Source organism: Zhenhengia sp., assembly GCF_046966505.1.
GTDB lineage: Bacteria > Bacillota > Clostridia > Lachnospirales > Cellulosilyticaceae > Zhenhengia > Zhenhengia yiwuensis.
The window spans coordinates 200361-258031 of sequence record NZ_JBKVCH010000002.1 but is presented as its reverse complement, the minus strand read 5'-3'; the positions used below and the strand labels follow the sequence as shown (position 1 = coordinate 258031).

Genomic DNA, 57671 nt, shown 5'->3' with positions numbered 1-57671 from the left:
TCTGCGATAAGATGACCTTCTGTGCAGTGATCAAGCGTCAAACGCACATCATATTCTTTGGCAATACGAATAGCTGTTAATATATCATCGGCGCGGTGTACATGAGCTTTAAGTGGAATTTCCTTCCTAAGAACGGGAAGCCAGGGCTCCAGTCTAAAGTTCGTTTTAAAAGTATGATTTCCTTGTTGAAGAGCAACTTCTTTATCTTGCTCATATTGCTTAGCTTCGAAGAGAACTTCTCGAAGTAAAGCGGCAGTGGACATACGAGTAGAAGGTAATTTTTGCTTATCCATATAAGTACGTTTAGGATTTTCACCTAGGGCGATTTTCATAGCAGCAGGTTCTTTAAGGACTAAATCATCAATGCACCTACTACCTTTTGTTTTCATAAAAAGGAATTGCCCCCCTACAATATTGCTGCTTCCAGGGCCGACCATAACGGATGTGATGCCCATACGTACAGCATCGTCAAAACCTGGGTCCATGGGATTAATAGCATCTAGGGCACGTAAGTACGGAGTGATGGGGTCCATCATTTCATTGCAGTCTTCACCTTCCATCCCTTTTTTCTGTTCAGAGATGCCAACATGGCAATGAGCTTCTATAATACCTGGCATAACCCAGCAGTTTGTTGCATCTATAATTTGGATATCAGAAGAAGGACAGGTGATTTCACCAATGGCTTCGATTTTACCATTTTTAATAAGAATAGAGCCTTTTTCATAAGAGCGGCCAGCCATAGTGAGAAGCTTGCCGTTTTGAATAAATAGCATAAATCTTTCTCCTTTCTGAGTAAATGAATACCTTTACTAGTATTAAAAACAGAGAAAAATTTATACTCTATTTTTTCTAAGTCCATCAGCTAGTAGGTTAAAGCCAAGTACGATTAAGGTAATCATAATACCTGGGATAATAGCTAGAAATGGAGATTGGATCATATAAGGCTGCGCTTCATTAAGCATTTTCCCCCAACTCGCTAGAGGAGGCTGAAGCCCAAGCCCTAAATAGCTAAGTCCTGCTTCTGAAAGAATAGCAGAAGCAAAGGCTAAGGCGGCTGTTACATAAATGCTCGATGAGAGATTAGGCAAGATATGTATCAGCATAATGCGTGTGTTAGATAATCCGAGAACTTGTGCGGCTTCCACAAAAGTGGCATTTTTATACTGTAAGTAGCCACTTCGCACAACTCTTGTAAAGCGAGGCATATTCATAATGCTTAAAGCAAGGATAATCATACTTACGCTAGGCCCCCAAATAGCAATGAGCATAAGTGCAAGAAGTGTACCAGGGAAAGCCATTTTAATTTCAATAAGTTTCATAATAAGCGTATCGACCATACCACCATAGAAACCAGCTAGGATACCAAGGAGTCCACCTAGGATAAGGGAGATAAGAACTGTACTAAAACCAACTAAAAGCACAACTTGTGAGCCTACCATCATACGGCTTAACACATCACGACCAAACTGATCTGTCCCTAATAAGTGGACTGCAGACGGGGGTTTAAGCTTATTGGCAATATCCATAGCATTAGGGTCATAGGGTGTATAGAAAAGGCTAATGATGGCAATAAGGCTGACAAAACCAATGAGGCTAAGGCCTACAATGAGTTCAAAATTAAGTTTACGTTTCATCTTAGTTATCCCCCTTTACGCGAATACGAGGGTCAATCACACTGTATAACATATCCACAATAAAGTTGAAAACAACAACAATTGTCCCCAGATAAAGCACAAGTGCTTGGATAAGTGGTAGGTCACGGCTGTTAATGGCTGTAATAATTAAGTTGCCAAGACCAGGGATATTAAAAACATTTTCAGTAATAATACTACCACCGAGTATATCAATCACAAGCATCCCTAAAATGGTTACAGTAGGAATAAGAGCATTTTTAAAGATATGCTTACGCACAACCATTTTCTCACTAAGTCCTTTGCCACGAGCTGTCTGTACATATTGCTTAGGGAGTTCATCGAGCATCGCTGTTTTAAGATAACGAATGAGTACAGCACAGGTCCCTAGAGCGATAGAGAGGCCCGGTAGTAATAGACTCTTTAGCCAGCCTATAGGATTATCTGCAAAAGCCACATAACCACTGCTTGGTAAAAGGCCTAAAGTGACTGCAAATAAAAGAACAAGTAAGATCCCCATCCAAAATGAAGGGATCGCAATACCAAGCTGAGATAAAGCTGAAATAACTTTACCTGAAGGGCCTTTATGACTTGCGATAAATAGTCCAAGTGGAAGGCCTATAAGTAAAGTAAAAATAAGTGTAATCAGTGCTAAAGAAGTGGTTACAGGAATACGAGAAAGTAGGAGGTCACTTACAGGCATATGGAATCTAAAAGATTCCCCAAGATCGCCCGTTAAAGCATTACCTAACCAATCTGTATATCGAGTAAGAAGAGGTGCATCTTGATTCATAGACTGTCTTAAGGCCTCTAGTTGGAAGGGGTCTGCGTCGGGACCCAAGATGATTGCAGCTGGGTCCCCTGGCAGTATTTGAAATACCCCAAAAGTGACTATAGAAATTAAAAAAAGTGTTACGACTAAAGAAAGTAGTTTTTTTAGATAAAATGACATGATAATTTCACCTGTTTATTCCCCTACGTAAAAGAGTTTTGTTGCATCAAAATATGGTGCAGGGTATGGCGTATAGCCTTTAAGATTTGGTTTGCTTGCAAGGATAAGGTGTGGATCCATAATATAAACGGCTACGGCCTCATCTGCAAGGAATTGTTGAGCTTGTTTATAAAGAGCAGCACGTTTCGGTGCATCTGTTTCAGTGATAGCTTGTTCTAAGATGGCATCATATTCAGGACTTCTTAAATGATAGAAGTTTTTAGGGTAAGTGCTTTCATAGCGAAGAAAGACTTCATGTGGTTCAAGTTTACCAGAAAGACCAACAAGAGTTGTGTCATAATTACCACCTGTATAAACTGTTTCAAGCCATTGGCCCCATTCAATAAGTTCAATATTCAGTGTAATGCCTACTTTACTAAGCATATCAGCAAGTACTTGTGCTGTATCGACGTGTGTTTGATAATTTGAAGGTACCTTAATGGTTGTTTCAAAGCCATCCTTATAACCCGCTTCAGCAAGAAGTGCTTTAGCTTTTTCTACATTATAAGGATAAGGTTCATTTTGACTTAAATCATTATACCAGAAGCTCATTACAGGGCTTGCATTGGTATAAAGCTTAGTGCCGTAGCCACCTACTACACCCTCTATAATAAGGTCTTTGTTTATTGCATAGTTGATAGCTTGACGTACACGTACATCGTCAAAAGGTTTTTTATCTAAATTTAAAGCAAAGATTTGTACCATATTTTGAGGGAAGGAAGTAATGTTAAAGTCTTTTTCAAGAGCTGGTACACTCATAGACAGAACCTGTGCAATATCTAAATCTCCTGATTTAAGAGCCATAAGGATACTGTTTTCATCTGTCATAATGCGGAATTCGATTTGATCAATCTTTGCCATGCGGTTTGTATCATAATAAGTATCATTGCGATCTAAGACAATTTTTTGGCCTGGTACGTAGCTCTTAAAAGTAAAAGGACCAGTACCTACAGGTGAGCTTGATTGCTGCATATAATCAGCTGGGACTACAGGTTCAATTAAGGTAGATAAGAAAGCTGAAGAAGGTTCACTTAAAGTGAAGGTTAAAGTATCTTCATCCACTTTTTCAATAGCTTTAACAAGCTTGAATTTTGAAGAAAGAATCTCACCACCATTAAGGCCTGCTAAGGTTTTATAAGAGTATAATACATCTTCTATGGTCATAGGATCGCCGTTATGGAAAGTTACATCTGTTCTTATATCAAAAGTATAGGTCAAACTATCATCTGAAATGGTATAGCTTGTCGCAAGTTGTGGAAGGATCTCACCGTTTTCATCAAATCGCATAAGTCCTTCAAAAACATTGTTCATAACTGCATCCGTATCGGATGCTGCTGATAGGTATGGATCTAGATTGTCTGGTTCTGATGGCATTGTAGTTCTTACGATACCGCCTGAAACCGGTTCATTAGCTGTGCCATTAGGAGCCGCTTGGTCTCCGCCGGCATTTGATGAACAGCCTACAGAAAAAACGATTATGCAGGACATCATCAAAGCAAATAATTTTCTCATGATATAGCCTCCTTGTACAATGCGCACATACTTATAGGTAGGTTGCGCTTGTTATAGTGTTTCAATACTTCTTTATTATAAGAAAGTTGTTTTAATCTTACAATAATTTTTTAAAACTGTAACCATTTTATGGAAAATTTAATAGGATAGTAGTAATTAGTATTGATGAAAAGGGGCGTAACATAATGAATGATCAATTAGGTTTAATTGCTATATTGGGTATAAGCTATCTGCTTCTTAATCAAGGAAATAATAACGAAATGACCTATACAAGAGGCGAACAAGATACCAATTATAAGACTTTTAGAAGTCCTTTATATGATATTACATTTAAATACCCTGCTAATTGGATTAAGAACTCTAATTATGAAGAACGTTATGATGGGCCAAATGGCTTTTTTGAAGTCAGTGAGTTAGAATCCTTCGGACGTCCTATTGACCAAGTGGCGAAGCAGGAGATTGATATTCCTATTCAACCTTATGGAACCAATCCAGAGGTTATTGCAACAGAGCTAGATGGAGAACCCGCTAGAATTATTATGCCATCAGCAGACCAGCAGAAAGTATTTGATCGAGAAGTAGCTGTTATTGTGAAGAATAAAAGGCCTGTCTCAGAAAGTAGTGGCATCTATGACTATACCGTTATATGGACGAATAAGGATAATTTGCAAAACTTATTAGATAGCTTTAAATTTCTGTAGTACAAAACAGTTATTAAAATATTACAAAATAAAGGCAGTGACAAATCTTTTACACATCTTATGGAGATGGGGATTATGAAAGAATGGTCACTGCCTTTTTATCTACGTGACTTTTCTTTTAACCTTTATTAGATTATAAAAGAATAGAAAACATTAAAGTTTTATAAAAAATAATGTCTTAGTAATACGAAAAGTGTTAATATAATAAAAGAAGCTATTTGGATGGAGGATAACATAGAGATGCAGCCTTATATACCACCATATCTTGAGACTATTACGATAGACCTAGATGATTTAGAAGATGAGATGACTGTGCAGGGCAAGCATTTAAAGAATCTTTATATTGAGGACCAAGCTTGCCGTAATCTGATTTTTAAAGAATGCATTTTAGAGAATGTAACGTTTAGCGAAAATCGCTTTAAAAAGATTGAATTTAATAATGTTATATTCAAAAAATGTGACCTCTCTAATCAAAATATGGAGGATGCTATCTTTCATAAAAGTAGATTTGAAGAATGTAAGTTAACAGGATTAAGTTTACCTGAAAGTTGTATTCAGTATGTGACTTTTGAAGGGTGTCTTGGAGATTACCTTAATGTAGGCTTTGCTCTTATGAAGGATGTACATTTTAAAGGGTGTGAACTTAAGTTTGCTAACTTTGGTTCTTGTAAGTTTAATAAAGTTGACTTTGATACATGTAATCTGATAGCAGCAGAGTTTGCAGGAACGAAGCTTAATGGATTAGACTTTACAACTTGCCGTATTGATGCACTTAAAGTGAAGCTCCTTGAACTTAAAGGTATTAAAGTTACGCCTGACCAAGCATTAGAGTTTGCGAAGATGTTGGGACTTAAAATAGAAGGGATGGAAAAAAGTAATGAGTGAGAATTTCTTTAAATGTAACAGAAAGAGGTTAGGAGAAAAATTAGAAGATAGAAGTGCGGTAGTACTTTTCTCAGGGCAGCCACCAAAGAAAAGTGCAGATGAAGATTATGCTTTTACGACGAACCGTCATTTCTACTATATGTGTGGAGTAAAAGAGCCGCACATTATGCTTATGATGGTAAAAGAGGGAGATAAAGTTAAATCCACTCTCTTTATTAAAAAAGCAGATCCCTTTATGGAGAAATGGGTAGGTAAGACAATTAGTAAGGAAGATGCCCTTACTGTATCTGCTGTAGATGAAGTGAAATATGTAGAGGATTTTGAAGGTACGCTCCATTATATATTAAGTAGACAAGTCGTTCATCACCTCTACTTAGACTTTGAATTAGAAGGATTTAATGCTCCCCTTACCAAAGAGCAAGTTTTTGCAAATAAATGTAAAGAACGTTATCCATTTATTCAGATTCAAAATGTTCATCACCTTATTAGTTCATTAAGAGTGATTAAAGCACCCTATGAAGTGGATAAACTTAAAGAGGCCATTAAAGTAACGGATGAAGGGATTAAAGCACTTATGAAAAATGCTAAAAGTGGTATTATGGAATATGCACTTGAAGCACACTTTGACTTTGTCCTTAAATGTAACGGCATTAAAGACTTCGCTTTCAAAACCATTGCAGCTTCAAGTGTAAACGGTACTATTTTACATTACTCAAGTAATGATAGTATCATTCCTGAAAACAGCTTAGTGTTATTTGATCTGGGTGCACAATATGATTACTATAATGCAGATATCACACGTACTATTCCAGCCGATGGCAAATTTACAGAGCGCCAAAAAACTTTCTATAATATTGTACTTAAAGCAAATGAAGAAGTAATTAAAGCGATTAAACCTGGTGTACCATTTACCAGACTTAATGAGATTGTAAGAGAAATTTACCTTGAAGAGCTTAAAGGATTAGGTTTAGTAGAGACAATGGAAGATGTAAGTAAATATTACTATCATGGCGTAAGTCATTTCTTAGGTTTAGATACCCATGATGTAGGGGATCGAGGTATGATACTTGAACCAGGTATGGTACTGACAGTAGAGCCGGGGTTATATATCGAAGATGAAGAAATCGGTATTCGTATTGAAGATGATGTACTTGTAACACAGGATGGATGTGAAGTACTTTCAAAGGATATTATTAAGACTGTAGAGGATATAGAGGCTTATATGCAGTCATAAAAGGAGACTAATATGAATAGAGATAACCCAACTAAAACAAGACTATTTTATGCAGCAATTGTAGTAAGCAGCTTACTTAGTGTAAGTATTGCCTTACTTTATAGACAGGTCATTCCAAGTATACCGTTTATTGTGCTTACAGCCTTTATAATAGGTTTTGCCACAAAAGAAAAGCTCTTATTTACAGGTATAACACTTATACAAAGTTTCTTTATGGGGATGGCTTTACAAGATATACTTTGGAGTGTAAGATGCATGGTGTTTTTTATGACTTATATGGTCTTTGGTATGTGTGCAGGAGTGCTCATTAATAAAGCTAAAAATTACCATGATGGGGCATGGGCGTTGCATCAGAAGAAGTATCCTTTTCGTATTTTTGTTTGCATTTTAGTAGCACTTATTTTACTTGTAGGGGGATCTTATAGCTATTATCTTTATTTTTCCGTTCTATAATATAAAGGGACTGTTACATGACTCATTCGTGAGCTATGTAACAGTCCCCTTTTTATTGGTAGATATTCCTTAGTTGAAATTTATGTAGATCAGAGATGGCCTATTACCACCTGCTAAGCACTAATACGAGGAGTGAGTAGTACTATGCCCTTTGCCTCCGGCCCCATACTAGGAAAGGTACAGGGATATGGGCTGCTCCTACGTAGGCTTCTTTACGGAGGCGTGCTTAGGTGATAATACTCTGTAAGCTTCCTTCGAAGGAATGTCTAGAAGCTCTTAATGAAGAGGGTGTGCATGGTATTTAGCTTGATGTTTGAGCGTAGCGAGTTTCAAGCGTTCATGCACCCATCAAGTTTAGAGATTCTTGACATTCTGTAGGGAGAAGCTGGAAGAGTAGTATCACCTAACTTTAAACTTATTGAATAGTAGCTACAATAGTATTTGGATGAAGAAGCATTTCTGTTTTATGAGGGAGTTCCAAATCGCTTACAAAGATTTTTGAGCCTTGTTCAAGATTGCTTGTATCCACTACAAAAGCTTCTGGTAAGACATCGACAGGTCCTTTAACGGGAATTTTAGTAACAGCTTTCTCCAGGATGTATTTCTTGCTACGAAGTATTTCAATACCTTCAAAATTCATAGGAATTTGCATTTTAATTACTTCACCAGCTTTAACAAATTGGAAGTCTACGTGAAGAATTTCTGTATGTAAGCGATCTGTTTGGAAGTCACGAAGTACACAGTCATAAATTTGACCATCTAGTTCAAGTTTGAAAATCATGGTTGTTGTATCATTAATAATGTTTTGAAGCATAGGAAGTGCTATTTGAATAGGGATAGAATGGGTGAGAGATTGTCCATACATAATCCCTGGAATCATCCCTTTATGGCGAAGCTCAGCTAAACTTTTTTTAGAATCTCTTGGCATAATTGTAAAAACTTTTGATGACATGTAAAATCCTCCTTTTTCGTATCGTACTACTTTATATGTACGAGCCTAAAGGAGGATTTATGCTTAAAATTTTAAATTATAAGGTATTAAGTATAGTACTGAGCCTGAGCATTCCAAAGCTCATAATAAAGGTCAGCTGTATCTTCTAGTAAGTCTTTATGCTTACCATATTGGATGAGTTCGCCTTGATCAAATACAGCAATTTGATTACAAAAACAGCAGCTTGATAAACGGTGGGAGATATAGATGGCTGTCTTATCTTGAATCATATCATTAAGTCTAGCATAAATATCTGCCTCTGCAATCGGGTCAAGGGCTGCTGTTGGCTCATCTAAGATGATGAATGGTGCATCCTTATAAAGCGCACGTGCTATAGCAATTTTCTGAGCCTCCCCGCCGGATATTTCTATCCCATCTTCGGAGAATTCATTGTAAAGCTGTGTATGAAGGCCATCAGGGAACTGAGCCATGCGCTCTTTAAGACCTGCTTGGTTAATGCACTCAGTAACTTTTCCTTCTTCGTAATCCGAAGCGATTGCTACATTTTCGCCTAAAGTAAAGGAGAAAAGTTTAAAGTCTTGGAAGACTACAGAAAAGGCTGCTAAGTAATCCTCATACTTATAGTCTTTAATATTAATGCCATTTAATAGAATTTCACCTTCAGTAGGGTCATAAAGCCTACAAAGTAACTTAATAAAAGTTGTTTTACCTGAGCCGTTCTTCCCGACAACAGCGATTCTTTCGTTGGCGTTAAAGCGTATAGAAATGTTTTTCAGACTATAGTGTTCACTGCCAGGGTATTTAAAGCTTACATTTTTAAATTCAATAATAGCATCTTTAGCTGTTTTAGCCTCAAGAGGTAAATTGCCGCTTTCTTTACGGTTAGGTAAATCTAAGAATTCAAAGTACCAAGTGAGGTATTCACTGTTTCTTCTCATTTCTGTTAGGAAGTAAAGGAAGTCTGAAAGATTTTGGCCAAGCTGTGTCACAGCACCTGTATAAAGCACGATATTCCCTACGCCAAAAGCACCAGTAAGTGCTTTTAAACCTACAAATAAGTAAGTGACAAGGGTGACAAGTACTTTTAGGGCACTTTCGGTGCACGAAAATTTTGTATCAAGCTCAGGTAAGATTTTACGCATATTAAAGATTTTATCTAAATGGAAGCCTAGTTCTTTTTCAATAAGCGCTTTTTGATTATAAAGCCTAATGTCTTTACCTGCATTATATTCTGTAGCGAGTAGGAAACTAAAGAAATGTTCGCTATTATAATGAGGTGCCAGTTTATCCGTAATCTCAAAATATTTTTTATTTATAATAGAAGCATTTCGAGTTGAGTAATAAATAGTTCCGCCAATAAGCAGGCATAGTAAAATAGCAGCAAAAGGTGAATTTACAAGCTGACTAAGCTCGCTGCTTTTAGGACTTCTTGCCTTTAGCATCTCTGCCACTAAAGCAACGGAAAAGATAATAGAAAGTATGCTTGATGTAATCCAGCGTATTTGATAAACAAGTGCGATAATACCCTTATAGTAACGATCACGTTCAAGTTTTTCACGCATTTGACGTATTTTTACATCATCCATATCAGCATAGTCAAGTTCATAGCCTTTGTTGGATAAATCAAGTTCTTTTTTGTGTCCTAATACGTACTGCAACGTATCAAGCATTTGGTAAAGGAAGTTTAAGATAAGTCTGCATAGGAAAGTAAGGACTACAGTAAGAATAGCTAAATAAAGAATATGCTTGATATCACGTGCTGGCAGCGTGAGCTCTGTAATGATCAGTGATGAAAAATACATACCGATAAAAGGATTAATAGAGGCAAATATACCAGCAGAAAAGGAAACAAGAAGCATATAAGGTTGGAGTCTATGGATGGTTTTAAGCCCCCTCCAAATAAGTCGCCCTTCTTTTTTGAGGTCAGCAAATAGATTCTTCATGCTCATCTTCCTCCTCTTGTTCTTTATAATATTGTGCTTGAATTTCAAACATCTTGGCATATTTTTGCCCAAGTGCTAGAAGCTCTTCATGACTGCCTATTTCAACGATTTCTCCATTTTCAATTAGGATAATACGGTCACAGAATCTCGTGCTTGCTAATCTGTGAGAAATGAAGATGGAGGTGGTATGCGCGGTGAGTTCATTGTATTTAAGATACATAGCATTTTCAGCAATAGGGTCAAGAGCTGCTGTAGGTTCGTCCAAAATCATAATGGGAGCATTTTTATAAAGGGCTCTAGCAAGCATCAGTTTTTGCTGCTCACCACCAGATAGCTGAATAGCCTTTTCATTAATATCTCGTACAAGTAAAGTATCTAGACCATCAGGAAGCTTAGCAACAACTTCATCCATACCTGAAAGGCTAAGACACTCTAGGAGCCTTGCCTCATCCACCTGATCTTTGTCACAAAGTGTAATGTTTTTGACAATAGACATAGGTAAAAGGCGTACATCTTGGAATACAGGTGCAAATAGATTATAGTAAGTTTGTTTATCATAGGCAGTAGAATTACAATCGTTGACTTTTACGGTGCCTGTAGTGGGGGTGTAGAGTCCGCATACCAGCTTAACAAAGGTTGTTTTTCCAGCCCCATTTGCGCCTACAACGGCTATCTTTTCCACAGGCTTAATCAAGAGATTAATATTTTTTAGTGTTGGAGTGTCCTCGCCTTCATAACAGTAAGACACATTCTCAAGTTCTATTTGGCAAGGTGTAGGATTAGAAGCTATACAAGATGCAGCTGTTTCATCCAGAGTTGATGTACGTATTTTGTTCTCATATGTAGAGGTCGTATCTTCTTCAAGCTCTAAATAAGAGCGGATATCACAGAGATTAAAATTAATTTTATTCGCTTTAGAGAAGCTTTTAATAATCTCCATACACCAAGAAGAAAAGCCTGATATAATGCCAAAATATAGAACAAAGTCCGCTACGGAAATGGTATTTTTCCAAATAAGATAGATAAGGTATCCATAGGCAAAGCCATCACGGAGTAAGACAAAGAGTGCTTCAACTCCATTGCCTAAATAGTAGAGACCTTGCATGGTTACTGTCCATTTAATACGCTTAGCCATGAAATTTTTAAAAACATCCCCAAACCATTGTTTCATGTGATAAAGACGAATATCTTTGGCGCAGTCAAAGGAACCTGACTTATAAGTTAAATAAGCCAGTTTTACGTCTAATTTAAGCCAGTTATCTCTGTTTTTGAAAACCCATTTATTAATCGCCTTATTAACAAAGAAAGTGATAAAAGTACTTGCTATAATAAGAACTGTAATAAGCGGATTTAAGGTACTTAGAATGCCTGTATAAACAGTAAAACCAAGGATATTCCCCAAAAGTGTTGCAAATAAAATAGGCATAGCCTGGAGACCTTCTTCTTCCCCATTTTGAATCATTTCAAAAACTTTTTTAAACATAACCTGTGTACTTGGTCTGTCAATGACCTCATAAGAGACATTCATAGCTTTCTTAGACATAGTCGCCTTCATATAACTCATAACCTTTTGATGATGAAGTTCCATTCTAGCAGCAATGAATTGCTGAAGGACCGAGAGTATAAGCATAGAAAGCGTAATAAATAAGACACCTGTGATCATATACAGAGGTGCCTTGGAGTCTTCTATTGCTGATACAATAACTTTAGGTAGATACACACTACATAAAGGGAGCAGTAAGATAACAGGCACGTTGCCGAAGATATAAAAAAGTATAGAACGGTCACAGTGCCACAATGTGCTTACTGCAAAGAGCGTATTGCTCATAAAGCCATATTTAGGTTTTTCTTTTGTCATTTATTCACCTACCCCCTAGACGTTTTTTGATAAAGACTTGTCTAGTTTATCAGAAAATAAATTATATATCAATTTTTTATAAATAATTTAATAAAATTGTAAAATAACAATAATAAACATGTGTACAGGATAAAAAATATAAAAGAAATACTTACCTCGTTTCACCTTATTATCAGGTACATAATGAATAAGCGGTACAGCTAAGAGGGCAGGAAGCTGCATTTTAATCATATAACCTGCAAGTGCTGGATCGCTTAAGGTATAATAGAGGATAGTAAGAACACCTACGCTTAATGTGCTTAAGAGCATAGAAGTTTTATAAGTAATGCAATAGTAGAAGAGAATGACCATGGCCAGGCCATAAATTCCATAATCAGAATGACTTGCTGTTATAAACAGTATAAAAAGCATAATAAACCGTAAAAGTGAATGATCTTCACGAGGAGATGTTAAAAGATAGAGAACACCTAGAGCTGATAGAAAGGTTAGACCGATATTCCAATGTGTTAGAAGCTCAGCTGCAAAGTTCCCTCTATTATTTAAAAGTGTAAAAGGAATTTGGGCTGCTAGCGTCATAAGTAAGATTTTATAGGCGTAACGCTTTAGATTACTAGTATGAATGAAACCACAAGCAATTTTATAAGCAAAGATAGGCATAGCAATTCTACCTATAAGTCTTCCTACTAAGTAAAGTGAAGAAGAAGGGGGTAAAAAAGCAAGGGCTAGATGGTCAATGACCATAGTAATCATGGCTAGAATTTTTAACATAGAATACAACTCCATTTAAGATAATTTTTGATTATAGTATATCAAAGTCATACAGGAGAAATATATCAAATTGTGTGGTAGATATAAAATTTGATGCCTAGTAAAAAGTAAGAGTATGTTATAATAAGGAAAGGTATAGCGAATAAAATAAAAAGAGATAAACGGGTAGACAAGGAGCGAGATGATGAAAGGAGGAAGAGACTATTAAAAGAATGATTGGCGTTCGAACGCTTAAGACAGGATTAGGTGCTACAATTACTTTAATCATTGCGGATAGTATGGGATTGCAATATGCTACAGCGGCAGCGGTCATAACCATATTAAGTATACAAAGTACGAAGAGGCAATCCATTCAGATGGCAGTTAATAGACTTATTGCTACAGTTATTGCACTTGCGCTAGCTTCCGTAATTTTTATGAGTATGGGATTTAATGCACTTGCATTTGGTGTTTTTCTGGTGTTTTTTATACCTATTGCAGCAAAACTTAATATAGGAGAAGGGATTGTACCAGCATCCGTACTTGTAACACATCTTTTAACCTCAGGGAGTATTACAATTGCTTTGCTTGTAAATGAAATGCTTCTAATATTGGTAGGTGTTATTATTGCTTTAATTATCAACTTATATATGCCAAGTATTGAAAGTGAATTAAGTAAGTGTAGAAGAGATATAGAGGAAATGATGCATAAGCTTTTTATAGATATGGCTTATGCTTTAAGAGCACAATGTATTTCTATTGAAGAGGACATACTCTATAAAAAATTGGAAACAAGCATTAAGGAAGGTCAAGAGAAGGCCTATAAATATACCAATAACTATCTCTTTACAAAAGGATCACCCTTTGCGGAATACTTTAATATGAGAGCAAGTCAGTATCAAGTCATTACTTATATGAGAGAGCACTTCACAAAGTTCTTTATGTGTTTTGAAGAGACAGAAATTGTTGCAAGCTTTACAGAAAAAGTAGCAGACTGTATGCGAGGGACAATTACGGCTAAAGCTTTACTTGAAGAACTTGAAGAACTTAGAAATAACTTTAAGGCTTCTAAGCTTCCGGTTACGCGTGAAGAGTTTGAAAATCGTGCCATGCTTTATCAATTTCTAAATGATCTTGAGCACTTTTTGGAAATTAAGAGAGATTTTAGAGAAAGCTTAACAGAAGAAGAGTTTTTAGAATACAAAAAAGGATATGGCCTCTAAAAGGCATATCCTTTTTTGTATTCTACATAGCTACGAAGAAACTTTCTTTAGAGTAAAAGGACCATTATTTTTATGCTATTGATTAAAAGTATATAATTCACTACAATAAGGTTAGTAGCGTATCAAGAACCTATAAGAGGAGGTTAAGCGTGAAATATCTATTTATTTATTTAGTAGTCATCAATCTTATTGGATTTGTAATCATGTTCATAGATAAGAAGCGTGCAATAAAGAAGAAATATCGTATTCCAGAAAAAAATTTATTCCTTGTAGCCTTGATAGGCGGTAGTCTAGGGACTACACTAGGAATGGAAATGTTTAGACATAAGACAAGACATTGGTATTTTAAATGGGGAATGCCTTTGTTACTCATTATACAACTGATTTTGGCGTGGCTCATGGTGAGATAGAATAGTTAAATGAAGGAGCACACTTATGCATTTGAGAGATTTTATGAAAATGAAAAACTGGGCAGTTATAGGCGATGTAGATAATCCGCTTAAATATGCATATCAAATCCGTAATGAATTAAAAGAAAAAGGATATAAGACTTATGGGGTGCATCCACAGGGGACAGGATTTACCTATAAAAGGCTTCAAGATATACCAGGAATTATTGATATAGTAGATTTGTGCATTAATCCGCGCGATGGACTTAGTTATGCCCGGGAGATTGTAGAAATGGGAATAAAATATGTACTGATTCAACCAGGTGCACAGAGTGAAGAGGTACTTGCACTACTTAGAACAAATAAAGTAGAAGTACTAGAAGGATGTGCATTAGTTGGGCTTAGATTATATTAAATTAGATTAGATAGGAGGGGGAGCATGTTTCAATTTTATATGCCTACTAAAGTTATTATAGGAAGAGAATGTGTAGTAAAAGAGGGACATCTTTTAAAGGGGATAGGAAATAAGGCTCTCATTGTGACAGGGAGATATTCAGCTAAGAAGAATGGAGCTTTAAAGGATGTTGTTAAGGCATTAGAGGCGCAGAATATGGCTTACTGTGTATTTGATGAAGTTGAAGAAAATCCATCTTTAGAGACAGTAGAGAAGGCTAAAAATTTTGGAGTAGCGCAAGGTGTAGACTTTGTTATTGGTATAGGAGGAGGTTCTCCTATAGATGCTTCAAAGGCTATTGCAGTAATGCTTAAGCACCCAGAACTTACTGGAAGTACGCTGATAGGAACGAGTCTTAGTAGTGTACCTGTTATTGCCGTTCCCACTACTGCAGGTACAGGTACAGAAGTTACACAATATGCTATTGTAACAGACCATCAAGCAAAAACGAAGAAGAATATAGGTCATACTGTATTCCCTCAAATTGCTTTTGTAGATGCATACTATATGAAAGATATGCCTAAGACCATTACGATTCATACTGCAGTAGATGCTATGAGCCATTTAGTAGAAAGCTATTTAAGTGTTAAGAGTAATGCAGTGAGTGAGGGGCTCGTTGTAGAAGGTCTTAAGGCGTGGGGGAAATGTATCCCACAACTTCTGGATGGAGAGTTTACCTTAGAGGGTAGAGAATGTCTTATGATGGCCTCTATGCTAGCAGGGATGGCTATTGCTCAGACAGGCACAAGCTTGCCACATGGTATGGGGTATGCGCTTACTTATTATAAGGGCCTTCCTCATGGTCTTGCTAATGGCGTTCTTTATAAAGCTTACCTAAGAAGTTTTAAAGACCAATCTAAGGTGCAGAAACTACATGTATTACTGGGTCTTGAAAGCTATAAAGCCTTAGAAAAAATACTCGATGCGCTATGTAGGGTAGATATAGAAATAAGTAAAGAAGAGATTGCTTCTTATACAGAAGAAATGTGTGCGAATAAAGCAAAACTTCAAAATCATCCAGAACCTATCTCTAAAGAAGAAGTTTATAAAATTTATGCAGATAGTCTGCTTTAAGAATAAAACCTGATAGAGGTGTACGCGTGTGCACCTTTATCAGGTTTTGTTTTATATTTATTCTTCTATTATTTTTTCATCATCATAGAAATCTAAGAAGCTGTATTTTTGATTATTCATTTGATAACCTAAAACAACATCTACATTAACATTTTCAGCAGCTTTAAAAATAGACTTATCTACTAATGGATTCGTTTTCTTAAGAGTGGCAATGAGTTCTTTGATCTCGCGGCGCTTACTAGAGGTTTCTCCAGCAGCTACAGAACAGCCACAGTTCATAGCAGGGATACCATGAGAAGTTGTAAAGCTTTTGATAGATTCTTCTCTTATATAATAGAGTGGTCTAATAAGTTCTAAACCTTCAAAGTTAGAAGAATGTAGTTTAGGAAGCATAGTCTTGAAGTTACCTGCATAGAGGACATTAAGCATAGTTGTTTCAATAACATCATCAAAATGATGGCCTAGCGCTAATTTGTTACAGCCAAGTTCTTTGGCTCTTGCATAGAGGAAACCACGGCGCATACGGGCACACATATAGCAAGGATAATCGCCAGAGATACGACCAGCTACTTCAAAAATGTCTGAGTCATAGAAGTGCACAGGCAGATCTAAATGCTTACAGGTAGCGATAAGATTGTTTTTATTGACTTCATTAAAGCCGGGATCCATAGAAATAAAAATAGGGGTAAAGTTAATCTCTGTATGACGATGGAGCATTTGAAAAAGCTTTGCCATAAGGAGACTATCTTTACCACCTGAAATAGCAACTGCGATAACATCTCCTTCTTCAATCAGTTTATAATCCTTAATTGCCTTGATAAAAGGAGACCATATATATTTACGATAGTTCTTTTGAATGCTACGTTCAATTTGGGCTAAAGGTTTAATTTCCACAGTGACACCTCTCTTGTTAAAATAGTCAGCCCTCATTATAACAAGTTTATTTTGTATACTCAATAATAGAAGCTTTGCACCTTTTGGCTAACTTTTCTTTAGGAGAAAGTACAAAGCGGCTCCCCATGCCATCTTTCTGACTAGGGATAATAATGAGATCTACATCTTTTTGGTTAGCGACATGGATGATGGTATCTGTAGTAGGACCTATAAGACAAATGGTTTCATGTTCACAGTCATCAAGTAAGAGGTCAATTTTTTTAGCTATATCTTCCTGAGCCATTTGAACAAGATCGACATTGAGATTAGAGATGGAGTAAAGTAAGCTTGGATAAGAGTAACAATTAGTAAGAGTAAGTGGACTGGTAATATAGAGACAAATAAGCTTAGCACTATGTTCCTTAACGAGTGATTTAGTGTAGCGAATAAGTTCAGTGTCAAGGGTGTGGGTAATTGGGAGTAGGATAGTTGATGGTTTCATGGCAATCCTCCTTTATACTTATATAGTATGAGTATAACATAAAAATAAGCTGGATATAGGGGGGAATAGATTAGTTAAAGTGCTCAAAATTAATAAACTTTTTTGTGTTATCTGTCATATCCTCTTTGCCTTCAGGGGTAAAAAGGATTTTTATATTTTGTTTGGTAGATAGAGAAGTTTTGGGCTCTGGTTTATCACTACCTATTGTATAATAGAGATAGGCAGTTTCTTCTGGATATAAGTTTCCAAGACAAATCTTGCTTGTATCTGGTGCAAAGTCTAAACTGCCACGTTCTCTAACGACAAGTAGCTTAGAGAGTTCGGGTAGGGGACCATTAAGGCATAAGGTAACATTAGTAAGCATTTTTTCTGAGATATTGGTAATTTTAATATGATTTGTAATAGCCATAGTCTAAATCTCCTTTCCTAAAGTAACATGAGTTAGGCTTAATATAGTATATGAATGAGGACTATGAAAAATTGCATAAATGAAATGAAGTAAAAAAGGTGGGGCATCCTAAATAGAATGCCTCACCTTTCATATTTAAGCGAATATGCTTATTCACATCTTCCCCAAGTTGTTGTGTTTCTGCAAGGTGATCCAAAGTTGCTACAAGCGTCACAAGCGCAGTTACGGCTACGACGACGGCGGCGAGGTTCGATGCCAGGAGCGTGGTCATGATCATTACAGCTACAGTCGCAGTTACAGCCACAACCGCAGTTACAGCCACAACCGCAGTTACAGTTACAAGCGCAGTTACAGTCACAGCCGCAGTCATGATGACGACGGCGACGATGGCGACGGCGAGGTTCAATACCAGGAGCATGGTTGTGGTCATCGCAATCACAGTCGCAATCACAGTCGCGATCACAGTCGCAGTCATGATGGCGACGGCGAGGTTCAATACCAGGAGCATGGTTGTGGTCATCGCAATCACAGTCGCAATCACAGTCATGATGGCGACGGCGAGGTTCAATACCAGGAGCATGGTCGTGGTCATCGCAATCACAGTCGCAATCACAGTCACAGTCGCAATTACAGTTGCAATTACAGTCACAACCACAGCTACAACCGCAATCACAGTCAAAGTCAAAATCGCGGTTACGACGACGGTTACGACGACGTCTACGAGGTTCAATACCACAATCGCAGCCACAGCCACAGCAGCAATTATTGCAACCACAATCACAATTGCAGTCACAGTTGTTATCTATATCGCAGTTCCAAGGGCGACGACGTGGTTGTGGTGGGCATGCACAGTTACAACGATTTGTAAAACCATAACCAGCACAAGTTTGTATACGGATATTATTATTAGGTTCGCAAGAGTTACAATTAGAAGTTCCTACAAATTTACAATTACAAGACATAATATTCCTCCTTAAAAGAAAGATTAAAAGGTTACTTCACTACATATACTATGCAGGGGTGACAGAATTTGACATTATATATTTGAGAATAAAAACATAAATTTATAAAAATTAGAATATATATAGAGTGACAAGCTATAGTGAGGAGGAGGTTATGAAAGAGAAGTTTTTAGTCATGCAATTGGCAACTATCTTTGTAGGAAGTATTGTAGGGGCAGGACTTTCTTCAGGGAGGGAACTTAGTCAGTTTTTTTCAGAGTATGGATATAAAGGATTTATAGGACTTTTAATATGTGCAGTTTTTTATATATTAGTAGGCACCATGATTATTAATATAAGTATGAAGTATAAGGTAAAGTCATATAATGAATTTATTACACTTGTATGCCCCAAAGGTGTAAGTCAATTTACCAATATTATACTGAGTTTGTTTTTGGTAAGTAGTACGGCTATTATATTTGCAGGAAGCTCAGCAGTAGTTAATGAGTACTTTGGGATACCTAAATGGATAGGATTTACTCTGATGGTTGTATGTAGTATTGTATTTTTGCTTAGAAATACAGAAGGATTATTTGAAGTAAATAGTGTGATTGTACCGCTTTTAACTATTATTATGACAACTATATTTATTAGTTTTATCATGAGGTCACCAGAGACTATAAGCTGGGAGTACATAAAGAATTTACCTTGTGAAAAGAAAAATTGGCTGAGTTCAAGCTTTGTCTATACGGGGTTTAATATCATATCTGTGGTAGGTATTCTGGTACCTCTCACCTATGAACTTAGGAACCCTAAAGCCATTAAAAAGGGGATAGTATTGGGGACCTGTATTTTAACTTTAGTGAGTGGATTTATTGTTTTTCTCATGATGGTCAATAGTAGCTATCCAAAGTTATATGAAATTCCTATCTTACAAATTGCTATGCAAGGAGGGAAAGTATTACAGATAGGTTTATTAATGGTGATTTGGTTAGAAATGTTTTCTTCCCAAATCTCTAACATATATAGTTTAACAAGGTGTCTTGAAAGTAAATTACATATTTCATATAAGAAAGGTATTTTTTTTATATTAGCACTAGCAGCACCGTTTTCGCTGATTGGATTTAGCAAGCTAGTAGATATTTTATATCCTATTTACGGTGTACTGAGTTTAGCTTTTGTGATGTGCTCAGTAATTTTTTATGTAAAGGATAACCTTAAAGTAATTTCCTACAAAAAAGTATACGCAAAATCAAGAGAAGAAGCATAAGATATAGCATGGGTGTGTTATAAAATGCGTTTTCTAGGAAGATGTCCTAACCTTACAAAAAGGAGAGGCATCTTCTTTTTTACATTTTGTGCTAATAAAAGTAAATAATTTGAAAAATTTTAGAAAAGTTTAGTAAAGGTAAAATAAAGTAATTTGTAACATACATAAAAGTGTATTTTGGGCTAAGTTAACAAGAAATTTCAAGGAGTATGGACAAAATGATTATAAAACAAGAGAATTTAAAAAATAAAAATGTATAATATCTATAAAACACGGTTGACAATAGTTCGTTAACAATTTATAATTTAGTTAACAAAAACTTACTAAAAAAGAAATAAAATTATACTTTAAAAGATTTGTTAAGTGCTTTAATGCATCTAGTAAGAAGGAGCTAAACTTACATAGATGAATGGATTGTAGTAAGAAAAAATTAGCTAGAAAATCACATGAGGGGGCAGACCTATGAAAAAAACTCCGCAAGACACAGCTGTAATCGGAGCTAAAAAGTTAAGCTTTAAAGACAAAGCTGAAAACGTTTTAAAATGCTGGCAACTTTATGCATTTTTATTACCAGCTTTAGTTATCCTTATCCTTTTCTCTTATGTACCAATGTACGGTGTACAGTTAGCATTTAGAGATTACAACCCAATTATGGGGATTACAGGAAGCCCATGGGTAGGATTTGAACACTTCACACGTTTCTTCAATTCATACCAATTCAAACAACTTATTGGTAACACTTTAATCTTAAGTCTTTACTCTTTAATAGTAGGATTCCCTATTCCTATTATTTTAGCGTTAGCACTTAATCAAGTTAAAAACAGTAAATTCAAGAAATTAGTTCAAACAGTAACTTACGCACCACACTTTATCTCAGTCGTAGTACTTGTAGGTATGCTTGGGATCTTTTTCTCAGTAAATGGTGGTTTAGTAAACGAAGTTATTAAATTATTTGGTGGTGAACCAAAATTATTCATGGGTGAAGTTAAATACTTCAGACACATGTATGTATGGTCAGGGATCTGGCAAAGTATGGGTTGGAGTGCGGTTATTTACTTAGCGGCGTTATCAGGTGTAAGTCCTGAGCTTCATGAAGCAGCTACAGTGGATGGTGCTACAAAACTTCAAAGAATTTGGAACATCGACCTTCCAACAATTCTTCCAACAATCGTTACATTACTTATCCTTAACTGTGGTTCAGTTATGAGTATGGGATTCGAAAAAGCATTCTTAATGCAAAATCCACTTAACATGGAAAACTCAGAAATCATTGCAACATATGTTTACAAAATGGGTCTTATCAATGCAGAATACGGATTCTCAACAGCAGTTGGTTTATTCAACTCAATCATTAACTGTATCTTACTTGTAACAGTTAATAAGGTATCTAAGAAAATTGGACAAGACGGATTGTGGTAAGAAAGGAGGAGACATCAATGTTAGAAAAGATATTTGGAGAAGGCTTCAGCAAACAAGCAAAATCAGATAAGGTATTTGACGTTCTTAACTACATCGGTTTAGCGATGATTCTGTTACTTGTACTTTATCCACTTTACTTTATCGTAATCGCATCATTTAGTTCACCAGACGCAGTAGCAAGGGGTGAAGTTTGGTTATTACCAGTTGATTTCAGTACAGAAGGTTACCAAAGAATCTTCGAATACAAAGAAATTTGGACAGGTTACTGGAACTCACTTAAATATACAGTAGTAGGAACAGGTATTAACTTAATTCTTACTATTCCAGCAGCATTTGCTTTATCAAGAAAAGAACTTGTGGGTAAAAATGTGATCATGGCTCTTTTCACATTCACAATGTTCTTCGGTGGTGGTCTTGTACCAACATACTTACTTGTTAACAACTTAGGTATGAACAATACAATCTGGGCGTTAGTTCTTCCAGGTGCTGTAAGTACATATAACCTTATCGTAGCAAGATCTTTCTTCGCTCAAAGTATTCCAGAAGAGTTATATGAAGCATCTATCGTAGATGGATGTACTTACGCAAAATACTTCTTCAAAGTTGTATTACCAGTATCAAAACCAATCCTTGCAGTTATGTTCCTTATCTACGCAGTTGGTCACTGGAACTCATACTTTAGTGCATTAATCTACTTAACAGATAGAGGTATGTATCCATTACAAGTAATCTTAAGAGAAATTCTTATTCAACAACAATCTGTAGCAGGCGGAAGCATGGCAAATGCAGAAGCAGTAGAAGCTCAGAGAAAACTTTCAGAGATGATCAAATACGGTGTAATCATTGTTTCTTCATTACCAGTACTTTGTATTTATCCATTCGTTCAAAAACACTTTGTAAAAGGTATGATGATTGGATCAGTAAAAGGTTGATACGGTCCTCCTTTTGGAGGACCTATAATCTGTTTAGCAATAGAATCTGTTTAGTAATATAAAAAAAGAGAGGTATCATAGCATGACTAAATTTACAAGAGTACTTACTTTAGCAACAGCAACAGCACTTTTAGCTACTAGCTTAGTTGGCTGTTCATCAGACAAAGCTGCAACAAATGGTGCAGATAAAGTTGCAGTTAATGTAAACCTTGAAGGTTATCCATTAGTTGACCAACCAATTACATTACAAGCATTCGCATTTGGTGAACCAGGTGGCGGTGATTGGAAAGACTTCCCTGTGTTCCAAGCATTAAACGAAAAAACAGGTATTAATGTAGAATTCCAAACAGTAAGTGGTGATGGTGCTGAAGAAAAATTAAACCTTACATTAGCATCAAACAAATTACCAGATGTATTCTTCTCAGGTCTTAGTGATACAATGATCAATAAATATGCAAAAATGGGTCTTTTCTTACCACTTGAAGATTTAATTGATCAATATGCTCCAAACATTAAAGCTTTATTAGAAGAAAGACCAGAAATTAGACAAGCAATTACAATGCCAGATGGTCACATCTACGCGATTCCAGCAATCAACGGTAACTTAGATGGTAACGTACCAACTAAATTATACTTAAACAAAACATGGTTAGATAAATTAGGTCTTGAAGTTCCAAAAACAACTGATGAATTCAAAGCTGTTCTTGAAGCATTCAAAACACAAGATCCAAATGGAAATGGTCAAGCAGATGAAATTCCATTCACATATGAACCAACACCACCATACAACATATGGAATGGGGATACAGGTTTAAGTGGTGCATTCGGTGTAACAGACAGTACAGCAAACTTAATGCTTAGAGACGGGGAAATCATCTTCGTAGGTACAGATGAAGGTTACAAAGAATACATCAAATGGACAAGAGATCTTTACACAAACAAACTTATCGATGCAGAAATCTTTACACAAGACCATAACCAATACATGGCTAAAAGAGGTTCTGATTATGTAGGTGCTTACCTTACACATGGTCCAGCAGATGGAACAGCTACAGAGTGGATTGCAATTGAGCCACTTAAAGGACCAGAAGGTCACCAATTATGGTCACAATTTGAACATGGTATTGATAAAAACCGTGCGATTATCTCTGCTACAAACCAATACCCAGAAGCAACTATGAGATATATTGATTCATTCTTTGAAGTGGAAAATTCACTTAATCTTAGATATGGTAAAACTTTAGTAGAAGCTGGTGACGGCAAATACGAAGTTATTACTTTAGAGCCAGGTGTACAAACAGAAGCACCAGGTCCATACGTACCAACACTTGAAACACCAGAAAGAATTAATGAATACTTAGTTCAAACAGAAAGTCAAATTGCATCACAAGAAAGATATGCAATGTATGAACCATACTTAGCTGATGCACTTCCAATCTTCAACTTCACAGCTGAAGAATCACAAGAACTTTCAACTATGGCTACAGATATTAGAAACTTCGTTTCTGAGAAAAAAGCTAAATGGACAACAGGCCAAGCAGATATCGATGCTGAATGGGATAGCTATGTAGAAACTCTTAACAAAATGGGATTAGAAAGATACATGGAAATCTACAGAACAGCTTACGAAAGAAGTTTAGAACAACAATAATTTAATATAAAGAAAGGCTCTCTTCATCTTGAAGGGAGCCTTTCTAGTACAAAAAGGAGTAAATAAAAGTGGACGTTAAGAAATACGGTAAATTTTTATTATTAAATATTATTGGATCAGTACTTTATGGGTTAGGAATTCATGCTTTTACAGCACCACAGCAAATTGCACCCGGGGGAGCAAGTGGTATTGGGATTTTAGTGAACTATGTAACAGGATTCCCGATAGGTTTTTTTACATTCTTATTTAATATCCCGCTTCTTATTTTGGCATATAAATATGTGACCAAGAAATTTTTTTACAATGCACTTTTTTCAATTACTTTATTTTCATTTATAACGGACTATGTAGTCGTTCTTTTTCCTACTTATAAAGGTGATCCCCTCCTTGCATGTATATTTGGTGGAGTATTTATGGGAGTGGGGCTTGCTTTAGTACATATGGCGGAGTCTACAACAGGTGGACTTACGATTTTAGGTGTTATTCTTCAAAAGAAATTTCCTCAATTTGAGGTAGGCAAGCTGATTTTTGTGTTAAACTTAACAGTGGTAGGGGCATCCGCTATTGTCTTTAACAATATTGAATCAGTACTGTATGCTATTATTGCCATTTATATTTCAAGTATGTGTATGGATGGTATGATTTGCAGCCTTAATAATAATAAATTTGTTGTTATTATCTCAGATCATAATGAGGAAATCAAAACATATATTAGTGATTCTACACGTAAAGGGTTTACTATTATGAATGGGATAGGGGGGTACTCTGAATCGGATAAGCAAGTCATTTTCTGTGCACTTGGAAAAAATGAATATGTAACGATTAAAAAGATGATTCATACAGTCGATCCACATGCATTCGTCATTATTACAGATGCTAGTGAAGTTATAGGCAATGGTTTCAAAAGTATGATTTAGATTTATTATTTTATTGAAAATTTTGCACAGAAATGATAAAATAAGACATAAGTTACTTAACAAAACTTATAAAGTAAATTAAAGTAAAGTTTTTAGTTATTATTACCAAAAAGGAGTACACCATGATGAGACACAAACTTATTGGTTATGTGAACACAGCAGACTTAGTAAATGTTACAGATGCTGATGCAAAAAACCTTGATATCATCAATATCGCATTTGGTCATGTTATTGATGGTAATGTTACATGGAATGCAGCCACAGATGCTACAAAAGATCATATGGCAAGAATCAGAAACCTAAACCCAGAGATTAAATTCGTTTTATCTATTGGTGGATGGGGTGCTGGCGGTTTCTCAGAAGCTGCTTACACAGAAGAAGGTAGAAAAAATTTCTCTAAAACAGCAATTGATATCGTACTTGAGTATGGTTTAGACGGTTTAGACTTAGACTGGGAATACCCATCATACACAGTAGCTGGTATCGGTGGATGCAAAGAAGACAAACAAAACTTCACAGCATTACTTAAACAAATCAGAGATGATTTAAACAAATTTGAAAAGTACTACATGCTTACAATTGCAGCAGGTGGCGGAAACTTCTACCTTAAAGGTGTAGAAATGGACAAAGTTGCAGAGCAATTAGACTATGTACAACTTATGACTTATGATCTTCGCGGAGGATTCCAAACTCTTACAGGTCACCACACAAATCTTTATGCACCAGAAATTGATTTATTTGCAGCAAGTACAGAAGAAGCTGTTCGTGACTTCATGGCAGCAGGTGTACCAGCAGAGAAACTTGTTATCGGTGTTGCATTCTACAGTAGAATGTGGAAAGGTGTGCCAAATGTGGATAATGGTTACCTTCAAATGGCTGAAACAGTTGGTACATATGGACCAAGCTACGGCGATTTAGCACAAAACTACATCAACAAAAATGGCTTTACAAGACATTGGGATGATGTATGTAAAGCACCATACTTATTCGATGGAAGTACATTCATTAGTTATGATGATGAAGAGTCAATCTCTCACAAAATCAAATACATGAATGAAAAAGGCTTATTAGGTGTAATGTACTGGGAATACGGTACAGATGAGACACATACTTTAACAGGCCATATGAGAAAAGAAATAGAAAAACTTTAAGAACACTAATGAGAAGGTGAGTTTATGAATATTACAATTAACGAGGCAGTAAGTAGTCAAGTAAATATTGAAATGTTTTATGAAGACCAAATGCCAGAAAACTTAATGTATTTAAAAGGTATGTTTGAGGGAAAAGCGAAAGAACTCTACACACTTGTTACAAATGAAGAAGTTGTTAAATATACTTTACTTATAGGTCTTGGCAAAGAAGCCGAGCTTACACAAGAAATCGTAAGAAATGCTGTAGCTAAAGGGGCAAGAAGAGTAAGAGAATTAAAATTAGATGCAGCAAACATTAAGCTTGTTAAGTCTAACGTTTTAACAGAAGTACAAATGGTTGAAGCAGTGACAGATGCTATTTGTCTTGGGTTATATGCTTTTGATAAATATAAAACAGACAAACAAGAAGCAAGCGAACTTAAGTTTTCAATTCAAGAAGTCGTGGAAGTAGAAACTGCTAACAGATGTGTAAAAGAAAGAGAGCACATTGCAGCGGGAATCAACATGGCAAGAGATATCATAAACGAACCTTCTAATGTGCTCTATCCAGAGACACTTGCAAATATTATCACACAGTGTGGTAAAGAAAGCGGCTTCGAAGTAGAAGTTCTAGAAGGTGAAGCTTTAGAGAAACTTGGCATGGATGCCATGTTAACAGTAGGAAACGGTTCAGTAAATAAACCAAGACTTATCGTAATGCGCCATATGAACGCTGGCGATGAAGAAATTTTCGGCCTTGTAGGTAAAGGGCTTACATGTGATACAGGTGGTTACTCACTTAAACACACAGATTCAATGTACTATCAAAAAACAGATATGAGTGGTGCGGCAAGTGTTCTTGGAACAATGATTGCACTAGCTAAAAACAACGTAAAGAAAAATGTTATTGGAGTTATTCCAGCCTGCGAAAACGTAGTATCAGGCTGTAGCTATAAAGTAGGCGATGTGCTTACAACAATGGCAGGTAAAACAGTACAAGTATTAAATACTGATGCAGAAGGCCGTCTGGCTTTAGCAGATGCCATTACTTATATTATTAGAGAAGAAAAAGTAGGTAAACTACTTGATCTTGCAACACTTACCGGCGTAGCTGGTGTTACTTTTGGAAATGTATATACAGCGGCAATCTCAAATAATGATGCTTTCTATAATGAATTCCTTAAAGCTGCTGAAGTAGCAGAGGAGAAATTCTGGAGACTTCCTACAGATGCTCGTTACAGAGAGTGGATTAATAGTGATGTAGCTGATATTAAAAATACAGGGGCTGCAGGTGGCGGTACCATCACTGCAGCAATGTTCTTACAAGAATTTGTTGAAGAACACCCATGGATTCATTTAGATATCGCAGCAACAGCATGTGTTGACCCTGCTGTTCGTGATTATGAATTCAGAGGCGGTACAGGCGTAGCAATAAGAACTCTTTATGAGCTTATTAATAATTAATAAAATAATAAAATTATTAAATTATTGGAGGGGTTTATTATGCAACAGTGGTTTACAGATGCTAAATTAGGTATTTTCATTCATTACGGAATTTATGCAGTAAAAGGAATCGCAGAATCATGGTCATTCTTTAACGGAAGAATTTCTTATGAAGATTACATGAGCCAATTAGATGGTTTTACAGCATCTAATTTTGATGCTGAATACTGGGCTGATATTATTGAAAAATCAGGTGCTAAATATGCAGTTCTTACAACAAAACATCATGATGGGGTAGCATTATTCGATACTCAATACAGTGATTTAAATGTTGTTAAGAAAACTCCAGCTAAACGTGATATCGTAAAAGAATTCTATGAAGCAATTCAAAAACGTGGTATCCGTTCAGGTGTTTACTACTCACTTATCGACTGGTCACATCCAGATTACCCAAGTGTATATGAAGGTGGTAGAGTGCCAGAAGATTTATCAACAGTAAATAGATTTAACGCTCCAACAGATGGCGTTCAAGATGAAGCGAAATGGCAAAGATTCTTAGAATTTAACAATAACCAACTTCGTGAACTTCTTACAAACTATGGTAAGATAGATCTTCTTTGGTTTGATGGTGACTGGGAAAGAAGTGCAGAGCAATGGAACCTTCCAGAGTTCAAACATTACCTTCAAAGTTTTAATCCAGATATTATCATCAACTCACGTCTTCAAGGACATGGCGATTACAAAACACCAGAACAAGGTATTCCAATCACTCGTCCAGTAGGACCATGGGAATTCTGTACAACAATTAACTCTTCATGGGGTTACCAACATAAAGACAATAACTATAAATCATTAAAACAAATTCTTCGTATGTTCGTTGACTGTATCAGCATGGGCGGTAATATGCTTCTTGATATCGGACCAATGGAAGATGGTACAATTCCAGAAAGACAAGTTGAAACATTACTTGGTCTTGGTAAATGGATTAAAGAACACGAAGAAGCTATCTACGGCACAGAAGATGGTATTATGCAACGTTACTGGGCTGGTGGAAGCACACTTTCAAAAGATAAGAAAACACTTTACTTATTCGTACATGATACACCACAAGAAAGCTTATGCTTAAAAGGTTTATCAACACCAATCAAACGCATCACTGTTCTTCACTCAGGCAAAGAATTAACTCATGAAGTACACGGTGGTGTGCCTTGGTTCAACATTCCAGGTACAACATGGATTAACATTAGACCAGAAGATGCACACGAACATATCACAGTAGTTAAAGTAGAACTTGAAGACGAAATCGATATGTACGGTGGTTCTGGTGCAGTTGTAACACATAACTAAGAGATTATTCGCTAGGAGACTATTCATGAGCGTAAATTATAGAATTCCTCAAACTGATATTGAATTTAATCCTCCTGTCTATATGTGTAAAAAGGCTACTAAGCCTTTTACACTTGACGGGAATATTGATAAACCATTCTGGGAAGACATTCCTTTTACAGATTACTTCGTAGATATTGAAGGGGATAAAAGACCAATGCCTCGCTTTAAAACAAGAGCGAAAATGACATGGGATGATGAAAACTTCTACTTCGGAGCTGTTCTTGAAGGACCAGAAATCTGGGCAACTCTCACAGAAAGAGACTGCGTAATCTTCCAAGATAATGACTTTGAAATTTTTATTGATTCAAACTCAGATACACATGCTTACTTTGAATTTGAAATGAATGCACTTAACACAGTATGGGATTTAATGCTTACAAAACCATACCGTGATGGTGGTAAACCAATTAATGCATTTGATATCCAAGGTATGCAAACAGCTGTACATATTGATGGTGAGCTTAACAATCCAAAAGCAGACAACAAACGTTGGATGGTAGAGGTTGTTATGCCATTTGCTGTTCTTCGTCAAGGTCAAGATGATTACAACCGTAATCCAAAGGCTGGAGAATACTACAGAGTTAACTTTTCTCGTGTACACTGGAGAGTAGATGAAACAGAAACTGGATTTACAAAACAAATCAATCCTGAAACAGGTAGAAGCTACCCTGAAGATAACTGGGTATGGGCACCTACAGGATTAATTAATATTCACTACCCAGAATTATGGGGCTTTGTATTCTTCACTGAAGGGGATGAAACATATGAAATCCCTGAAGATGAATATACAAAATGGGAACTTAGAAGACTTTACTATAAACAACATGCTCACTATGATGAACACGGATGCTTTACAACTGATTTTGAAAAGCTTAAAGGTGAATGGAACTTTACTATTACACCAGAGATTGAAATCACAAAGAATGCATTTGAAATGAGAGCTACATCAAAAGACGGTAAGAGAGAGATTGTAATCTTCTCAGACAGCCGTACAATGATTACTGAAAAGAAATAAGGAGGCGCTTACATGATAGTATCTAATGAGTATAGACAGATTATTGAAGAGCGCTTTAATGAGGTAAGAGAGTTAGCTAAAGGCAGAAGTCATGAGTTATTTAGTGTTCTTGATACATGTAACGAAGACGAAGCAATTTGCCTTAAATACCTTTATGCCTTCATGCCAGAGCAAGACCTTGCAAACTATGATGGAGAATTATTCCTTAAATTTGTAAGAGCTGCTCTTGAAATGAGAAAACAAGTAGCTTGGGGAGAGAAACTTACGGACTCTTTATTCCTTAACTACGTACTTCAGTATCGCATCAACAATGAAAATGTTGAGTTCTACAAAGAAGCTTTCGCATCTGAAATCTTCCCACGTATTAAAGACATGAACATGCATGATGCAACCATTGAAACAAACTACTGGTGCTTTGAAAAAGCAACTTATCAGTCAACAGATATCCGTACAGCTTCTCCATTCACAGTACTTAAAAACACATATGGTAGATGTGGTGAAGAGTCTACACTTCTTACAGCTGCACTTCGCTCTGTAGGTATTCCTGCAAGACAAGTATACGCTCCAAGATGGGCGCACTGTGATGATAACCATGCATGGGTAGAAGCATGGATTGATGGCGAGTGGCATTTCTTAGGTGCTTGTGAGCCAGAAATGAAAATGGATACAGGCTGGTTTATGCTTCCTGCATCAAAAGGTATGCTTATCCACAGTAAACCGCTTTCAACACTTATTGAAGATGAAGAAATCGTATACCAAACAAAAGTAGCTACAGAAGTTAACCTTCTTAGCCATTATGCAGATACAAAACGTGTTACTGTTAAAGTAAAAGATGCAAAAGGTAATGCACTTGCTGGAGCTCATGTACGTTTTGAGCTTATCAACTACTCAGAACTTTTTGCGCTTGCAGAGCTGGAAACAGATAATAACGGCGAAGTAAGCTTCTTAACAGGATTTGGTGACCTTATGATTTGTGCACATAAAAATGGGGCACATGCATATGGACAAATGGATGTAAGAAAAGAAGATACTTTAGAAATTACAGTACCTGATGCATTCGTAAAAGAAGAAGGAATGAGAGAATTTACACTTATCCCAGCAACAGGTAAAAATCCTGTAGAAGAAGAGTTAGCAGAAGATGTTAAAGCAAAACATGAAGCAAAACATAGTAATGCATTAGCAATCCGCGCAGCATTTAAAGATACTTTCTACACAGGAGAAAGAGCAGAAGCTTTCGCAAAAGACTATGCACCATTTGAAGCAGAAGTTAAAGAGGCTATGGAAAAATCACTTGGCAACTACGCTGAGCTTATTAAATTCTTCCAAGATGAAGAGACAGCTGAGCTTTTAGAGTGGAAAGTGAAACTTTTAAGTATACTTAACAAAAAAGATTTCACGGATATTACATTTGAAATCCTTAAAGCTCATCTTCAAGGTGCTATAGCATTTAAAGATCAATATGAAGAAGATATTTTTGTAAATCATCTTCTTGCTCCAAGAGTTGTATTTGAAATGATTACAGCTTATAGAGAAGGTCTTGTAGCAAGTTTTGATGAAGAAACAAAAGCTAACTTCATGGCTAATCCTAAAGCAATTTATGAATATATTTTAAGTGAAGTAAAAGCTGGCGAAGAAACAGAGTATTCTACTTTCTACGCAGAACCAGAAGGTTTACTTAAACTTAAAGTAGGTAACAAAGTTTCAAGAAAAGTATTATTCGTAGCAATCTGTAGAAGCTTTGGTATCCCTGCTAAATTCAATAAAGATGACCAAACTGTATCTTACTTTAAAGAGGGTAGCTGGGTAACTTTAGGTACACATGGTAAAGAAGTTAAGAAAACAAGCAAACTTACTTTAGTAAAAGAAAATAAAGAACAAGCATTTGATTACTACAAAAACTTTACAGTAGGTAAACTTGTTCATGGTGTTTATAGAAGCTTTGAACTTGAGGGCGTATCATTTGAAGAGGATACTTTAGAGATAGCTGTAGAAGCAGGTCGCTATCGTATCATTACAACAGATAGACAAGCTGATGGAACAATCCATGGGCGTATGTACTATGCAGAGGTATCAGAAGGTGAAGAGGCAGTTATTACAATTGATATTTCACGTAAAGAAGATACAAAGCATGTTGTAGAGTTAAAGGATGCTACTGTAAAAACATTAGAAGGCGAAACAAGACAGCTTAAAGATCTTGTAGGTGCTGAGCAAGCAATCATAGCATATCTTGAAGTAAGTGGGGAACCAACAGAGCACTTGCTTAATGAAATGCTTGATAGCTTAGATAAATACTCTACACTTAAACCACACATTTTATTCATGCTTAAAGATGCATCAGATATTAATGACCCAACTCTTGCCAAGGTGCTAAAAGTGCTTCCTCATATCGAGCTTTATGTAAGAGAAGAAGAAGTAAACCTTGATCATTTATATGAAGCATTTGAAATCCATGATAAAAAACTTCCATTAGCTTATGTTATGCATGAACCAATGAAAGCAAAATATGCATGGGCTGGATACAATGTAGGTATTGGTGAATTGTTACTTAAATATTTAGGTTAAAAATAGAAAAATACTTAACGAAAAGCTTGACTTGGAGGACTAGGGGAAGAGATAATAAAGAGGAGACTCTTGTTAGATGAGGGGAGTAATACATGAGAAGAAAAAAAGAAGTTACCATGCAATTTATTGCAGACCAGCTGGGAATCAGTAAAGTTACTGTATCTAAAGCATTAAAAGGTCAAGATGGCGTAAGTGAGGAACTTAGAAAAAAGATTAAGGAAGTAGCTGCGCAGTTAGGATACAAGCTCCCAGGCAGTGAACAAGCTATAAGTACGCCTAAAAATATAGTTATTATGGTTCAAGAAAAATACGTAGATGCAAGAGAGTATACAACTTTCTATCTTCGTTTTTATCAAAAGTTAGCATCCAGTTTAACAAGAAGAGGTTACATGTGTAATCTTTATCCACTTGGAAGTAATATGCCTAGTGCTCAAGAAGTAAACAAAATGTTTATAGATAATGGCATTAGCGGAATCATCGTACTAGGTGATGTTAAGAAACAACATATTGAGGTGATTAAGGAATTAAATATCTCTATGCTCTTTCTTGATTGTTATAATGCAGATGTGAATGTAGACTGCATTGTAACAGATAATTACTATAGTACATTTGAGATTACCAACTATTTAATTAGATGCGGCCATAAATCTATTGGATTTGTAGGCAATATCAATGCAACAAGTAGTATTCAAGATCGTTTTTTAGGTTACTGCAGATCACTTATGGGTTCAGGACTTCCGATTAATAACAATTGTATTATTTCTGATAGAGATGATTCTAATGAAGAAGTTGATTTTATCCTCCCAGAGGAAATGCCAACAGCTTTCGTTTGTAACTGTGATGATACAGCCTATAAATTTGTCAAGCATCTTACTGAAAAGGGCTATAAAGTTCCAGAAGATGTATCTGTTGTAGGTTTTGATAATGATATCTATGCAGAAATTTCTTATCCTAAGCTTACAACTGTGGCAGTAGATTTAGACGTTATGACACAGAAGGCAATAAATCTCATCATTGAAAAAGTTGAAAATGGTGACAAGGACAAGCAAAGTAGAATCTTTGTATCAGGTCAAGTCATTTATAGAAATTCTGTAAGCAAGATCAATTAATGATTTTATATAGCTTAATTTAGTTAAAAGGAGAACAATCATGACTAAAATTATTGGAAATGCTTTACCAAATATTCCATGGCAAGAAAGACCAGAAGGTTGCACAGACGTTGTTTGGAGATATTCAAACAACCCTGTTATCAAAAGAAATGCAATCCCATCATCAAACAGTATCTTCAATAGTGCTGTAGTACCATTCGAAGGTAAATTTGCTGGTGTATTCAGATGCGATAGCAAATCAAGAAGCATGGATATCTTTGCTGGTTTCAGTGAAGATGGAATCAACTGGAATATTAACCATGAACCAATTACATTCGAAGGTGAAGATGCAGAAATTCTTAACAGAGAATACCGTTATGACCCACGTGTATGCTTCATCGAAGATAGATACTACATCACATGGTGTAATGGATACCATGGACCAACAATCGGTGTGGCTTACACATTCGACTTTAAAACATTCCACCAATTAGAAAATGCATTCTTACCATATAACAGAAATGGTGTATTATTCCCAAGAAAAATCAATGGTCTTTACGGAATGGTAAGTAGACCATCTGATACAGGACATACTCCATTCGGAGATATCTTCTATAGCCAATCACCAGATATGGAATTCTGGGGTAAACATAGACATGTAATGTCAACTGTAAAAGGTGACGACTCTGCATGGCAATCAACAAAAATCGGTGCAGGCCCAATCCCTATCGAAACTTCAGAAGGTTGGTTAATGATCTACCACGGTGTTCTTAACAGCTGTAATGGTTTCGTATACAGCTTCGGTGCTGCTATCCTTGATCTTGAAAAACCATGGATCGTTAAATACAGAACTAAACCATATCTTCTTTCACCACAAGAATTATATGAGTGCGTAGGCGACGTTCCAAACGTTGCATTCCCATGTGCAGCTCTTACAGATGCTGAAACAGGAAGAATTGCAATTTACTACGGATGTGCAGATACTGTAACAGGTCTTGCATTCGCACAAGTTGATGAATTAGTAGAATACATCAAAAACAATTCTCTATAATTAGAATAAACGAGGAGGCTCGGGGTATATGTTCTTTACTGATAGAAAATTAGAAGCGAGACTTTATGAATTAGCAAGTTATCGTTACAGAGATATTATTCCATTCGAGTCCCTATTTGCCAAAGAAGACACTGCTGGTGTCTCTAATCCAGAAATCCCAACAAGCGATGCTTGTTGGGATTTAATGGCAGTAGGGGAAAGATGGAGTGGTCGTGACCGTTATTTATGGCTTAGAAAAACTATGAGTGTACCTAAAGCATGGGAAGGGAAAAAAATCGTTGGTATTTTTGACTTCGGTAGCACTGGAGGAGGAAATAACTCAGGATTTGAATCTATGCTTTACATAGAAGGTAAACCATACCAAGGTGTGGACTCTAACCATAAAGAAGCGTTCTTTGATAGTAACTATGCAGGAAAAGATTTAGAACTTGTATTTAGATTATGGTCAGGTCTTGAAGGTGGAGGGAACCCAACTCCTCAAGAACATCGTATTAATCGTGCAGATTTAGCATGGCTTGATGAAAAAGTTGATGACCTTTTCTTCATGACCCGCGTAATTTTAGAGACACTAAAGGTTCTTAATGAATTTGATCCAGTAGTCCCACAACTTAGAATGGCACTTGATAAAGCCTATAAACTTATCGACTGGTCTTATCCAGGTAGTGAGGCGTTCTATGAATCTGTGCATGCAGCAGACGACCTTCTTAATGAACTCATTGATAGCATGGATAAAAACAGCCTAGTAAAAGTAAAGTGCGTAGGACATACACATATTGACGTTGCCTGGTTATGGAGACTTAAACATACAAGAGAAAAATGTGCACGTTCATTCTCAACAGTACTTCGCCTTATGGAGCAGTACCCAGAGTATACTTTCCTTCAAACACAACCTCAGCTTTATGAATACATTAAGGAAGATCATCCTGAAATGTTTGAAAAAATTAAAGCTAAAGTTAAGGAAGGAAACTGGGAAGCTGATGGCGGTATGTGGGTTGAGGCTGACTGTAACTTAACATCAGGGGAGTCTTTAACAAGACAGATCCTAGTAGGCAGTAAATTCTTCAGAGAAGAACTTGGTCAAGAAATTAAATACTTATGGCTTCCAGATGTATTTGGATATTCTTGGGCACTTCCTCAAATTCTTAAAAAGTCAGGCATTCCAATGTTCATGACAACTAAAATAAGCTGGAACCAATACAACCGTATGCCACATGATACATTCAAATGGCGCGGTATGGATGGTAGTGAAGTTTTAACACACTTCATTACAGCACCAGAACCTTGGAGTCAGCCAGGTTCATGGTTCTACACATATAATGGCCATCTTACACCAAAAATCGTAAAAGGTGTATATGATGCTTATAGTGATAAAAATCTTACAGATGAACTTCTTATTTCCTTCGGTTATGGTGATGGCGGTGGCGGTGTAAACCGTGATATGCTTGAATACAGAAGAAGAGTAGATAAAATGCCAGGACTCCCAAGTCTTGAGACAAGTAAAGCTGCTGATTACTTCAAAGGCCTTAGAGAAAAAGTAGAAAATACTGATGAGTATGTTCACACATGGGATGGAGAACTTTATCTTGAATACCATAGAGGAACTTATACAAGTCAGGCATATAACAAAAAAATGAACCGTTACCTTGAAAACTACTACCGTAATGTAGAGTGGTTAACAGCAATGGATGCTATTAACAAAGGTGATATCAAGGAAGCTAAACAAGATGAGCTTACAGAAGGATGGAAAATCATCCTTACTCATCAGTTCCACGATATTATTCCAGGTTCATCTATTAATGAAGTATATAAAGATAGCCATGTAAACTATGAAAAAGCAGAAGCTATTGCAAAAGAAATAGAACAAAGCGTCTTTACAAATATTATGGGTGCTGAAGAAAGCACATGGACTGTTATTAACAATACAAACTGGAACCGTAGCGACTATGCACATATTGTGACAGAGGCAAAAGGTCAGTTTGTAGATGAAGCAGGAAATGTCCTTAAAGCTCAGGAAACTCACAATGGTTATGTGGTTTATGTGGATAATATACCTGCAATGGGATGGAAAGTAATCAAACTTGTGGATAATACATCAAATAGTGTAGAAAATACTACAAATGTATTTACTTTTGCTGACGGTATCATTGAAACACCATTCTATCATGTAGAGCTTAATGAAGTAGGTCATATGACTTCACTTGTAGATAAAAAGGCAGATCGCCAAGTACTTGCAAAAGGTGCAAAAGCAAACGTTATTCAAATGTTTGAAGATAAACCTCTTGCACATGAAGCTTGGGATATTGATATCTATTATCAAGAAAAAATGAGAGAAGTAACAGACCTTACACGTATGGAAGTTACTGAAAAAGGTCCTCTTCATATGGTTGTTCGTCTTGAATGGAACTATATGAATACAAAGATTAAACAAGATATGACTTTCTATGTGGAAGATAAACGTATTGACTTTAAAACATGGGTTGACTTTAGAGAACGTAAACAACTGATGAAAGTTGCTTTCCCAGTAGATATTCGTTCAACTTATGCAACTTATGATGTACAATACGGTAACGTACAACGTCCAACACATTGGAATACAAGTTGGGACTGGGCACGTTTTGAAACTGTAGCACATAAATGGGTTGACCTTTCAGAACGTAACTATGGTGTCAGCTTAATGAATGATTGTAAATATGGTCATGATATTAAAAACAATGTGATTAGACTTACACTTCTTAAATCAGCAACACATCCAGATACAGAGCAAGATCAAGGTGAGCATGAATTTACTTACTCACTTCTTCCTCATGAAGGTAGCTGGGTAGATGCAGATACAGAAATCCGTGCTTACTATCTTAACAATCCACTTAAAGTAGAAGCAGGTAAAGCTAAAGAGGATGTATACAGCTTCTTAAATATTGATAATAAATATATCGAAGTAGATGCTGTAAAACGCTCAGAAGATGGCAAAACACTTGTAATCCGCTGCCATGAATACACAGGCGGTAAACAAAAAGCAACAATTACTTTAGATGCAAAAGTTAAAGGATGGCAAGAATCTAACCTTATGGAAAAACCAGAAGGTGACCATTTCATATCAGAAGCTATTACACTTGAATTCGGACCATATGAAGTTAAAACTGTATTAGTTGAACTTTAAGATATAAAAAGAGTGCTGTAAACTAGATTTCTAGTTTACAGCACTCTTTTTTCTGCTTGGAGATAGCGTATAAGTGCAGATAGACAGCAAACAAATACACATATAAATCCCATAACATTAATAAAAGCAAGGCTATCTTTAGCTGTTACGAACCAAAGAACTAAAGGAATAATAAGTATACGTGATAGATAGATGAACTGTGTAGTTTTGATATAAAGCATATATAGGGTAGAAAAAACTACAAGTAGGCTTATGGTAATAAAGTTCAATAAAGGTACATTAAACAATGGAAGTGCCCATAAAATACAAATAAATAATGCAATTAAAATTCCAATGGCATAGTCAATTTTTTTAGTCATACAAGTTCCCCCCTAGAATAAACTTAGATGAAATTAATGTATGTATTATACAATGCAAAATTAAAAAATAAAATAATTTTATATAAAATTATTAAAAATAAAAATAAAATTATTGCAATAAAATAAAAATTAGTTTAAAAAGGAGATTGTAAAGCTAAAAAGAGTTTTGTAATAAAAAATAGAAAACCACAAAAGACAACATGTTTACGATAAGAAATACTAGAATAATCTAATCATCAGGCCCTAATACCTGTAATAGCCTATACTAAAAAATATATAAGAAATAAATTTAATAGAAAACACTTAAGCAGTTTGGTGAACCATTTTATTTATAGAAAGTAGTTAGATTATATAAGGTTATCTAGATAAATTGTATATAATAGGCAAGTGTGACTATAAATTAAATAGATGATAACAGAAAAATAAATATTTTTAAATATATTATTAAAATTATATATAAATATATTGCATAATAAAAATTAAGATGATAATATAAAAAATAAACAAACAAAAAAAAGATAAATCCATACAAATACTGTATAAATTTTGCACAATCTAAAATATGGAGAAAAGAGCTTTCACAACATGAAGTTAACCGTTTAGTAAAATTAATTAAAGGAATGAATCACAAAGACATTCAAAATTATAATTTGAAAATTTAGGGGGAACTTAAAATGGCAAATACATATCGTTTAAAAGGACAATTACCAAAAATCGGGATTAGACCAACAATCGATGGCAGAAGAGAAGGCGTTAGAGAATCATTAGAAGACCAAACAATGTCTATGGCAAAAGCAGTAGCTGAGCTTATTGAAGGGACACTTAGACATCCAAATGGTGAGAAAGTAGAATGTGTTATTGCAGATACTACAATTGGTGGAGTAGCAGAAGCGAGTGCATGTGAAGCCAAATTCGAAAAAGAAAATGTAGATATCTCTATTACAGTTACACCTTGCTGGTGTTATGGTGCTGAAACACTTGACCTTAATCCTCATAGACTTAAAGCAATTTGGGGCTTTAATGGAACCGAAAGACCAGGTGCTGTATACCTTGCTTCTGCAGCAGCAGCACATGCTCAAGCAGGTCTTCCAGTATTCTCAATCTATGGAAAAGATGTTCAAGATGCAGATGATAGAACAATTCCATCTGATGTAGAGGCTAAAATCTTAACTTTTGCTAAAGCAGGTCTTGCTGTAGCACATATGAGAAATAAATCTTACTTATCAATTGGTAATGTATCTATGGGTATCGCAGGTTCAATTGTAGATCCACATTTCTTTAGTGACTACTTAGGAATGAGAACAGAGTATGTAGATATGATTGAAATTATGAGACGTATTGAACTTGAAATTTACGATAAAGATGAGTATGAAAAAGCTCTTGCATGGGTAAAAGCAAATTGTAAAGAAGGTATAGAAATTAATAAACCTCATCTTGTTAAAGATGCAGCAGGTAAAGAAGCTGATTGGGAATTCGTTGTAAAAATGACACTTATTTGCCGTGACCTTATGGTGGGGAATGAAAAACTTGCTGAAAAAGGTTTCATTGAAGAATCAAATGGACACAATGCCATTGCTGCAGGTTTCCAAGGCCAAAGACAATGGACAGATTATAAACCTAATGGTGACTTTATGGAAGCTATCCTTAATTCATCATTTGATTGGAATGGCACACGTGAAGCTTTTGTTGTAGCAACAGAAAATGATGCACTTAACGGTGTACCTATGTTATTTGGTCACCTACTTACAGGTAGATCACAAATTTTCTCAGATGTGCGTACATATTGGAGTCCTGAAGCAGTTGAACGTGTAACAGGACATAAATTAGAAGGTAGAGCTGCAAACGGTATTATCCACCTTATTAACTCAGGAGCAACAACACTTGATGCAACAGGTAAACAAAAAGATGTAAATGGAGAACCTGTTATGAAACAATTCTGGGACATTACAGATGAAGAAGTAAAGGCTTGTCTTGATGCTACAACTTGGCCATCAGCTAACCGTGAATACTTTAGAGGGGGCGGTTACTCATCATGCTTCCTTTCAGAAGGTGGTATGCCTGTAACTATGAGCCGTGTATCAATGGTTAAAGGACTTGGACCAATTCTTCAAATTGCTGAAGGTTACACAGTTGATCTCCCAGCTGATGTACATGATACACTTAACAAACGTACAGACCAAACATGGCCTACAACATGGTTTGCTCCAATCTTAACAGGTGAAGGTGCATTCAAAGATGTCTATAGTGTTATGAATGAATGGGCTGCTAACCATGGTGCAATTAGCTATGGACATATTGGAGCAGACTTAATTGCACTTGCTTCAATGCTTAGAATTCCAGTAGCAATGCACAACGTATCAGAAGAACGTATTTTTAGACCAAAAGTTTGGAGTGCATTTGGTACAAAGGATATGGAAGGTGCAGACTTTAGAGCATGTAAAAACTACGGACCACTTTACAAAAAAGCTTAGGAGGCTGCCACTATGAATAAAGCTTACATTGCATTTGACTTAGGTGCATCAAGTGGAAGGTTGATGCTAGGTATTGATAAAGAGGGAAAGATAGAACTAGAAGAAGTACATCGTTTTCCTAATGACCCTGTTGTTATGAATGGAACTATGTATTGGGATATACCAAGACTCTTTCATGAAATGAAACAGGGCTTAAAGAAAGTAGCCTTAAGAAAAGATGTAAGCATTCAATCCATGGGGATTGACACCTGGGGGGTGGATGGTGCGTGGCTTGATGAGAATGGGCAGATGATTAATCTGCCTATTCATTACAGAGATGGCAGAACAGCAAAAGTAATAGATGAAGTAGAAAGCATTATATCTGAAGAAACATTATATGGTATAACAGGTATACAAAAAGCAGCTTTCAATACTATTTATCAGCTTTACTATGATAAGAAGTATAATTCTATTATTAAAAATCATGGTAAGAAGTGGCTCTTTACACCAGATTTATTAGGCTATTTGTTTACAGGTAAAATGTATAATGAAGCAACTATTGCTTCAACAAGTGGACTTATTGATGTAGAGACAAAAGGCTACAGCAAAGAAATTTTTGATAAGCTGAATCTTGATAGGAACGTAATGTGTGAGTTAGTACAACCTGGTACACAGGTAGGCACACTTACAAAAGCTATTCAAGAAGAAACAGGTCTTGGTCCTATTCCTATTATAGCAGTAGGAAGCCATGATACAGCTTCAGCAGTAGTAGGAGCTGAGATTGAAAAGGAAGATGAAATGTATCTTGTATGTGGTACATGGTGCCTTATGGGGCTTGAAGTAAGTAAGGCTCAATTAGAAGAGAAGGCTAGATTAAGTGGCTTTACCAATGAGGGAAGTGCTAAAGGCAAGGTGAGACTTCTAAAAAATATTAATGGTCTATGGATTTTACAACAACTTAAAAAATGTCTAAATGATAAAGGTTTAAAAGTAGATTTCCCAGATATTATAGAAGAGGCACGCAAAGTAAACCATGAGTATGCTATTGATATAGTAGATGAACGCTTTATGGCACCTATCAATATGGAACAGGAAATTATTGCTGCATGTAAAGAAAAATATAATGTGCAGTTAGAAAGTATAGGTGAAGTGGCTACAGCTGTGTATAACGGCTTAGGGAAACTTTATCAAGAGACGGTTCACCAGTTTGAAGAATTAATTGGTGAAGAAATAAGTACTATTCGCATGGTAGGTGGCGGAACAAAGGATGCACATCTATGTGAAGTGGTAAAACAAACAACACACAAAGCGGTTATTAAAGGGACAACTGAAGCATCTGCTATGGGCAATGTCCTTGTGCAGAAGAATACTCTCTGTTTATAAAAAATAAGCTAGATTGAGCGTTGTGAACTCAATCTAGCTTATTTTTTGATGAAAAATTTAGCTTATTATTTTTTATCTTTTAGTTCTTCCTTGTTCGTGTCATCTTGGAACCATTTGCTGCTTGTAGTAGGATTGCTAATAATTCCTGCTAGAACTAAAATACCTAGAAAAGCATTAACAATCTCTTCATAGCCGTCGGGAATAATTTGAATACCTAAGCCAGAAAGAAGAAGCGGAATAAAGGCAGCAATGGCAGCCCATAAACCATAGTTACGCCATCTATTGTTGTTTGGCATAGTACTTCCCTCCTATACTAATAATTGAAATAAAATTATATTTCAATATAGTATATGGAGTATAGTACATATTTGTGTTATATATTTTGGACTAAGCAAGACGCTCTATCATATAGTCATCTTCAAATAATCCTATATATTTATTACCCTCTTCGTCTTCATAGGTACCTTTTCCATGCATTTTGCCATCTACAAGGTCACCAGTATATTTATGGCCGTTAGGATAGTGGAGTGTGCCATGACCTGTAATATGGCCATCTACAACTTCTCCGATGTAGGAACCTCCTTGGAGGAAATTAATTTTTCCTTTACCATTTGGCTTATCATCTACTAATTCACCTTCATACATACCAATGCCTGGGAGCATAACACTGCCGTGAGTAGAACTTAACATGTAATCTTCTTCGAAGATGCCTTGGTATTTCGTACCGTTATCTTCTTCATACATACCTTCACCATGCATCATACCATCTTTAAATTCACCTATGTATTTATGACCATTTGCAAAAACTTTCATACCCTTGCCAGTAAGTTGGCCTTGTACTACATCACCACGGTACATAGAACCATCTTCATAGTTATAAGTACCTTTACCATGAGGGACACCTTCTACTACATCACCTTCATAAGTGCCAATGCCACCAAGTGTAAGTTTGCCGCGTCCTGTAGCAACGCCATCTCTAAATTCACCTTCATAGAAGTTACCATTAGAGAAAGTGCAAGAACCATATCCTTGGAGCTTGTTATTCATAAAAGTACCTTCAAAAATAGTACCTTCTGCAGTATAGAAAATACCCTTGCCTTCACGTACGCCATTTAGAAAAGCCCCCTTATGATAAGAGCCATCTGCCCAATGATAAACACCTTTTCCAGTTTGTTCCCCTTTATAGAAGTCACCTTCATAAGACTCACAGTCGTCTAAATAGGCTATGCCATGACCATGTGGTTCACCACTTCTGAATTCACCTTTATAGATAAGTTTACCTGCTTCATTATAAAGCTTACCTGTTCCATGAAACATAGGACCTTTCATAGCACCTTCATACATGATATTGCCATTTTTATGGTATAATACTTCATCTTCGTATACATCATCTTTTTGGGAAAATAAAGATTTAAGTTTATCGAACATTTTCGGATCCTTCCTTTGTATAAATTATAGTTATATTATACCATCTTTGACTTAAAAAAAAATAGTTTATACGCCGAAAAGGTAGACAGTTAGTAGATAAGACATGGTAATCCCCACTAGAGATGCCAGAAGAGCACCAACAACAGTATAACGACTGTTTTTTATCTTAATGGACATAAAATAAACAGACATGGTATAGAAAATACTTTCTGTACATCCAAACATGATAGATACAAGCCTGCCAATGAAGGAGTCGGGACCGTAATTCTTAAAAATATCAAGAATAAGCCCTGTGGAAGCAGAAGAAGAGACAGTGCGCATAAGGGCAACAGGAATAACTTCTGTTGGGAAACTAGAGAATGAGACAAGAGGGCTAAGTAGCCTTACGAGCCCGTCTAAGGCACCAGAAGTTCTAAGCATGGCTATACCTAACATGAGTGCAACAAGAGTTGGAAGAATAGAAAGGACTACATTAACACCTTCCTTTGCACCATCTACAAAAGATTGAAATACATCTACTTTCTGTATAAGTCCATAGACAACGATGAGAAACATAACAGTAGGTACAAGAAAATCTGATAAGGTTACGAGAAACTTCATCTAATCATTCCTCCTATACATACATTTTGCAAAGGTAATAGCTACAAGGGTAGAAAGAGCTGTAGCAATAATAGAAGGGCCTATAATTTCTGTAGGATTAGCAGAACCATATGCACTTCTGTAGGCAATTATATTAATAGAAACGAGCTGGACAGTAGAAATATTGACGATAAGGAACATACACATGGCATGGGTAGCAATTGTAGGATGGGTCTTATTAAGTTTTTGAAGCTCTATCATTGCTTTAAGTCCAGGAGGTGTAGCAGCCCAACCAAGTCCTAAAAAATTAGCTATAATATTTGTGGCAATATATTTACGGGCAGGATGGTTACGAGGTACATCAGGAAATAAAAAGTTAAGAATGGGTGTCATGCGGTTAGCAAGAGCATCTATAAGATGTGCATTTTCTGCAATACGCATAACCCCCATCCACATGGCTAATGCGCCACATGAGGAAATACAGATTTCAACAGCAGATTGACTTGAATTTAATATGCTTTGCGTCATCTGCTGCATATGGCCACCGAATAAAGCCATAAGCATGGAGAAGATAATCATAGCTCCCCAAAGATAATTCAGCATAATATCGCTCCTTACACATAATAAAATAGACTTGTCTCTATAACTATATGCAGCAAGATGGACAAACTTTACACAAAAAGGGTACAAATTACATGGTAAAAAAATCAATTAATGGGAATCAAATTAAGAACTACAAATACTATAAGCAGGAAATTCGACAAAAAAATAAAAAAATATAAAAATAATAGGTACGAATTATGCAGTAATACAATATTATATTAATGAATTGATAAAAAAATCTAAAAAATCGATAAAAATTTACAAAACATCAATTGACTTTTATTGCTAATTATGGTACTTTATTATTACAGAAATTAGAAAAATCTACATGGGTTGACAATATTTTTTAAAAGGGAGAGGATTTAAGTGAAATCAACAGGGATCGTAAGAAAAGTCGATGAGTTAGGACGAGTTGTATTACCAATTGAATTAAGAAGAAACCTTAATATCCAAGAGAAAGATTCATTAGAAATTTTTGTAGATGATGAAAAAATCATCCTTAAAAAGTATGAACCAGCAGATATCTTTAATGGAAGCATGGATGACCTTATTGACTACAAAGGTAAAAAAATATCAAAAGCTACCATTGTAGAACTTGCTAAAATTGCAGGACTTAAAGTAGCAGAATAAACATATTTAACTATAAAAAGAGCTCCCTAAATAGGGAGCTTTTTATTTGTTTCATAATTCGTTTAATCCATATAAAGGTCAGAGAACTCAATATCTACTTTATCACTACCTGTCATATAAGTATAATCTAGGTCATGTAGTAAGGTAGGATTCGTTTCAATAGGAAATTTAATAATAAATTCTGTGCCCTGGTTTACTTTACTTTTTACTTCTATAGAGCCCTTATTAAGTTCAACAAAAGATTTTACTAGAGAAAGACCGATTCCAGCCCCTTCGGCTTTTCTGATGAGACCATTTTCGATACGTGTAAAACGTTCAAATATAAGTTCTTTACTCTCATCAGGGATACCCACACCGTCATCTTTAATATGTATATGGGCGTAACCTGTTTCTAGCGTAACAGTTACCCAAATATGCCCATCTTCATGCCCATATTTAATTGCATTCGAGAATAAATTAAGAAGAATTCTTTCCATAAGATCAGGATCAACTGTACAGTAGACTTCTTCCTCATAAGTATCAAAAATAGCAGTAATATTTTTACGCTCTGTATAAGGAAGAATGGAGTCTAATATATTTTCAGTCAGCATGACAATGTTTAGTGTACGTGGAGAGATATTAAAATAATGGCTTTCTAGCCTATTAATATCTAAGAAATTATTAAGTAGTCTTAAGAGTCTCATACAATTTTGTTCAATCATAGTATTATAATGAGGAATTTTGTCATACTCATGATTGTTAATAAAGTTATTTTGAAGCTGTGTAGCACTATAGATAATGTTCACAGGGGTTTTTAATTCATGTGAAATAGTGCAGAAAAACTCTACTTTGATTTTCTCAAATTCTATAGCTTGTTGAAGTTGGTCACGTTGTTTTTTATCAGAGATATCCTTCGCAGAGGCAATAATAGCACGGACTTTATTATCATGGGAAAGTGTAAGATAGAGCTCAACATCAATAAGTTCACCCGTAGAGGTAATAAAGTGTACATCTACAGTTTCAAACTCAATGATGCATCTATACAATGAATGAACAATCTCTTCTACTATTGGGCGATCATCGGGTGCAATGTAATCCATAAAACAAGTATTCATAATAAGATCTAAATCTTGATATTTAAGAAGTGTTTTAGCATTTTCATTAACATGATAAATATTTTGATTTACTATAATGAATAGAGCATTAGGGTAAAAAAACATCATTTGAGAGTAAAGTGTATCAATATAATGATATTGCTGAGTAAGGACTTCTTGTTCATGTGACATATGGGTTAAATAAGCATTCATAAGCTTAGTATTGTTGTGGTGAAGCTCTAATTTGGTCATAAGTCTTTGAGAATGTTGGAGGATTGAATCACTCATAATAATTTTAAAGAGGAGAAAGACGCATGTAAGCAGTATGACCATATAAGGATACTTAGGTATAAAGTAACTCAGACCATAACTTAAAATAATAGTAAGGCTAAGCAAAGTTAGACGTACTAATACAAAGGCATTACTCCTTTCCTTAAGGAGATTTTTCTTATTTGCAATATGTATGCTAGCAAAAACAGTTAAGAGGCTAATAATCAGTAGAATAACTAAGCAAAATATAAAGTAATCATAAGGAACACTATTAGGATGTGTTAAAGTATGATTAACCATTAAATAGACTGTAAAAATAATTAAAGTAAAAGACATGTAGCTATAGCAAACTTTTTTGCGTATAAGAGGCTGATCAAAGTAATTAAATACAAGTAGAGTTGCAAGACAGAAAAGAAGAACAAAAATGCTAAAAGATTGTATAAAGAGGGAGTTAGCTAGAGATGGAGTTAGTGCTTTTGTATAACACTCAACCCAAGTAAGAGGAAGCGCAAGTGTCATAAAAAGTATACTTGTCCCATTCATACATCCTATTACACATAATAGGGATGAATTATGTGCATCTAAACTATAGATACTTAAAGTCACAATAAGTACGCTAAATATGCATAAAGTAAACATAAAGATAAGATAAGCATGCTGCCTATGTCTTGAAAAGTAGAGAAAAGATATATTAAATAAAGAAACGAAGTATATGGTTGCAAGAATATGGGGAAAATTATATTTTTTCATATCATCACCTAATTTAAAATAATCTCACTTTTGTATTATAATTCATAAATTAATAATTATCTACTATAAAGTGCAAGATATGCTATTAATTAATAGAATCTTTATATAATTAGGTTACACTAAATGCAAATGAAAGAAAGAGGTGCAGACATGATAAAATTACTAGTTGACAGTACTTGTGACTTTCCAGAGCGTTTTTTAAAAGAACATAGAATAGATTGGCTACCTTTAAGAGTAAGGCTTGAAGATAAAGAGTATGCAGATAAAGAAGAAATTGAAGTGCAAGAGGTATATGATGCCATGAAACAAGGGGTAATGCCTCAAACTTCACAGCCACTCCCAGGGGATATTATAAAGAAATTAGAAGCTTGTGGAGAAAACAAAGATGATGTGATTTATATAAGTTTCTCAGGGAAAATGTCTGGAACGTATCAGACAGTACATATACTTATGGAAGAGATGAGTACGCGTTATCCAGAATGCCGTTTTACAGCAGTAGACTCCAAATCGGGTTCTATTTGTATAGGATTTATGGCTATGGAAGCTACAAGATTAAGAGATGAAGGTGCTACTTATGATGAGATATTAGCACGTATTAGATTTTTAGCAGATCATGCAGAACATATTTTTACTTTGACAGATTTAAACTGGCTTGTAAAAGGTGGGCGTATTAGCAAGGCGGAGGGCATATTAGGTAATATGCTTAATATTAAACCACTTATTCATGTGAATGATGGTTTTATTGAAGTTTATGAGAAAGTGCGTGGTCAGAAGAAACTACTTACTAAACTTGTCGATACAGTAGAAGAGCGTATTAGTGATTATAAGCAACAGACAATAGGACTTGTTCATGCAGAGGAGACAGAGCTTCTTCATACCATTAGAGAGATGCTAAAAGAACGGTTAGGGGATGTACAGTTTGTAGAGACTGGAATAGGCAGTGTACTAAGCGCCCATTTAGGGCTAAGTGGGATTGGAATATGTTTCTTTAACAAATATTAACAATATGTAAATAGCTTAGATAAAAATGCACTATGATATTAAAAAAATCGTCATAGTGCATTTATTTCTACCTTTTATAATAAAGCTAGAAAGTTTCATAAAGCACGGATAAAGAGAGGTATAAAAAATGGAACTAGAAATGTTTAGTTTTATTAATGAAGTATTAGACCATTTAGATGGCATGAGAATTAATTTAGATATTGCAAGTAGAGAATTAGAATATTTCTTTGAAGACATGCTTGAGTCTAGCAATGAAGGCTATTTAAATATTAATTCTCGTGTTAAATCAAAACAAAGTTTAAAAGAAAAAATTCTTCGTTATGATTATTATACAAAGTACAAGACTGTAGAAGGCATGTTTGACCATTTATCAGATCTTATAGGTATTCGTATAGAGTGCAGATTCATAGGTGATGAAAGTACGATTTATAAGCTATTACGTAAATACTTCAATGTCCCATCTACAGAGTATGAAGGCTACTCTAGCCCAGAAGGTAATCCTAATGTACTATTAGAGCTTGGCAGTAAGCAGCCTAAAAGTCAAAAAAATGGTATGAAGATGTACCGCATAGATGGCAAATATTTATTTGATGATAGATGTATTAATTTTGAGGTACAGATTAAATCATTAGTTAATATATTCTGGAGTGAGATTGAACATAAAGTTATCTATAAAAATTATAATTATATTATTGCAGACCGTTTCTATAAAGATATTATGAGCTCTATTAAAAACAGTTTAACTACTATAGACCAGCAGCTTCTGCTTATCTCTAATCAGTTTGATAGAGGGGATGCAACAAGTATGAGAGGGCGTAAGGCGCAGATGGAGCAGCTTCTTTCAAAAGCACTCTATGATTTATTCGCTTTAAAAATTAAAAAGAGTATAGGGATTCTTGTAGACTTTAGAAAATCCTGTGATACTATTGTAAAATATGTATTTAGAAATGTATTAGGGGATAATGATGATGTGTACAATGAAACGATGGTAGGTGTATTTGCAAGGCTTAATGAGATTGAGCATAAAGAAATAGACTTTACAAGTCAGATAGAATTTATGAGAAAATGTAACTTAGAGGATACATTTAGTAATAAGATTGCACATTTCATCCAAGAGACAGTCAATGATGAATTCCAGTGGAATATATTCTTTAGAATCCTATTTGCTATAGAGCCAGATTGTAATGCAGGAGACTTAGAGAAGTTTCTTACATTCTATAAAGAGAGATTTTATAAAGGTGTTAATTTAAAAGGTTTAGAGAAGAAACTAGGAAAAGAACAAACAGCTTATATTATGAATGAGCTAATGAATAGACTAGCAGATCTATTTATAAGAGTAGATACAGTAGAGCTTTTCTATGATAATATTATTGAGCAAATTATAAACATCTTAAATAACATTCTAGATACTATTAACCGCAATATTAATACATATGAGGAATGGGAGAGGGAAGGAGAAATCTACCTAAGACTCTTCGAACTTCGTATAGCTTCTATGTTAGATATGGATGTAGAAGCAGTTAAAGTATTAGACTTCCTAGAAGATGTACGCAAAAGCGAATCGAATATTGAGATTCACAAAAGTATTGTAAAATATATTGATAAACTTTAAAAGGATTGCCACAAGACTATTTACTAAGTTTTGTGGCAATCCTTTTAAGTTACTCTATTCTAATTTCCAATAAAGGCTATTTTAACTATTAAAATTTAAAATATTGCATTGGACGTGTATCAGAAGTTCTAAGACCTGTAAGGTAAGATAAGTTTGGAAGAAGCATTTCAAGTTCTTCTAAAGAGATTTCTGAATTAATAAAGTTATATGCACCTAGGAGGAGAGTAGTTGCCAGTTTATGTGCATTTCTTAATAAATCATGGAAACTGTAAGTATAGACATTACCTGTTACAGGATGAAGCCATACGGCTTTTTTGGTATTAAGATAATCTGTGAATTCATCAACGCAGTCATGATAAGAGAAAGTTGGTGCTAAGGTTGCAATAGATGAAGGCAGAAGAGGCATAGCTGTAACAGCCAGGCTCTTTTTAAGGCCTGTTCTATCATAAGTAAGCCTAAAGTAGTTTCTAAAATCCTCATAAGAATGTTTGAAAATCTGTCCACCATTTGGAATAGCATAAATAGAAAAGAGAAGTTCCTCATAAAGCTCTAAGATAATAGGTGGTAAGCTAAGGTTCTTAAGAATATGCTTATGGATTTTAAAAGTATGTGCTTTACGGTCGAATTTCTCTTCTAGAAGTAAGGCATCAATAGCCACTTCTATACGCTTATGCAGTCCTTGATATTTAGTAGTAGAAGGGTCGTCTAATCTATAGCGTCCGCCTAGATAGAAAATATAAGGATGTGCTGTAATATCAAGCGCATAATGACAAATAAGACCACTGATATAAGCCATACAAGGATTAAACAGCTCAGGAGTATCTATGTGCTTCTTAGCAAAGCAGAGAGCAGAAGATAAAAAATAGCCAGTATGATCTTGATGCATAAGAGAAGCTACTTTAAAATGATTATGTTTTTTGTAAGCAGCATGATAATACATAGGATCAGGGCCTTGGAGACCTATAAAGTAAAGGTTACGGTTATCTTTAATCATTTTATAGAGGGGAGAGTCTATAATATTCTTTGCCTGATCTAATCCGAACAGGTAGTGGGTAATGGTATCTGGCATACTTGTTAACTCCTTCGTTTACAACACTAATTTAAGGTAATTATAGCATTATAGGGAGGAGGGAGATAGAGTATTTTTATAAAAAAAAACACCTAGGAATAGGTGCTTTTTTGTTTAATCTTTTTTATTATCATTATGAGAAGACATAATCTTCAAATTGAAGTAAAGAAGTAGTCCCATAATAATGAAAATAGCTACAATAAATCTAAAATCATGATTGGCTACAGCAATAGCTGAGAGGCCAAATACACCACTAATGGCATAGAGTGTAATAACAGCCTGTTTTTGACTATATCCTCTATCTACTAGACGGTGATGAAGGTGTCCTCTATCTGGAGCCGTAATAGGTTTGCCTGCAAGTAGTCTTCTAATAATAGCAAAAGCTGTATCAAATACTGGAAGGCCAAGTACGAGAACGGCCACAACGATTGTAACAATTGTATAGCTTTTTAAAAGTCCAAGTATAGACGTTACAGCTAGGATAAATCCTAGGAAAGTAGAACCTGTATCACCCATGAAAATAGAAGCTGGATTAAAGTTATATGGAAGGAAGCCTAAACAAGATCCAGCCAAAATGGTTGTAAGTAAAATAGCAATAGGATAACCACTATAAATAGAAAGAACCATAAGGCAAAGAGAGGCAATAGAAGAAACACCAGCAGCTAAGCCATCAAGACCGTCAATAAAGTTAACGGCATTGGTGATTCCTACAATCCAAATAACTGTAATAGGTATAGAAAGCATATCTAAGAACATTGGTGCATTTCCAATGAATGGGATAGATATGAAAGGTATAGATACACCAGATAAGGCAACAATCGTTGCTGCTAGAATTTGAATAAGGAACTTAAGCTTAGCACTCAGTTCATAAATATCATCAAAGAAGCCCAGCAGGAAGATAATAAGTGCCCCTGACGTAATTCCGATAACTTGTTTCCAATCTAATACCGTAATAAATTGAATACTTATAAATAAAGTAATCATAAAGCCTGCCACAATAGCAATACCACCCATACGTGGAATTGGTTTGCTATGCATGTCACGTTTTCTAGGATTTGCGATAGCGCCTACTTTAAAGGCGACTTTTTTGGCTACAGGTGTCATTGCAAATGAAATTAAAAATGCTAACACAAAGGCCATTATATATAGACTAGCAAAATTCATGCTTTTCATCTCCTTAACTTATGTAGTCTTATGGTCACTTATAAATGGAGTAAGGTGAATATCAGACTCTTGAAGGAGTTACTGCTATAACTCGTCATGATAATCACCCTCATAAATAATATGCGAAATGCCCATATTAATGATAAGTTTCGCACATAAACTACAAGGTTGATTGTTCACAGAGAGTGTAGCACCAGCCGTAAAGTACCATGCTGAGCAGTTTGTGCGATTGCAATGAGGTAGAAATAAGAATTTTGGTACGCATATAACCTATTATATGAAGCTAATATACGCACCTTTTTTATGAAATGTCTTATTTTGTACCGAATAAACGGTCACCAGCATCACCAAGACCAGGAACGATATAACCGTGATCATTAAGTTTTTCATCAAGGCAAGCAACGTAAATGTTTACATCTGGATGAGCTTCTTGAAGACATTTTAGACCTTCTGGAGCTGCGATAAGGCAAAGGAAGTTAATGTTTTTAGCACCTTTATCTTTGATGAATTGTACAGCTGCAACTGCAGAACCACCTGTAGCAAGCATTGGATCAAGAACGAAAAGATCTCTTTCTTGGATGTCTTGAGGAAGTTTGCAGTAGTATTCTACTGGTTGAAGTGTTTCAGGGTCACGGTAAAGACCAATGTGACCTACCTTAGCAGTTGGAACAAGGTCAAGCATACCATCAACCATACCAAGACCGGCGCGAAGAATAGGAACGATGCTTAAGTTTTTACCAGCAATACGTTTACCAGTTGCTTTTCCAATTGGTGTTTCAAGTTCATAATCTTCAAGAGGAAGGTCTCTTGTTGCTTCAAAACACATAAGTTGTGAAATTTCTCTAACAAGTTCGCGGAATTCTTTTGAACCTGTATCGATGCATCTAAGACGTGATACTTTGTGTTGGATTAATGGGTGATCCATAATAAATACTTTACTCATAATAAAATCCTCCTAGAATTCTTTTTCGATTTGTTCGATACGTCTGATGTGACGTTCATCATTTGAAAATGGTGTATTTAAGAAAGTTTCTACAACTTTAAGTGCATGTCCTACACCGATAACGCGTGCACCAAGAGCAAGCATATTTGCATCATTGTGTTCACGAGTTGCAGCAGCAGAGAAACAATCGTGGCATAATGCACATCGAATACCAGGTACTTTATTAGCGCTGATAGAAATACCAATACCTGTACCGCAAATAATAATACCTTTATCACACTGACCGCTAGCTACGGCATGAGCAGCTTTTTTACCATACTCAGGATAGTCTACAGCGTCAGTTGATGTACATCCAAAATCAATGAACTCAATATTTTTTGAGTTCAGGTAGTTAATGATTTCCTGTTTAAGTTCATAACCACCATGGTCACAAGCAAGTGCTAACATAAAAAAATCCTCCGTCAAATTCATAGTTGTTATTGTATAGTATACGCACTAAGAGATTAATTCATTAGTGCATGTAAACTTAGCTAAATTTCAATAATATGATGTCCTGCTGATTTTTCCAATCTATTCATAATTGCACTGCCGATGCCATCTTCAGAAAAAGCAAGTGCATAAACTTTTTGCATGCCTAAATCATCAAAACATCTTAGTGACTCAAATAAATGCGCTGCAAGGTCATTAGGGTGATTGCGGCTTCCTAAACTAATAGTATGAGTCGTTTTAAATAATGTCTTAGTTTCATCATCACATAATACACTAGAACGAATACCATTTTGTGCATCTTCTAAAAGACGTTTGTTGATAGCATCTACAACCTTTTGGCTATTTCCCTTATAAATGACTACATCTGCATTAGGTGAATAGTGAGTATATTTCATACCTGGTGCTTTAGGGGTAGCTTTGGCATCTACACTTAATAAAGCGGGGTCCATGACTACTTCACCTAGTACATCTCTAAGCATTTTTTCTGTAATGCCACCTGGTCTTAAAATGGTTGCAACAGATCCAGTCATATCGACAACTGTTGATTCAAGACCTACAGAAGAATGACCACCATCGATAATAGCATCTATTTTTCCGTTTAAGTCTTCAAATACTCTTTGAGCATTGGTTGGACTTGGCTTACCTGATGTGTTTGCAGAAGGTGCTGCAAGTGGTAAACCTGTCATCTTAATAAGGGATTGTATAACCGGATGAGATGGAAAACGAATGGCAACAGTAGATAAGCCTCCACGTACACTAACAGGTACTAAATCAGAAGACTCAAAGATAAGTGTAAGAGGACCTGGCCAAAAGTGCTCCATGAGCAGACGTGCCTTATCAGGAATGCTCTTAACAAGAGGGTTAAGCATTTCTAAGTCCGCAATATGTATGATGAGAGGATTATCACTTGGACGACCTTTAGCTTTAAAAATATTAGATACAGCTTGTTCATTTAACGCGTTTGCTGCAAGTCCGTATACTGTTTCTGTAGGAACAGCAACAAGACCGCCATTTTTTAAAATGTCAGCAGCAGTATGAAGGGCGTTAACATCAGTAATCATTAATGTATTCATGACAATACTCCTATATTTTAGCAGTTAGAAATTTATCTTATATAGTATACCACAAACACTACATAAAAATAATAGCCTACTATAAAAAAGTGTAAAAATAAAACGAGCCCTGTCAAGGCTCGTCTTATTTTTGGTTTTATTTATCTATTTTATAACATAATCTGCATCTTGCCTCATAGCTTTCAGAAGCACCGATTAAAATAAGCGGATCATTATAAGATGCTGGTTGACCTCCAATTAAGCGTTGCGTAAAGTTAGCTGGTCTACCGCACTTCATACAAATAGCAGTAAGTTTAGTAACATCATCAGCAAGAGCTAAAAGTTCAGGCATTTGACCAAAGCTTTCTGCTTTAAAGTCTTTATCAAGGCCAGCACAGATAACACGTTTACCTTCGTTTACAAGTTTCATAATTACACTTACAATTTCACCATCTAAAAATTGTACTTCATCGATACCGATTACTTTTGTTTCATCAGTAACATGTTCAAGTACTTCCTCAATATGGCTAATTGGCACAGCTTCGAGTTGCTTGCCATCATGAGAGCAAATATGATTTTCTAAATAACGGTTATCGATTTTTGGAGTAAAAATAATCGTTGGCATCCCAGCTAAAATGGTACGTTTAAGGCGTCTAATAAGTTCTTCAGACTTTCCTGAGAACATAGGACCGCAAATCATCTCTAAACGACCAACATCGATATAATGTGAATACATATCTTAAACAATCCTTTCGGGTACATAATAATTAATGGTTTTCTCTATCTAATACACATAGCTGAATATCTTTAGGAAGAGATATAAGCTTTTCAAAAACATTAGGAGCCAGTCCGTTTGTACATACTGGTGGTTTTCCTATAACAAGGTGTGTAATAGCATTTTGCGTTATAAAATCACTAATTGTATGAGGAATATCAGTGCTACATAAAAAATGTACTTGGCCACCTAGTTCACTGCCATAGATAAAAAGTTCTTCAAAAAGCTGGCTACTATCTGGCGTCTCAAAAATAGTTTCACCATGCCTGATATGTAGGATATGGAGTTCGCCCCCACTGCTTTTAGCAAGATCATAACCTTTTTTCATAAGGCGTTTACTGTTTTCTTGGATAGTAATACATACGAGTATTTTATTCATGTGCCTACCTCCTAGTTTATGGACTATACCTGCACCTTTAATATCATACAATTAAATTATGAAACTGTATATAGCGATTTGTTAACAAATAATTACCAATTAAATTACAGATTATAAAAAGCAAGCATTGCAGATGTTGTATGAATAAAGTCAGCTGATGCCATAAGCTCGCGAGCAGAGTGCATGCTAAGCATAGGTGTACCAATATCTACTGAACGGATAGCAACGTGTGAGGCAGTAACAGGTCCAATTGTAGAACCACCACGCTCATCAGAACGGTTCACGAATACTTGATAAGGAATATTGTTGCTGTCGCAAAGGTGAGCAAATACACCAAATGAATCACTATCTGTTGTATAGCTACAGCTAGCACTTAACTTGATAGCAGGGCCATTACCTGGAAGTACTTTGTTAGTTGGATCAGATTTTTCTGGGTAGTTTGGATGAAGAAGATGAGCTACGTCAGCAGAGATAATAAAGGAATGAGCAAGTGCTCTAAAGTAGTCTTCACGTGACTTACCAAGGCTTACTGCAATACGTTCAAGAGTTGTTCCTAAAAATGGTGAGTTTGCACCTTGTTTAGAGGTACTGCCTACTTCTTCATTATCAAAGCATGCAAGTACGTTAACACCAGAAGCTGAAGAACTGTTTAAAAGGGCATGGAGTCCGCTATAAACCATAGAAAGATCATCAAGACGAGATGCAGAGATAAATTCTTCATTTAAACCTACCATACAGCTTTTTTCTGTCGGGTAAAGGAATAAATCCATTTCAAGAATGTCAGAAGGAGCTACATTAAGTTTTTTAGCAACCTCTTCAAGTATGATATTCCCTTCAAGTTTTTCTTTAACATAAGAAACAACTGGGAGGGTTTCTTTTTGTGCGTTAAGTTTAACACCATTATTTACATCACGGTTCATATGAATAGCCAGGTTAGGAATAATTAAAAGTGGTCTTTCAAGATCCACTAATTTAATAGTTGGTCTAAGTACGTTGTCAGATTTAAGTGCTACACGGCCAGCAGCTGAAAGTGGCCTATCAAGCCATGTGTTGAGAATAGGACCACCGTAGATTTCAGTATTTAATTTTACATAACTTTCAGTAGTCATTTGAGGGTTTGGTTTAATTCTAAATCCAGGGACATCTGTATGTGCACCTACAATTTTAAATCCTTCATTTTCAACAGCAGTACTGTTTACAATAAAGGCAATAACAGCAGATTGATTAGAAGTTACATAGTATTTACCATTTACTTCAAGGTTCCAGTTTGAAGATGGATCTAAGTAAGAGAATCCATTTGATTCTAATTGACTAATAATTGTATCTGCAGCATGAAACATAGATGGACTTTGATCAATGAAAGACATGAGTCCATTTACTAATGTATTAGACATAATAAGCCTCCTTGTATGTGATATTCAAAATATTTTTCAATTAGTATTCTAACAAAAATATGAACATAATAACAGGGAAATAGAAAAAGTATTGACAAAAGGCGATGGTCTGCATATTATAATAATATGTGAGCAATCATTCATATGAAAGGAGGAGTAAGATGAAATTTGTATTTAGAATTGAAGGCATTGATTGTGCAAACTGTGGTGCTAAAATAGAGAGAGCTTTAGAAAATGATAAAATGTTTGATGAAGCATATCTTAATTTTATGTTAAAGAAAATAGAAGTACATACAAAGGAAAGCGATGAAAAACGCGTAGAAGAACGTGTAAGACAAATTGCAACACGTGTTGAAAGTGGCGTAACATTAAGTAGAATTGATACAGGGTATAGAGGTGAGGTAGAAGTTCGTACACCAGAAGAGAAGCATGAACATGCACATGGAGAGGCATGCGGATGCGGTGGACATG

The 57671-nt window shown here is 35.6% G+C and carries 53 protein-coding genes (1 of these 53 only partly in view); 27 read left to right on the top strand and 26 right to left on the bottom strand.

The features are described from left to right. The 4 genes in view from ACLTBU_RS03710 to ACLTBU_RS03695 are tightly spaced (at most 60 nt apart) and all read right to left on the bottom strand, a layout consistent with a single transcriptional unit that may run on beyond the window. Nucleotides 1–773, bottom strand: the 5' portion of a protein-coding gene (locus ACLTBU_RS03710) for an amidohydrolase (RefSeq protein WP_177670490.1). It extends 397 nt beyond the left edge of the window; 773 of the gene's 1170 nt are visible here — the first part of the coding sequence; the start codon lies at nt 771–773; its stop codon lies off the left edge, out of view. 60 nt (nt 774–833) lie between these two features. Further along, on the bottom strand, nt 834–1634 hold the full coding sequence (locus ACLTBU_RS03705) for an ABC transporter permease (RefSeq protein WP_412217587.1): 801 nt from the start codon (nt 1632–1634) through the stop codon (nt 834–836). A gap of 1 nt (nt 1635) precedes the next feature. Next, the gene (locus ACLTBU_RS03700; RefSeq protein WP_412217585.1) at nt 1636–2583 is read right to left on the bottom strand and encodes an ABC transporter permease; all 948 of its coding nucleotides are present in this window, start codon (nt 2581–2583) and stop codon (nt 1636–1638) included. 15 nt (nt 2584–2598) lie between these two features. Then, nucleotides 2599–4134 carry an ABC transporter substrate-binding protein gene (locus ACLTBU_RS03695; RefSeq protein ID WP_412217583.1) on the bottom strand — a complete coding sequence of 512 codons (1536 nt, stop codon included), beginning with the start codon at nt 4132–4134 and terminating at the stop codon, nt 2599–2601. A gap of 185 nt (nt 4135–4319) precedes the next feature. Here ACLTBU_RS03695 and ACLTBU_RS03690 point away from each other — a divergent pair, with 185 nt between their 5' ends. The 4 genes from ACLTBU_RS03690 to ACLTBU_RS03675 all read left to right on the top strand — a co-directional run bounded on the left by ACLTBU_RS03690 (nt 4320) and on the right by ACLTBU_RS03675 (nt 7407). After that, on the top strand, nt 4320–4835 hold the full coding sequence (locus ACLTBU_RS03690) for a hypothetical protein (protein ID WP_412217581.1): 516 nt from the start codon (nt 4320–4322) through the stop codon (nt 4833–4835). Between the two features lie 222 nt (nt 4836–5057). Then, nucleotides 5058–5720 carry a pentapeptide repeat-containing protein gene (locus ACLTBU_RS03685; protein WP_337530578.1) on the top strand — a complete coding sequence of 221 codons (663 nt, stop codon included), beginning with the start codon at nt 5058–5060 and terminating at the stop codon, nt 5718–5720. After that, nucleotides 5713–6954 carry an aminopeptidase P family protein gene (locus tag ACLTBU_RS03680; protein ID WP_337530577.1) on the top strand — a complete coding sequence of 414 codons (1242 nt, stop codon included), beginning with the start codon at nt 5713–5715 and terminating at the stop codon, nt 6952–6954. The genes ACLTBU_RS03685 and ACLTBU_RS03680 overlap by 8 nt, the downstream gene beginning before the upstream one ends. 12 nt (nt 6955–6966) lie before the next feature. Continuing rightward, nucleotides 6967–7407 carry a hypothetical protein gene (locus tag ACLTBU_RS03675; protein ID WP_249331811.1) on the top strand — a complete coding sequence of 147 codons (441 nt, stop codon included), beginning with the start codon at nt 6967–6969 and terminating at the stop codon, nt 7405–7407. A 415-nt stretch (nt 7408–7822) separates the two neighbouring features. On the opposite strand, the gene ACLTBU_RS03670 is transcribed toward ACLTBU_RS03675, so the two are convergent. The 4 genes from ACLTBU_RS03670 to ACLTBU_RS03655 form a co-directional block, all read right to left on the bottom strand. After that, nucleotides 7823–8359, bottom strand: a complete 537-nt coding sequence (locus ACLTBU_RS03670; protein WP_412217578.1) for a 50S ribosomal protein L25 — start codon at nt 8357–8359, stop codon at nt 7823–7825. 86 nt (nt 8360–8445) lie between these two features. Next, nucleotides 8446–10302 carry an ABC transporter ATP-binding protein gene (locus ACLTBU_RS03665; RefSeq protein WP_412217577.1) on the bottom strand — a complete coding sequence of 619 codons (1857 nt, stop codon included), beginning with the start codon at nt 10300–10302 and terminating at the stop codon, nt 8446–8448. Then, a complete protein-coding gene (locus tag ACLTBU_RS03660; protein ID WP_412217575.1) occupies nt 10283–12160 on the bottom strand; it encodes an ABC transporter ATP-binding protein in 1878 nt (625 codons plus the stop codon). Before ACLTBU_RS03660 ends, ACLTBU_RS03665 begins: the two co-directional genes overlap by 20 nt. An 87-nt stretch (nt 12161–12247) precedes the next feature. Beyond that, the gene (locus ACLTBU_RS03655) at nt 12248–12928 is read right to left on the bottom strand and encodes a TraX family protein (protein WP_412217573.1); all 681 of its coding nucleotides are present in this window, start codon (nt 12926–12928) and stop codon (nt 12248–12250) included. A 212-nt stretch (nt 12929–13140) separates the two neighbouring features. Here ACLTBU_RS03655 and ACLTBU_RS03650 point away from each other — a divergent pair, with 212 nt between their 5' ends. The 4 genes from ACLTBU_RS03650 (at nt 13141) to ACLTBU_RS03635 (ending at nt 16047) form a co-directional block, all read left to right on the top strand. Continuing rightward, nucleotides 13141–14130: an aromatic acid exporter family protein gene (locus tag ACLTBU_RS03650; RefSeq protein WP_412217572.1), complete on the top strand. Its 990-nt coding sequence runs from the start codon at nt 13141–13143 to the stop codon at nt 14128–14130. 149 nt (nt 14131–14279) lie between these two features. After that, nucleotides 14280–14540 (top strand): DUF1294 domain-containing protein, encoded by a 261-nt coding sequence (locus tag ACLTBU_RS03645; RefSeq protein WP_177670515.1) that lies wholly within the window; start codon nt 14280–14282, stop codon nt 14538–14540. A 25-nt stretch (nt 14541–14565) separates the two neighbouring features. Continuing rightward, a complete protein-coding gene (locus tag ACLTBU_RS03640; RefSeq protein ID WP_412217569.1) occupies nt 14566–14934 on the top strand; it encodes a CoA-binding protein in 369 nt (122 codons plus the stop codon). 24 nt (nt 14935–14958) lie between these two features. Then, nucleotides 14959–16047: an iron-containing alcohol dehydrogenase family protein gene (locus ACLTBU_RS03635; RefSeq protein ID WP_412217568.1), complete on the top strand. Its 1089-nt coding sequence runs from the start codon at nt 14959–14961 to the stop codon at nt 16045–16047. A gap of 57 nt (nt 16048–16104) precedes the next feature. Here the strand turns inward: ACLTBU_RS03635 and ACLTBU_RS03630 are convergent, their stop codons facing one another. From ACLTBU_RS03630 to ACLTBU_RS03615, 4 genes are all read right to left on the bottom strand, one after another. After that, entirely contained in the window at nt 16105–16941 is an 837-nt protein-coding gene (locus ACLTBU_RS03630; protein WP_412217567.1) for a tRNA 2-thiocytidine biosynthesis TtcA family protein, read from the bottom strand. A gap of 46 nt (nt 16942–16987) precedes the next feature. Beyond that, nucleotides 16988–17422 carry a universal stress protein gene (locus ACLTBU_RS03625; RefSeq protein WP_320650166.1) on the bottom strand — a complete coding sequence of 145 codons (435 nt, stop codon included), beginning with the start codon at nt 17420–17422 and terminating at the stop codon, nt 16988–16990. A gap of 70 nt (nt 17423–17492) precedes the next feature. Next, nucleotides 17493–17831 (bottom strand): hypothetical protein, encoded by a 339-nt coding sequence (locus ACLTBU_RS03620; RefSeq protein ID WP_412217566.1) that lies wholly within the window; start codon nt 17829–17831, stop codon nt 17493–17495. Nucleotides 17832–17892: 61 nt separating this feature from the next. After that, nucleotides 17893–18624 (bottom strand): hypothetical protein, encoded by a 732-nt coding sequence (locus ACLTBU_RS03615; protein WP_412217564.1) that lies wholly within the window; start codon nt 18622–18624, stop codon nt 17893–17895. Nucleotides 18625–18947: 323 nt separating this feature from the next. Between ACLTBU_RS03615 and ACLTBU_RS03610 the strand changes: the two genes are divergently transcribed. The 13 genes from ACLTBU_RS03610 (at nt 18948) to ACLTBU_RS03550 (ending at nt 37796) form a co-directional block, all read left to right on the top strand. Further along, nucleotides 18948–20042: a transporter gene (locus ACLTBU_RS03610; protein ID WP_412217563.1), complete on the top strand. Its 1095-nt coding sequence runs from the start codon at nt 18948–18950 to the stop codon at nt 20040–20042. A 462-nt stretch (nt 20043–20504) separates the two neighbouring features. Then, nucleotides 20505–21461, top strand: a complete 957-nt coding sequence (locus tag ACLTBU_RS03605) for an ABC transporter permease (protein WP_177670529.1) — start codon at nt 20505–20507, stop codon at nt 21459–21461. A 17-nt stretch (nt 21462–21478) separates the two neighbouring features. Then, nucleotides 21479–22393 (top strand): carbohydrate ABC transporter permease, encoded by a 915-nt coding sequence (locus ACLTBU_RS03600; RefSeq protein WP_412217560.1) that lies wholly within the window; start codon nt 21479–21481, stop codon nt 22391–22393. A gap of 82 nt (nt 22394–22475) precedes the next feature. Continuing rightward, a complete protein-coding gene (locus ACLTBU_RS03595) occupies nt 22476–24044 on the top strand; it encodes an extracellular solute-binding protein (RefSeq protein ID WP_412217559.1) in 1569 nt (522 codons plus the stop codon). Between the two features lie 68 nt (nt 24045–24112). Beyond that, nucleotides 24113–24961 carry a YitT family protein gene (locus ACLTBU_RS03590; protein WP_249331785.1) on the top strand — a complete coding sequence of 283 codons (849 nt, stop codon included), beginning with the start codon at nt 24113–24115 and terminating at the stop codon, nt 24959–24961. Between the two features lie 122 nt (nt 24962–25083). Further along, nucleotides 25084–26112 carry a glycoside hydrolase family 18 protein gene (locus tag ACLTBU_RS03585; protein WP_177670536.1) on the top strand — a complete coding sequence of 343 codons (1029 nt, stop codon included), beginning with the start codon at nt 25084–25086 and terminating at the stop codon, nt 26110–26112. A gap of 24 nt (nt 26113–26136) precedes the next feature. Then, nucleotides 26137–27555 carry a leucyl aminopeptidase gene (locus tag ACLTBU_RS03580; RefSeq protein WP_249331782.1) on the top strand — a complete coding sequence of 473 codons (1419 nt, stop codon included), beginning with the start codon at nt 26137–26139 and terminating at the stop codon, nt 27553–27555. A gap of 39 nt (nt 27556–27594) precedes the next feature. Then, nucleotides 27595–28881: an alpha-L-fucosidase gene (locus ACLTBU_RS03575; RefSeq protein ID WP_177670540.1), complete on the top strand. Its 1287-nt coding sequence runs from the start codon at nt 27595–27597 to the stop codon at nt 28879–28881. A 25-nt stretch (nt 28882–28906) separates the two neighbouring features. Next, nucleotides 28907–29938, top strand: a complete 1032-nt coding sequence (locus tag ACLTBU_RS03570) for a carbohydrate-binding family 9-like protein (RefSeq protein WP_177670542.1) — start codon at nt 28907–28909, stop codon at nt 29936–29938. 12 nt (nt 29939–29950) lie between these two features. Beyond that, complete coding sequence (locus ACLTBU_RS03565; protein ID WP_412217558.1) at nt 29951–32500, top strand: transglutaminase domain-containing protein; 2550 nt, start codon at nt 29951–29953, stop codon at nt 32498–32500. Nucleotides 32501–32592: 92 nt separating this feature from the next. Next, nucleotides 32593–33609, top strand: coding sequence for a LacI family DNA-binding transcriptional regulator (locus ACLTBU_RS03560; RefSeq protein WP_412217557.1), 1017 nt, complete (start codon nt 32593–32595; stop codon nt 33607–33609). Between the two features lie 40 nt (nt 33610–33649). After that, entirely contained in the window at nt 33650–34639 is a 990-nt protein-coding gene (locus ACLTBU_RS03555) for a glycoside hydrolase family 130 protein (RefSeq protein WP_177670547.1), read from the top strand. Nucleotides 34640–34667: 28 nt separating this feature from the next. Next, the gene (locus tag ACLTBU_RS03550) at nt 34668–37796 is read left to right on the top strand and encodes an alpha-mannosidase (RefSeq protein WP_412217556.1); all 3129 of its coding nucleotides are present in this window, start codon (nt 34668–34670) and stop codon (nt 37794–37796) included. Nucleotides 37797–37831: 35 nt separating this feature from the next. Here ACLTBU_RS03550 and ACLTBU_RS03545 read toward each other — a convergent pair whose 3' ends face one another. Beyond that, nucleotides 37832–38155 (bottom strand): hypothetical protein, encoded by a 324-nt coding sequence (locus ACLTBU_RS03545; RefSeq protein WP_177670551.1) that lies wholly within the window; start codon nt 38153–38155, stop codon nt 37832–37834. A 674-nt stretch (nt 38156–38829) separates the two neighbouring features. Between ACLTBU_RS03545 and ACLTBU_RS03540 the strand changes: the two genes are divergently transcribed. Continuing rightward, complete coding sequence (locus ACLTBU_RS03540; RefSeq protein WP_412217555.1) at nt 38830–40626, top strand: L-fucose isomerase; 1797 nt, start codon at nt 38830–38832, stop codon at nt 40624–40626. Between the two features lie 12 nt (nt 40627–40638). Beyond that, nucleotides 40639–41988: a rhamnulokinase gene (locus tag ACLTBU_RS03535; protein ID WP_412217553.1), complete on the top strand. Its 1350-nt coding sequence runs from the start codon at nt 40639–40641 to the stop codon at nt 41986–41988. A 65-nt stretch (nt 41989–42053) separates the two neighbouring features. On the opposite strand, the gene ACLTBU_RS03530 is transcribed toward ACLTBU_RS03535, so the two are convergent. From ACLTBU_RS03530 to ACLTBU_RS03515, 4 genes are all read right to left on the bottom strand, one after another. Then, a complete protein-coding gene (locus tag ACLTBU_RS03530) occupies nt 42054–42284 on the bottom strand; it encodes a hypothetical protein (protein WP_412217552.1) in 231 nt (76 codons plus the stop codon). A 91-nt stretch (nt 42285–42375) separates the two neighbouring features. Then, nucleotides 42376–43416: a hypothetical protein gene (locus tag ACLTBU_RS03525; protein ID WP_412217550.1), complete on the bottom strand. Its 1041-nt coding sequence runs from the start codon at nt 43414–43416 to the stop codon at nt 42376–42378. A gap of 66 nt (nt 43417–43482) precedes the next feature. Next, nucleotides 43483–44016, bottom strand: a complete 534-nt coding sequence (locus ACLTBU_RS03520) for a spore maturation protein (RefSeq protein WP_412217548.1) — start codon at nt 44014–44016, stop codon at nt 43483–43485. Beyond that, the gene (locus ACLTBU_RS03515; RefSeq protein ID WP_412217546.1) at nt 44017–44598 is read right to left on the bottom strand and encodes a nucleoside recognition protein; all 582 of its coding nucleotides are present in this window, start codon (nt 44596–44598) and stop codon (nt 44017–44019) included. Nucleotides 44599–44964: 366 nt separating this feature from the next. On the opposite strand from ACLTBU_RS03515, the gene ACLTBU_RS03510 reads away from it, so the two are divergent. Further along, a complete protein-coding gene (locus ACLTBU_RS03510; protein WP_177670562.1) occupies nt 44965–45228 on the top strand; it encodes an AbrB/MazE/SpoVT family DNA-binding domain-containing protein in 264 nt (87 codons plus the stop codon). A 62-nt stretch (nt 45229–45290) separates the two neighbouring features. Here ACLTBU_RS03510 and ACLTBU_RS03505 read toward each other — a convergent pair whose 3' ends face one another. Beyond that, nucleotides 45291–47114 carry an ATP-binding protein gene (locus ACLTBU_RS03505; protein WP_412217545.1) on the bottom strand — a complete coding sequence of 608 codons (1824 nt, stop codon included), beginning with the start codon at nt 47112–47114 and terminating at the stop codon, nt 45291–45293. A gap of 357 nt (nt 47115–47471) precedes the next feature. Between ACLTBU_RS03505 and ACLTBU_RS03500 the strand changes: the two genes are divergently transcribed. Both ACLTBU_RS03500 and ACLTBU_RS03495 read left to right on the top strand, forming a co-directional pair. Beyond that, nucleotides 47472–48323: a DegV family protein gene (locus ACLTBU_RS03500; protein ID WP_177670566.1), complete on the top strand. Its 852-nt coding sequence runs from the start codon at nt 47472–47474 to the stop codon at nt 48321–48323. Nucleotides 48324–48450: 127 nt separating this feature from the next. Continuing rightward, nucleotides 48451–49935 carry a GTP pyrophosphokinase family protein gene (locus tag ACLTBU_RS03495; protein WP_412217543.1) on the top strand — a complete coding sequence of 495 codons (1485 nt, stop codon included), beginning with the start codon at nt 48451–48453 and terminating at the stop codon, nt 49933–49935. Nucleotides 49936–50023: 88 nt separating this feature from the next. On the opposite strand, the gene ACLTBU_RS03490 is transcribed toward ACLTBU_RS03495, so the two are convergent. From ACLTBU_RS03490 to ACLTBU_RS03455, 8 genes are all read right to left on the bottom strand, one after another. After that, nucleotides 50024–51004 (bottom strand): zinc dependent phospholipase C family protein, encoded by a 981-nt coding sequence (locus ACLTBU_RS03490; protein WP_412217541.1) that lies wholly within the window; start codon nt 51002–51004, stop codon nt 50024–50026. A 114-nt stretch (nt 51005–51118) separates the two neighbouring features. Next, on the bottom strand, nt 51119–52168 hold the full coding sequence (locus ACLTBU_RS03485) for a glycosyltransferase family 4 protein (protein ID WP_177670571.1): 1050 nt from the start codon (nt 52166–52168) through the stop codon (nt 51119–51121). A gap of 313 nt (nt 52169–52481) precedes the next feature. Next, entirely contained in the window at nt 52482–53111 is a 630-nt protein-coding gene (gene upp / locus ACLTBU_RS03480) for a uracil phosphoribosyltransferase (RefSeq protein ID WP_177670575.1), read from the bottom strand. Nucleotides 53112–53123: 12 nt separating this feature from the next. Continuing rightward, nucleotides 53124–53558, bottom strand: a complete 435-nt coding sequence (gene rpiB / locus ACLTBU_RS03475) for a ribose 5-phosphate isomerase B (RefSeq protein WP_177670577.1) — start codon at nt 53556–53558, stop codon at nt 53124–53126. Nucleotides 53559–53641: 83 nt separating this feature from the next. Further along, nucleotides 53642–54673, bottom strand: coding sequence for an L-threonylcarbamoyladenylate synthase (locus ACLTBU_RS03470; protein WP_412217539.1), 1032 nt, complete (start codon nt 54671–54673; stop codon nt 53642–53644). A gap of 136 nt (nt 54674–54809) precedes the next feature. Next, nucleotides 54810–55388, bottom strand: coding sequence for a thymidine kinase (locus ACLTBU_RS03465; RefSeq protein WP_177670581.1), 579 nt, complete (start codon nt 55386–55388; stop codon nt 54810–54812). A gap of 31 nt (nt 55389–55419) precedes the next feature. After that, nucleotides 55420–55806 carry a universal stress protein gene (locus tag ACLTBU_RS03460; RefSeq protein WP_249331760.1) on the bottom strand — a complete coding sequence of 129 codons (387 nt, stop codon included), beginning with the start codon at nt 55804–55806 and terminating at the stop codon, nt 55420–55422. Nucleotides 55807–55910: 104 nt separating this feature from the next. Beyond that, on the bottom strand, nt 55911–57200 hold the full coding sequence (locus ACLTBU_RS03455; protein ID WP_337530828.1) for a M18 family aminopeptidase: 1290 nt from the start codon (nt 57198–57200) through the stop codon (nt 55911–55913). A gap of 161 nt (nt 57201–57361) precedes the next feature. Here ACLTBU_RS03455 and ACLTBU_RS03450 point away from each other — a divergent pair. Continuing rightward, nucleotides 57362–57671, top strand: a 310-nt coding sequence (locus ACLTBU_RS03450) for a cation transporter (RefSeq protein ID WP_412217536.1), incomplete at its 3' end; no start/stop codon positions are given.

Coding starts and splice junctions, on each gene's coding strand:
- ACLTBU_RS03705 (WP_412217587.1), bottom strand. CDS start 1,634: ATGAAACGTAAACTTAATTTTGAACTCATTGTAGGCCTTAGCCTCATT.
- ACLTBU_RS03700 (WP_412217585.1), bottom strand. CDS start 2,583: ATGTCATTTTATCTAAAAAAACTACTTTCTTTAGTCGTAACACTTTTT.
- ACLTBU_RS03695 (WP_412217583.1), bottom strand. CDS start 4,134: ATGAGAAAATTATTTGCTTTGATGATGTCCTGCATAATCGTTTTTTCT.
- ACLTBU_RS03690 (WP_412217581.1), top strand. CDS start 4,320: ATGAATGATCAATTAGGTTTAATTGCTATATTGGGTATAAGCTATCTG.
- ACLTBU_RS03685 (WP_337530578.1), top strand. CDS start 5,058: ATGGAGGATAACATAGAGATGCAGCCTTATATACCACCATATCTTGAG.
- ACLTBU_RS03680 (WP_337530577.1), top strand. CDS start 5,713: ATGAGTGAGAATTTCTTTAAATGTAACAGAAAGAGGTTAGGAGAAAAA.
- ACLTBU_RS03675 (WP_249331811.1), top strand. CDS start 6,967: ATGAATAGAGATAACCCAACTAAAACAAGACTATTTTATGCAGCAATT.
- ACLTBU_RS03670 (WP_412217578.1), bottom strand. CDS start 8,359: ATGTCATCAAAAGTTTTTACAATTATGCCAAGAGATTCTAAAAAAAGT.
- ACLTBU_RS03665 (WP_412217577.1), bottom strand. CDS start 10,302: ATGAAGAATCTATTTGCTGACCTCAAAAAAGAAGGGCGACTTATTTGG.
- ACLTBU_RS03660 (WP_412217575.1), bottom strand. CDS start 12,160: ATGACAAAAGAAAAACCTAAATATGGCTTTATGAGCAATACGCTCTTT.
- ACLTBU_RS03655 (WP_412217573.1), bottom strand. CDS start 12,928: ATGTTAAAAATTCTAGCCATGATTACTATGGTCATTGACCATCTAGCC.
- ACLTBU_RS03650 (WP_412217572.1), top strand. CDS start 13,141: ATGATTGGCGTTCGAACGCTTAAGACAGGATTAGGTGCTACAATTACT.
- ACLTBU_RS03640 (WP_412217569.1), top strand. CDS start 14,566: ATGCATTTGAGAGATTTTATGAAAATGAAAAACTGGGCAGTTATAGGC.
- ACLTBU_RS03635 (WP_412217568.1), top strand. CDS start 14,959: ATGTTTCAATTTTATATGCCTACTAAAGTTATTATAGGAAGAGAATGT.
- ACLTBU_RS03625 (WP_320650166.1), bottom strand. CDS start 17,422: ATGAAACCATCAACTATCCTACTCCCAATTACCCACACCCTTGACACT.
- ACLTBU_RS03620 (WP_412217566.1), bottom strand. CDS start 17,831: ATGGCTATTACAAATCATATTAAAATTACCAATATCTCAGAAAAAATG.
- ACLTBU_RS03610 (WP_412217563.1), top strand. CDS start 18,948: ATGAAAGAGAAGTTTTTAGTCATGCAATTGGCAACTATCTTTGTAGGA.
- ACLTBU_RS03605 (WP_177670529.1), top strand. CDS start 20,505: ATGAAAAAAACTCCGCAAGACACAGCTGTAATCGGAGCTAAAAAGTTA.
- ACLTBU_RS03600 (WP_412217560.1), top strand. CDS start 21,479: ATGTTAGAAAAGATATTTGGAGAAGGCTTCAGCAAACAAGCAAAATCA.
- ACLTBU_RS03595 (WP_412217559.1), top strand. CDS start 22,476: ATGACTAAATTTACAAGAGTACTTACTTTAGCAACAGCAACAGCACTT.
- ACLTBU_RS03585 (WP_177670536.1), top strand. CDS start 25,084: ATGATGAGACACAAACTTATTGGTTATGTGAACACAGCAGACTTAGTA.
- ACLTBU_RS03580 (WP_249331782.1), top strand. CDS start 26,137: ATGAATATTACAATTAACGAGGCAGTAAGTAGTCAAGTAAATATTGAA.
- ACLTBU_RS03575 (WP_177670540.1), top strand. CDS start 27,595: ATGCAACAGTGGTTTACAGATGCTAAATTAGGTATTTTCATTCATTAC.
- ACLTBU_RS03570 (WP_177670542.1), top strand. CDS start 28,907: ATGAGCGTAAATTATAGAATTCCTCAAACTGATATTGAATTTAATCCT.
- ACLTBU_RS03565 (WP_412217558.1), top strand. CDS start 29,951: ATGATAGTATCTAATGAGTATAGACAGATTATTGAAGAGCGCTTTAAT.
- ACLTBU_RS03560 (WP_412217557.1), top strand. CDS start 32,593: ATGAGAAGAAAAAAAGAAGTTACCATGCAATTTATTGCAGACCAGCTG.
- ACLTBU_RS03555 (WP_177670547.1), top strand. CDS start 33,650: ATGACTAAAATTATTGGAAATGCTTTACCAAATATTCCATGGCAAGAA.
- ACLTBU_RS03550 (WP_412217556.1), top strand. CDS start 34,668: ATGTTCTTTACTGATAGAAAATTAGAAGCGAGACTTTATGAATTAGCA.
- ACLTBU_RS03545 (WP_177670551.1), bottom strand. CDS start 38,155: ATGACTAAAAAAATTGACTATGCCATTGGAATTTTAATTGCATTATTT.
- ACLTBU_RS03540 (WP_412217555.1), top strand. CDS start 38,830: ATGGCAAATACATATCGTTTAAAAGGACAATTACCAAAAATCGGGATT.
- ACLTBU_RS03535 (WP_412217553.1), top strand. CDS start 40,639: ATGAATAAAGCTTACATTGCATTTGACTTAGGTGCATCAAGTGGAAGG.
- ACLTBU_RS03530 (WP_412217552.1), bottom strand. CDS start 42,284: ATGCCAAACAACAATAGATGGCGTAACTATGGTTTATGGGCTGCCATT.
- ACLTBU_RS03525 (WP_412217550.1), bottom strand. CDS start 43,416: ATGTTCGATAAACTTAAATCTTTATTTTCCCAAAAAGATGATGTATAC.
- ACLTBU_RS03520 (WP_412217548.1), bottom strand. CDS start 44,016: ATGAAGTTTCTCGTAACCTTATCAGATTTTCTTGTACCTACTGTTATG.
- ACLTBU_RS03515 (WP_412217546.1), bottom strand. CDS start 44,598: ATGCTGAATTATCTTTGGGGAGCTATGATTATCTTCTCCATGCTTATG.
- ACLTBU_RS03505 (WP_412217545.1), bottom strand. CDS start 47,114: ATGAATGGGACAAGTATACTTTTTATGACACTTGCGCTTCCTCTTACT.
- ACLTBU_RS03500 (WP_177670566.1), top strand. CDS start 47,472: ATGATAAAATTACTAGTTGACAGTACTTGTGACTTTCCAGAGCGTTTT.
- ACLTBU_RS03495 (WP_412217543.1), top strand. CDS start 48,451: ATGGAACTAGAAATGTTTAGTTTTATTAATGAAGTATTAGACCATTTA.
- ACLTBU_RS03490 (WP_412217541.1), bottom strand. CDS start 51,004: ATGCCAGATACCATTACCCACTACCTGTTCGGATTAGATCAGGCAAAG.
- ACLTBU_RS03485 (WP_177670571.1), bottom strand. CDS start 52,168: ATGAATTTTGCTAGTCTATATATAATGGCCTTTGTGTTAGCATTTTTA.
- upp (WP_177670575.1), bottom strand. CDS start 53,111: ATGAGTAAAGTATTTATTATGGATCACCCATTAATCCAACACAAAGTA.
- rpiB (WP_177670577.1), bottom strand. CDS start 53,558: ATGTTAGCACTTGCTTGTGACCATGGTGGTTATGAACTTAAACAGGAA.
- ACLTBU_RS03470 (WP_412217539.1), bottom strand. CDS start 54,673: ATGAATACATTAATGATTACTGATGTTAACGCCCTTCATACTGCTGCT.
- ACLTBU_RS03465 (WP_177670581.1), bottom strand. CDS start 55,388: ATGTATTCACATTATATCGATGTTGGTCGTTTAGAGATGATTTGCGGT.
- ACLTBU_RS03460 (WP_249331760.1), bottom strand. CDS start 55,806: ATGAATAAAATACTCGTATGTATTACTATCCAAGAAAACAGTAAACGC.
- ACLTBU_RS03455 (WP_337530828.1), bottom strand. CDS start 57,200: ATGTCTAATACATTAGTAAATGGACTCATGTCTTTCATTGATCAAAGT.